General features: G+C 61.7%; 67 protein-coding genes (2 of these 67 running past the window's edge). 19 read left to right on the forward strand and 48 right to left on the reverse strand.

All coding sequences use genetic code 11. The features are described 5' to 3' along the window. The 5 genes in view from IFT57_RS17745 to cysC are tightly spaced (at most 22 nt apart) and all read left to right on the forward strand, a layout consistent with a single transcriptional unit that may run on beyond the window. On the forward strand, positions 1-737 hold the 3' portion of the coding sequence (locus IFT57_RS17745) for an isopenicillin N synthase family dioxygenase (RefSeq protein ID WP_192152201.1). The gene continues 187 nt to the left of window position 1, outside the view; only the last 737 of its 924 coding nucleotides appear in the window; its start codon lies beyond the left edge, outside the window; the stop codon is at positions 735-737. A 19-nt stretch (positions 738-756) separates the two neighbouring features. Next, a complete protein-coding gene (locus IFT57_RS17750; protein ID WP_192152202.1) occupies positions 757-2,070 on the forward strand; it encodes an NAD(P)-dependent oxidoreductase in 1,314 nt (437 codons plus the stop codon). Further along, entirely contained in the window at positions 2,067-3,170 is a 1,104-nt protein-coding gene (locus IFT57_RS17755) for a mandelate racemase/muconate lactonizing enzyme family protein (RefSeq protein ID WP_192152203.1), read from the forward strand. Before IFT57_RS17750 ends, IFT57_RS17755 begins: the two co-directional genes overlap by 4 nt. Before the next feature lie 22 nt (positions 3,171-3,192). Beyond that, on the forward strand, positions 3,193-4,317 hold the full coding sequence (locus IFT57_RS17760; RefSeq protein ID WP_192152204.1) for an SRPBCC family protein: 1,125 nt from the start codon (positions 3,193-3,195) through the stop codon (positions 4,315-4,317). After that, a complete protein-coding gene (cysC, locus tag IFT57_RS17765) occupies positions 4,310-4,894 on the forward strand; it encodes an adenylyl-sulfate kinase (protein ID WP_244657363.1) in 585 nt (194 codons plus the stop codon). Before IFT57_RS17760 ends, cysC begins: the two co-directional genes overlap by 8 nt. Positions 4,895-4,897: 3 nt before the next feature. Here cysC and IFT57_RS17770 read toward each other — a convergent pair whose 3' ends face one another. Continuing rightward, the gene (locus IFT57_RS17770) at positions 4,898-5,824 is read right to left on the reverse strand and encodes a LysR substrate-binding domain-containing protein (RefSeq protein WP_192152206.1); all 927 of its coding nucleotides are present in this window, start codon (positions 5,822-5,824) and stop codon (positions 4,898-4,900) included. A 92-nt stretch (positions 5,825-5,916) separates the two neighbouring features. Here IFT57_RS17770 and IFT57_RS17775 point away from each other — a divergent pair, with 92 nt between their 5' ends. The 6 genes from IFT57_RS17775 (at position 5,917) to dxs (ending at position 15,151) form a co-directional block, all read left to right on the forward strand. Further along, positions 5,917-6,831, forward strand: a complete 915-nt coding sequence (locus tag IFT57_RS17775) for a DMT family transporter (RefSeq protein WP_192152207.1) — start codon at positions 5,917-5,919, stop codon at positions 6,829-6,831. Positions 6,832-6,845: 14 nt separating this feature from the next. Further along, on the forward strand, positions 6,846-10,931 hold the full coding sequence (locus tag IFT57_RS17780) for an SDR family oxidoreductase (RefSeq protein WP_192152208.1): 4,086 nt from the start codon (positions 6,846-6,848) through the stop codon (positions 10,929-10,931). An 8-nt stretch (positions 10,932-10,939) separates the two neighbouring features. After that, on the forward strand, positions 10,940-11,965 hold the full coding sequence (locus IFT57_RS17785; RefSeq protein ID WP_192152209.1) for an NAD(P)-dependent alcohol dehydrogenase: 1,026 nt from the start codon (positions 10,940-10,942) through the stop codon (positions 11,963-11,965). Between the two features lie 90 nt (positions 11,966-12,055). Continuing rightward, the gene (locus tag IFT57_RS17790; protein WP_090360636.1) at positions 12,056-12,298 is read left to right on the forward strand and encodes an exodeoxyribonuclease VII small subunit; all 243 of its coding nucleotides are present in this window, start codon (positions 12,056-12,058) and stop codon (positions 12,296-12,298) included. Continuing rightward, positions 12,295-13,182 carry a (2E,6E)-farnesyl diphosphate synthase gene (gene ispA, locus IFT57_RS17795; protein WP_122714990.1) on the forward strand — a complete coding sequence of 296 codons (888 nt, stop codon included), beginning with the start codon at positions 12,295-12,297 and terminating at the stop codon, positions 13,180-13,182. The genes IFT57_RS17790 and ispA overlap by 4 nt, the downstream gene beginning before the upstream one ends. A gap of 70 nt (positions 13,183-13,252) precedes the next feature. After that, the gene (gene dxs / locus IFT57_RS17800) at positions 13,253-15,151 is read left to right on the forward strand and encodes a 1-deoxy-D-xylulose-5-phosphate synthase (protein ID WP_192152210.1); all 1,899 of its coding nucleotides are present in this window, start codon (positions 13,253-13,255) and stop codon (positions 15,149-15,151) included. A 43-nt stretch (positions 15,152-15,194) separates the two neighbouring features. Here the strand turns inward: dxs and ribA are convergent, their stop codons facing one another. The 10 genes from ribA to nrdR form a co-directional block, all read right to left on the reverse strand. Continuing rightward, positions 15,195-15,836: a GTP cyclohydrolase II gene (ribA, locus tag IFT57_RS17805; RefSeq protein ID WP_122714988.1), complete on the reverse strand. Its 642-nt coding sequence runs from the start codon at positions 15,834-15,836 to the stop codon at positions 15,195-15,197. A 102-nt stretch (positions 15,837-15,938) separates the two neighbouring features. Then, complete coding sequence (locus tag IFT57_RS17810) at positions 15,939-16,685, reverse strand: substrate-binding periplasmic protein (RefSeq protein WP_192152211.1); 747 nt, start codon at positions 16,683-16,685, stop codon at positions 15,939-15,941. A 37-nt stretch (positions 16,686-16,722) separates the two neighbouring features. After that, positions 16,723-17,232, reverse strand: a complete 510-nt coding sequence (locus tag IFT57_RS17815) for a phosphatidylglycerophosphatase A family protein (protein ID WP_049860803.1) — start codon at positions 17,230-17,232, stop codon at positions 16,723-16,725. Beyond that, complete coding sequence (thiL, locus tag IFT57_RS17820) at positions 17,229-18,194, reverse strand: thiamine-phosphate kinase (protein WP_192152235.1); 966 nt, start codon at positions 18,192-18,194, stop codon at positions 17,229-17,231. Before thiL ends, IFT57_RS17815 begins: the two co-directional genes overlap by 4 nt. Before the next feature lie 17 nt (positions 18,195-18,211). After that, on the reverse strand, positions 18,212-18,712 hold the full coding sequence (gene nusB, locus IFT57_RS17825) for a transcription antitermination factor NusB (RefSeq protein WP_122475600.1): 501 nt from the start codon (positions 18,710-18,712) through the stop codon (positions 18,212-18,214). Further along, positions 18,709-19,185: a 6,7-dimethyl-8-ribityllumazine synthase gene (gene ribH, locus IFT57_RS17830; protein ID WP_122475602.1), complete on the reverse strand. Its 477-nt coding sequence runs from the start codon at positions 19,183-19,185 to the stop codon at positions 18,709-18,711. Before ribH ends, nusB begins: the two co-directional genes overlap by 4 nt. A 132-nt stretch (positions 19,186-19,317) precedes the next feature. Further along, the gene (gene ribBA, locus IFT57_RS17835) at positions 19,318-20,409 is read right to left on the reverse strand and encodes a bifunctional 3,4-dihydroxy-2-butanone-4-phosphate synthase/GTP cyclohydrolase II (protein ID WP_192152212.1); all 1,092 of its coding nucleotides are present in this window, start codon (positions 20,407-20,409) and stop codon (positions 19,318-19,320) included. Positions 20,410-20,443: 34 nt separating this feature from the next. Further along, positions 20,444-21,106, reverse strand: coding sequence for a riboflavin synthase (locus IFT57_RS17840; RefSeq protein WP_122714984.1), 663 nt, complete (start codon positions 21,104-21,106; stop codon positions 20,444-20,446). Positions 21,107-21,151: 45 nt separating this feature from the next. After that, positions 21,152-22,309: a bifunctional diaminohydroxyphosphoribosylaminopyrimidine deaminase/5-amino-6-(5-phosphoribosylamino)uracil reductase RibD gene (gene ribD, locus IFT57_RS17845; RefSeq protein ID WP_192152213.1), complete on the reverse strand. Its 1,158-nt coding sequence runs from the start codon at positions 22,307-22,309 to the stop codon at positions 21,152-21,154. 5 nt (positions 22,310-22,314) lie between these two features. Next, positions 22,315-22,779, reverse strand: coding sequence for a transcriptional regulator NrdR (gene nrdR, locus IFT57_RS17850; protein WP_161804299.1), 465 nt, complete (start codon positions 22,777-22,779; stop codon positions 22,315-22,317). A gap of 107 nt (positions 22,780-22,886) precedes the next feature. Here nrdR and IFT57_RS17855 point away from each other — a divergent pair, with 107 nt between their 5' ends. Then, on the forward strand, positions 22,887-23,342 hold the full coding sequence (locus IFT57_RS17855; protein ID WP_192152214.1) for a YbaY family lipoprotein: 456 nt from the start codon (positions 22,887-22,889) through the stop codon (positions 23,340-23,342). Positions 23,343-23,442: 100 nt separating this feature from the next. After that, complete coding sequence (gene trxA / locus IFT57_RS17860) at positions 23,443-24,315, forward strand: thioredoxin (protein ID WP_192152215.1); 873 nt, start codon at positions 23,443-23,445, stop codon at positions 24,313-24,315. 44 nt (positions 24,316-24,359) lie between these two features. Here trxA and IFT57_RS17865 read toward each other — a convergent pair whose 3' ends face one another. Next, a complete protein-coding gene (locus IFT57_RS17865; RefSeq protein ID WP_192152216.1) occupies positions 24,360-24,716 on the reverse strand; it encodes a hypothetical protein in 357 nt (118 codons plus the stop codon). A gap of 181 nt (positions 24,717-24,897) precedes the next feature. On the opposite strand from IFT57_RS17865, the gene IFT57_RS17870 reads away from it, so the two are divergent. The 5 genes from IFT57_RS17870 (at position 24,898) to IFT57_RS17890 (ending at position 28,787) form a co-directional block, all read left to right on the forward strand. Further along, complete coding sequence (locus IFT57_RS17870) at positions 24,898-25,479, forward strand: DUF2796 domain-containing protein (RefSeq protein WP_192152217.1); 582 nt, start codon at positions 24,898-24,900, stop codon at positions 25,477-25,479. 3 nt (positions 25,480-25,482) lie between these two features. Then, positions 25,483-26,202 carry an ABC transporter ATP-binding protein gene (locus IFT57_RS17875; protein WP_192152218.1) on the forward strand — a complete coding sequence of 240 codons (720 nt, stop codon included), beginning with the start codon at positions 25,483-25,485 and terminating at the stop codon, positions 26,200-26,202. Then, positions 26,202-27,467 (forward strand): ABC transporter permease, encoded by a 1,266-nt coding sequence (locus IFT57_RS17880; RefSeq protein ID WP_122714979.1) that lies wholly within the window; start codon positions 26,202-26,204, stop codon positions 27,465-27,467. The genes IFT57_RS17875 and IFT57_RS17880 overlap by 1 nt, the downstream gene beginning before the upstream one ends. A gap of 11 nt (positions 27,468-27,478) precedes the next feature. Further along, positions 27,479-27,994, forward strand: coding sequence for a DUF3299 domain-containing protein (locus tag IFT57_RS17885; RefSeq protein ID WP_192152219.1), 516 nt, complete (start codon positions 27,479-27,481; stop codon positions 27,992-27,994). A 94-nt stretch (positions 27,995-28,088) separates the two neighbouring features. Continuing rightward, the gene (locus tag IFT57_RS17890) at positions 28,089-28,787 is read left to right on the forward strand and encodes an OmpW/AlkL family protein (RefSeq protein WP_122795492.1); all 699 of its coding nucleotides are present in this window, start codon (positions 28,089-28,091) and stop codon (positions 28,785-28,787) included. 64 nt (positions 28,788-28,851) lie between these two features. On the opposite strand, the gene IFT57_RS17895 is transcribed toward IFT57_RS17890, so the two are convergent. The 5 genes from IFT57_RS17895 to IFT57_RS17915 form a co-directional block, all read right to left on the reverse strand. Beyond that, positions 28,852-29,781: an NAD-dependent epimerase/dehydratase family protein gene (locus IFT57_RS17895; protein WP_192152220.1), complete on the reverse strand. Its 930-nt coding sequence runs from the start codon at positions 29,779-29,781 to the stop codon at positions 28,852-28,854. Then, entirely contained in the window at positions 29,774-30,658 is an 885-nt protein-coding gene (locus tag IFT57_RS17900; RefSeq protein ID WP_122714975.1) for a sugar nucleotide-binding protein, read from the reverse strand. Before IFT57_RS17900 ends, IFT57_RS17895 begins: the two co-directional genes overlap by 8 nt. A gap of 161 nt (positions 30,659-30,819) precedes the next feature. Beyond that, positions 30,820-31,953, reverse strand: a complete 1,134-nt coding sequence (locus IFT57_RS17905; protein ID WP_192152221.1) for an acyltransferase family protein — start codon at positions 31,951-31,953, stop codon at positions 30,820-30,822. Between the two features lie 301 nt (positions 31,954-32,254). Then, the gene (locus IFT57_RS17910) at positions 32,255-32,785 is read right to left on the reverse strand and encodes a single-stranded DNA-binding protein (protein ID WP_122475629.1); all 531 of its coding nucleotides are present in this window, start codon (positions 32,783-32,785) and stop codon (positions 32,255-32,257) included. A 9-nt stretch (positions 32,786-32,794) separates the two neighbouring features. Further along, entirely contained in the window at positions 32,795-34,189 is a 1,395-nt protein-coding gene (locus tag IFT57_RS17915; protein ID WP_192152222.1) for an MFS transporter, read from the reverse strand. Between the two features lie 165 nt (positions 34,190-34,354). On the opposite strand from IFT57_RS17915, the gene uvrA reads away from it, so the two are divergent. Then, the gene (uvrA, locus tag IFT57_RS17920) at positions 34,355-37,189 is read left to right on the forward strand and encodes an excinuclease ABC subunit UvrA (protein ID WP_192152223.1); all 2,835 of its coding nucleotides are present in this window, start codon (positions 34,355-34,357) and stop codon (positions 37,187-37,189) included. Between the two features lie 192 nt (positions 37,190-37,381). On the opposite strand, the gene bfr is transcribed toward uvrA, so the two are convergent. The 31 genes from bfr to tuf all read right to left on the reverse strand — a co-directional run. Continuing rightward, positions 37,382-37,846 carry a bacterioferritin gene (gene bfr / locus IFT57_RS17925; RefSeq protein WP_122475635.1) on the reverse strand — a complete coding sequence of 155 codons (465 nt, stop codon included), beginning with the start codon at positions 37,844-37,846 and terminating at the stop codon, positions 37,382-37,384. Positions 37,847-38,000: 154 nt separating this feature from the next. Continuing rightward, a complete protein-coding gene (locus IFT57_RS17930) occupies positions 38,001-39,449 on the reverse strand; it encodes a catalase (RefSeq protein WP_192152224.1) in 1,449 nt (482 codons plus the stop codon). A gap of 182 nt (positions 39,450-39,631) precedes the next feature. Next, entirely contained in the window at positions 39,632-40,018 is a 387-nt protein-coding gene (rplQ, locus tag IFT57_RS17935) for a 50S ribosomal protein L17 (protein WP_122475639.1), read from the reverse strand. Positions 40,019-40,060: 42 nt separating this feature from the next. Continuing rightward, positions 40,061-41,062, reverse strand: a complete 1,002-nt coding sequence (locus tag IFT57_RS17940; RefSeq protein WP_007924176.1) for a DNA-directed RNA polymerase subunit alpha — start codon at positions 41,060-41,062, stop codon at positions 40,061-40,063. Between the two features lie 22 nt (positions 41,063-41,084). Then, positions 41,085-41,705 carry a 30S ribosomal protein S4 gene (gene rpsD / locus IFT57_RS17945; RefSeq protein WP_043192542.1) on the reverse strand — a complete coding sequence of 207 codons (621 nt, stop codon included), beginning with the start codon at positions 41,703-41,705 and terminating at the stop codon, positions 41,085-41,087. A gap of 18 nt (positions 41,706-41,723) precedes the next feature. After that, positions 41,724-42,113 (reverse strand): 30S ribosomal protein S11, encoded by a 390-nt coding sequence (gene rpsK, locus IFT57_RS17950; protein WP_002555466.1) that lies wholly within the window; start codon positions 42,111-42,113, stop codon positions 41,724-41,726. 30 nt (positions 42,114-42,143) lie between these two features. Next, on the reverse strand, positions 42,144-42,500 hold the full coding sequence (gene rpsM, locus IFT57_RS17955) for a 30S ribosomal protein S13 (RefSeq protein WP_043192541.1): 357 nt from the start codon (positions 42,498-42,500) through the stop codon (positions 42,144-42,146). Positions 42,501-42,629: 129 nt separating this feature from the next. Beyond that, positions 42,630-42,746: a 50S ribosomal protein L36 gene (rpmJ, locus tag IFT57_RS17960; RefSeq protein WP_002555468.1), complete on the reverse strand. Its 117-nt coding sequence runs from the start codon at positions 42,744-42,746 to the stop codon at positions 42,630-42,632. 28 nt (positions 42,747-42,774) lie between these two features. Beyond that, the gene (secY, locus tag IFT57_RS17965; protein ID WP_043192540.1) at positions 42,775-44,106 is read right to left on the reverse strand and encodes a preprotein translocase subunit SecY; all 1,332 of its coding nucleotides are present in this window, start codon (positions 44,104-44,106) and stop codon (positions 42,775-42,777) included. Next, positions 44,107-44,541: a 50S ribosomal protein L15 gene (gene rplO / locus IFT57_RS17970; RefSeq protein WP_122475641.1), complete on the reverse strand. Its 435-nt coding sequence runs from the start codon at positions 44,539-44,541 to the stop codon at positions 44,107-44,109. It lies immediately after the preceding gene. A gap of 3 nt (positions 44,542-44,544) precedes the next feature. Continuing rightward, on the reverse strand, positions 44,545-44,721 hold the full coding sequence (gene rpmD, locus IFT57_RS17975; RefSeq protein WP_003176408.1) for a 50S ribosomal protein L30: 177 nt from the start codon (positions 44,719-44,721) through the stop codon (positions 44,545-44,547). Positions 44,722-44,723: 2 nt separating this feature from the next. Then, positions 44,724-45,224, reverse strand: coding sequence for a 30S ribosomal protein S5 (gene rpsE, locus IFT57_RS17980; RefSeq protein WP_043192537.1), 501 nt, complete (start codon positions 45,222-45,224; stop codon positions 44,724-44,726). Positions 45,225-45,227: 3 nt separating this feature from the next. Then, the gene (rplR, locus tag IFT57_RS17985) at positions 45,228-45,578 is read right to left on the reverse strand and encodes a 50S ribosomal protein L18 (RefSeq protein ID WP_043192536.1); all 351 of its coding nucleotides are present in this window, start codon (positions 45,576-45,578) and stop codon (positions 45,228-45,230) included. Positions 45,579-45,588: 10 nt separating this feature from the next. Further along, positions 45,589-46,122 (reverse strand): 50S ribosomal protein L6, encoded by a 534-nt coding sequence (gene rplF, locus IFT57_RS17990; RefSeq protein ID WP_122475643.1) that lies wholly within the window; start codon positions 46,120-46,122, stop codon positions 45,589-45,591. A 12-nt stretch (positions 46,123-46,134) separates the two neighbouring features. Then, the gene (gene rpsH, locus IFT57_RS17995) at positions 46,135-46,527 is read right to left on the reverse strand and encodes a 30S ribosomal protein S8 (RefSeq protein ID WP_122475645.1); all 393 of its coding nucleotides are present in this window, start codon (positions 46,525-46,527) and stop codon (positions 46,135-46,137) included. A gap of 212 nt (positions 46,528-46,739) precedes the next feature. After that, positions 46,740-47,045 (reverse strand): 30S ribosomal protein S14, encoded by a 306-nt coding sequence (gene rpsN, locus IFT57_RS18000; protein WP_043192533.1) that lies wholly within the window; start codon positions 47,043-47,045, stop codon positions 46,740-46,742. A 13-nt stretch (positions 47,046-47,058) separates the two neighbouring features. After that, positions 47,059-47,598 (reverse strand): 50S ribosomal protein L5, encoded by a 540-nt coding sequence (rplE, locus tag IFT57_RS18005; protein WP_122475649.1) that lies wholly within the window; start codon positions 47,596-47,598, stop codon positions 47,059-47,061. 20 nt (positions 47,599-47,618) lie between these two features. After that, positions 47,619-47,933 carry a 50S ribosomal protein L24 gene (gene rplX / locus IFT57_RS18010; protein ID WP_049860773.1) on the reverse strand — a complete coding sequence of 105 codons (315 nt, stop codon included), beginning with the start codon at positions 47,931-47,933 and terminating at the stop codon, positions 47,619-47,621. A gap of 11 nt (positions 47,934-47,944) precedes the next feature. Beyond that, positions 47,945-48,313: a 50S ribosomal protein L14 gene (gene rplN, locus IFT57_RS18015; protein ID WP_003243907.1), complete on the reverse strand. Its 369-nt coding sequence runs from the start codon at positions 48,311-48,313 to the stop codon at positions 47,945-47,947. A 23-nt stretch (positions 48,314-48,336) separates the two neighbouring features. Continuing rightward, positions 48,337-48,603, reverse strand: coding sequence for a 30S ribosomal protein S17 (rpsQ, locus tag IFT57_RS18020; RefSeq protein WP_043192528.1), 267 nt, complete (start codon positions 48,601-48,603; stop codon positions 48,337-48,339). 2 nt (positions 48,604-48,605) lie between these two features. Beyond that, positions 48,606-48,797, reverse strand: a complete 192-nt coding sequence (rpmC, locus tag IFT57_RS18025) for a 50S ribosomal protein L29 (protein ID WP_002555481.1) — start codon at positions 48,795-48,797, stop codon at positions 48,606-48,608. Then, complete coding sequence (gene rplP / locus IFT57_RS18030; RefSeq protein ID WP_122475651.1) at positions 48,797-49,210, reverse strand: 50S ribosomal protein L16; 414 nt, start codon at positions 49,208-49,210, stop codon at positions 48,797-48,799. The genes rpmC and rplP overlap by 1 nt, the downstream gene beginning before the upstream one ends. Positions 49,211-49,222: 12 nt before the next feature. Next, positions 49,223-49,909 (reverse strand): 30S ribosomal protein S3, encoded by a 687-nt coding sequence (rpsC, locus tag IFT57_RS18035; RefSeq protein WP_003176422.1) that lies wholly within the window; start codon positions 49,907-49,909, stop codon positions 49,223-49,225. A 13-nt stretch (positions 49,910-49,922) separates the two neighbouring features. Continuing rightward, positions 49,923-50,255 carry a 50S ribosomal protein L22 gene (gene rplV, locus IFT57_RS18040; RefSeq protein ID WP_003103908.1) on the reverse strand — a complete coding sequence of 111 codons (333 nt, stop codon included), beginning with the start codon at positions 50,253-50,255 and terminating at the stop codon, positions 49,923-49,925. An 11-nt stretch (positions 50,256-50,266) separates the two neighbouring features. Next, positions 50,267-50,542 (reverse strand): 30S ribosomal protein S19, encoded by a 276-nt coding sequence (rpsS, locus tag IFT57_RS18045; RefSeq protein ID WP_002555486.1) that lies wholly within the window; start codon positions 50,540-50,542, stop codon positions 50,267-50,269. Between the two features lie 16 nt (positions 50,543-50,558). Next, positions 50,559-51,383, reverse strand: a complete 825-nt coding sequence (rplB, locus tag IFT57_RS18050; protein WP_122475653.1) for a 50S ribosomal protein L2 — start codon at positions 51,381-51,383, stop codon at positions 50,559-50,561. Between the two features lie 14 nt (positions 51,384-51,397). Beyond that, positions 51,398-51,697 carry a 50S ribosomal protein L23 gene (gene rplW / locus IFT57_RS18055; RefSeq protein WP_002555488.1) on the reverse strand — a complete coding sequence of 100 codons (300 nt, stop codon included), beginning with the start codon at positions 51,695-51,697 and terminating at the stop codon, positions 51,398-51,400. Next, on the reverse strand, positions 51,694-52,296 hold the full coding sequence (rplD, locus tag IFT57_RS18060) for a 50S ribosomal protein L4 (RefSeq protein WP_043192522.1): 603 nt from the start codon (positions 52,294-52,296) through the stop codon (positions 51,694-51,696). The genes rplW and rplD overlap by 4 nt, the downstream gene beginning before the upstream one ends. Before the next feature lie 12 nt (positions 52,297-52,308). Next, complete coding sequence (gene rplC, locus IFT57_RS18065; RefSeq protein WP_043192521.1) at positions 52,309-52,944, reverse strand: 50S ribosomal protein L3; 636 nt, start codon at positions 52,942-52,944, stop codon at positions 52,309-52,311. An 81-nt stretch (positions 52,945-53,025) separates the two neighbouring features. Beyond that, positions 53,026-53,337, reverse strand: a complete 312-nt coding sequence (gene rpsJ / locus IFT57_RS18070; protein WP_003186070.1) for a 30S ribosomal protein S10 — start codon at positions 53,335-53,337, stop codon at positions 53,026-53,028. Between the two features lie 141 nt (positions 53,338-53,478). Next, positions 53,479-54,232, reverse strand: partial view of an elongation factor Tu gene (gene tuf, locus IFT57_RS18075; RefSeq protein ID WP_122475655.1) — the 3' portion only. Its footprint extends 440 nt past the window's final position; the window shows 754 of its 1,194 coding nt (coding positions 441-1,194); the start codon falls outside the window, past its right edge; the stop codon is at positions 53,479-53,481.

Here is a 54,232-nt window from a genome sequence, read left to right on the forward strand (position 1 = left end):
AGCAGCGCTTCGGCCATGCTCACCAGCCCGGCTACCCGCACACCGCACGGGGTTACGTCGGGGCCTATGGCGAAACGCTGCATCCCGATGCAGGCCCCGACAACAAGCAGCATCTGGACTGGGGCATCGACCGGCCCGGTGGCGCGCCGTTCAGCGGGCCGAGCCTGCTGCCCGACGACGACCTTGCGCCTGGTCTGAACGCATGCGCCTACGCCCTGCAGGTCGAAGTCATGCAACAGGTGTTCCCCCAGCTGCGCCGAGCCATCGCCAGTGCCTTGCAGCTGCCCGCGCAGGCGTTCGATGCACACTTCCGTCAGCCAACCCTGATCCAGCGCGCTTCATATTATCCAGCCGGGGCGGGAACGGCCGGCAAACATACCGACAACGGCTTTCTCACCCTGCTGATCCAGCAACCTCTGCCGCAGCCTTCACTGCGCATCTACAGCCGTGGCCAATGGCTCGACGTGCCGTGCCTGGAGGGCGCCGTACTGGTCAATCTGGGCGACATGCTGCAGCGCTGGACCGACGAGCGCCTGGTCAGCACGGCCCATCAGGTCCTGCATCGTCAGCCGAGCGCACGGGTGTCGCTGGCGTTCTTCATCTACCCGGATATCGACGCGATCATCGCACCCATCGGCGGCGGACCAAGCTTCTCTACGGCCGAGGTGATGCTGGAGAACTTCGATTCGATCTGGGTAAGCAAACAGGGCGCTGGAAGGGCCCGCCAACTGGTTTGAACACACAAGGATTGGTTCGATGACCCCCTCTATCGGTTTTATCGGCGCAGGCAACATGGGCCGCCCATTCGTTCGTGCATTGCTCGACAACGGCTTCACAGTGACCGTCCACGACCATGACCCGGGTTGCGAACACTGGGTGCGCAGCCAAGGTGCGCAATGGGCACCGACTCCCGCGGCTGCCGCCGACGGTGCCGCCCTGCTGATCACCTGCCTGCCGCTGCCCAGGCACGTACGCGAAACAATGCTCGGTCATGACGGCGCGCTGGCAGCCTTGGGCCGGGGCGCGGTCTGGATCGACACCTCGACCACCGACTACCACAACACGCTGGATATTGCCCGACTGGCCGGGCGGCGCGGGGTCATGAGCCTGGAAGCACCGGTCAGCAACCTCTCGCACATGGGTGTGGACTTCAACAATGTCTGTTTCTATGTCGGCGGCGAGAAAGCGGCCTGCGACATCGCGCGCCCGGTGCTGGATGCGATGGGCCAACACACCCTCCACGTCGGCGCCATCGGTCACGGCCAGTCGGTCAAGCTGCTGACCAACCTGTTGTTCTACGGCGCCACGCTGGCGTGGGGCGAGCTGTTGCTGGTGGCACAGAACCAGGGCCTGGACCTGCGTTGGCTGTGGGACGTGGCGAAGGACTCGCGAGCCAACTGCTTCGTGGTCGACCAGGTTACACCGATGCTCCTCGACGGCAGCTATGACCACTCCTGCACCCTGGAGATCACCGTCAAGGACATGGCCCTGACCGTGGCCCTCGCCGACGAACTCGATGTCGAGCTGCGGCTGGGTCGCCGAATCGAGGCGCGCTATCGCCAGGCCGGGAAACGTTACCCGGCTCAGGCCAACCATCTCAAGGTGGTGGCGCTGATGGAAACGGAAAACCAGCGCCGCCTGTTCATCGACGGTTTCGCTGCGCCCTCGCCCTATGGCGCCGACCGTACCTATCGCCATCCCGGCACCTTTGTCGTCGACGCGCGCGGGCGGCGCAAGCCGAGCCTGCCGGAACGCTTTCGCTATCCGCTCAGCCATCCCGCCTGCGGTCACTATGCGCAGTGCCTGCTGGAAGTCATGGCCTGGATCAACCACACCATGCTGCAGGAGGCACTGCAGTTGGGACGTGCCATGGGCCTGGCGCCGTCACTGCTCGAGCAAGTGGTCAGCCGCAGTTGCGGCGCCAGCTGGGTGGATGATCACCGCGACCACTACACGCCGAACCAGGCGCTGCTGCGCGATCTCCCCGAACTGATGGGTTCGCTGCACCTGCCCATGCTGCATCAGCTGAACCTCGCCACCGTCATCGACCCCGTGAGGCACGCATCATGAAGATCACCCGCCTGCGTATCTACCAGGTCGACTTGCCGCTGGACAAGCCCTACGCACTGTCCGGCGGGCGCCTGCACTACAGCGCGCTGGACAGCACCATCGTAGTGATCGAGACCGACCAGGGCGTGTCCGGGATCGGCGAAAGCTGCCCGTGGGGCGCCTCGTACCTGCCGGCGTTCGCCCTCGGCGTGCGCGCCGGGCTGGCCGAGCTGGCGCCTCACCTGCTGGGCTGCAACCCGCTCAACCTGAATGCGATCAACCAGGTCATGGACCAGGCACTGCCCGGCCACCCTTACGTCAAGACAGCGATCGACATGGCGTGCTGGGACATTCTCGGACGCCATAGCAACCTGCCGGTGCACGCCTTGCTGGGGGGACGCCTGAACGCCGAGCTGACCCTGCAGAGCAGCATCCCCACGGCCACGCCCCGACAAATGGTGGCCGATATGCACCTGGCGCATGCCGAAGGCTATCGAACCCATTCGTGCAAGGTCGGATCGGGCGTGGTGGCGGATCTGGCGCGCATCCAGAGCCTGCTCGCCGAGCGCATGAACGGCGATCAGCTGACCTTCGACGCCAATCGTGCCTGGCTGCCGGCACAGGCGGTGGCCGTGATGAACGCGGTCAGGGAGTGCGATGTGCATTTCGAGCAGCCCTGCGAAACCCTGGAACAGTGCCAGCATGTCCGCAGCCTGACGCGGCAGCCGCTGATTCTGGACGAGTGCATTCACAGCGCCAGCGACCTGTACCGCGCCAGCGCCTCGAATACGGCCCAGGCCATCGGCCTGAAGATTGCCCGTGTCGGCGGGCTGACCAAGGCCCGGCAGCTGCGCGACTACTGTATCCAGCAGGGTATCCAGATGAACATCGAAGACGTGGGCGGCAGCCAGATCGCCGACACCGCGGCCATGCACCTGGCCCTGGCCACCCCCAACCAATACCTGCGCGCCAGTTGGAATGCCTGCCGCCATCACAGCATCGTCACGGCTTTGGGCGGCGTGCACGTGAGCCGTGGCATCGCCCGCCTGGACGACACGCCGGGGCTCGGCTTGACCCTGTGCCCGAACGCCCTGGGCGAGGCGGTGGCCATTCATGAGTGAGTCATTGCCAAGGACCGCTAACGTGCCCCTGAACACCGGCGATTTCCACCCCGATGCAGAACGCTCGCACAACCTGCCGGGGGTTTTCTACTTCGACCCGGATCACTATGGGCAGGAAGTGCAGCATATTTTCTACCACACCTGGCAGTACGCCTGTCATGTCTCCAGGCTGGCCGTCGAAGGTGCCTATATGGTGTGCGAGATCGGCGAGCAAAGTGTGCTCGTGCTGCACGGCCAGGATGGCCAGCTCAGGGCGTTCCACAATGTCTGCCAGCACCGTGCGCATCGCCTGCTCGAAGGCTGCGGGCAACTGCGTGGCGCAATCACCTGCCCCTACCATGCATGGCGCTACGATCACGCAGGCAGATTGCAGAGCGCCCGGCACAGTTGTGACGTGACAGGCTTCGAGCCTGCCCGCGCGCACCTCGCCGGCGTGCGGCTGGACGTGATGTGCGGACTGGTCTTCGTCAACCTCGACCCGCACGCTCCACCCCTGGCCAGCCAGCTCGCCGGGCTCGAAGCGCAACTGCGCAGCTTCTCGCCCGCGCCCGAGTCGCTGCACCACAGCTACAGCCATACTTATGCGCTGCGAGCGAACTGGAAGGTCTCGGTAGAAAACTATTCGGAGTGCTATCACTGCCCCGGCTGCCACCCCAGTCTGTCGCAGCAGACCCTGGATCTGAGCAGCTACCGAATCGACATCCACCCGGGCTTTCATGCCCATCTGAGCAGCGATCAAGGCGAACGGCAAGGCTATGCAACCAACCCCGACGCACCACGCAGCGGCGAATTCGGTGCCTGGTATGTCTGGCCGAACCTGTGCATCGAGGTCTATCCAGGCGGCTACATGAACCTGTTGCACCACGTACCCACTGGCGCGCAGCGCTGTGAGCAGCGTGTGCAGTGGTTCACCCAGGGCCCGCATCCGGATGCCCAGGAGCAGGCGGTGATCGATTTCGTGGCGGTGGTGCGTGAAGAGGACCTGCCCTTGTGCGAAAGTGTCCAGAAGGGCCTGCACAGCCACGGCTACAGCGGTGGCCGGTTGGTGGTGGACACGGCTCGCAGCGGTTTCAGCGAACATGCCGTGCACGATATTCAGAAACGCGTGCTGCAAGCCTTTGCCAACCATGGAGCAAGCGATGGATAGACCTTCTCCCGACACAGCCCGACCGCCGATGTTGCGGCGCCTCGGCACGCGCCAAACGGTCTTGTGGCTGACGGGCCTGCCCGCTGCCGGCAAGACCACCATCGCCAAGGCTACCGAGGCGGCACTTGCCGCCCTCGACTATGACTGCGTGGTGCTTGATGGCGACGAGCTGCGGCGCGGGCTCTGTCGGGACCTGGGCCTGAGCGACGACGACCGGCTGGAACACGTGCGGCGCACTGCCGAGGTCGCGCGCCTGCTGTGTGCCCACGGCACCCTGGTGCTGGTCGCGCTGATCTCACCGCGTATCGCGCACCGGGCCCTGGCGCGGCAGATCATCGGTGAAGAGGCTTTCGTCGAGGTGTTCGTCGACACGCCGCTGGCGCTGGCCGAAGCACGCGATCCCAAAGGCTTGTATCGGCTGGCACGCACTGGCGCGCTGAGCGGTTTCACCGGGATCGATGCCGCCTACGAATCACCGCCGGCGCCCCACGTCAGGCTTGCCACCGCGCGCATGAGTTGCGCGTGTTCGGTGCAGACGCTGCTCGACTGCCTGCAGCGGCGCGCCGCGATGGACTGAAGATCAGGCCAGCACGGGCCGGGGATCGAGCAACAGCTCCTGTAGCCATTGCACCAGCAGGCGGGCAGCCGGCGACAGCGGGTTGGCATGCCATTTGTAGACCCCCAGCGCGTCGCCCATGGACCACTGCTTGTCGAACAGGCGCACCAGCCTGCCGTCGGCCAGCATCTGGCGCGTGGTCATCCCCCACCCCAAGGCCACGCCGTGACCTTCCAGAGCTGCCTGCATCATGACCGGGAAACTGTTGAAGCCCATGCCCTGACTGCCAACGCGAAACGACGCACCGACATTTTCCAGCCATTGATCCCAGATCACGAAATCCTGCGCACGGGGTTCGTAATGCAACAGCCGGCACTTGGGCAGATTGTCCAGGGTCAGCCACGGGGCGATGCCCTTGAGGTAGTCGGGACTGCAGACCGGAAACACTTCATCGGGCGCGCTGAACAGCAGCACGTGATCGGCACTGGCTCGGCCGAGGGTCTGCACCGCCACGTCGAAGCGCTCGCGCTCCTCGCCTATGGCCGCCAGCGTGGAATGCAGCTTGAGCTCGATATGCGGATGTTTCTGGTGAAAGCCGGCCAGCGCCGGCATGAACAGGTAGAACGCTTCCACCAACTGCGACGACAGCACCACGGTGCCGGTCGACGACTGCTGCTGACGCAGCTTTTCGGTCTGCCGAGCGATATCGAACAGGGCAGCCGCGACCGTCTGGCGAAAGCTTTCGCCCGCATCGGTAAGAAACACCCCGCGGCTTTTGCGATCGAACAACTGCACGCCCAGATTCTCTTCAAGGGAGCGAATCTGTCGGCTGATCGCCGTTTGGGTAAGGTGCAGCTCCTCTGCTGCGCGAGAAAAACTCTGCAGCCGGGCAGCGGCTTCGAACGGAATCAGACTCGATAGAGGCGGCAGTTTGCGCCGGAGGTTTTCCATAACCTGAAGTTGCCCTGTCCTGCGAAATGGTCGTTTCAAACGATGTCATCTTTTAACGCATCATGCAAAGACAGACCGCTTGGGCTTTCTGCATGGAACAGCGACCGCTTCTCCACGACACACGCTCGAGCGTAGCGCTGATCACCGCTTCGGTATTCCTGGTGTCCGCTTCCGATGCGCTGATCAAGCTGGGCAGTGCCGATTTCACGGTATGGCAGCTGTACGTCGTGCGTTCCTCGTTCGCCATTGTGCTGCTCCTGCTGTGGCTGGGTTTTTCGCGAAGTGCCAGCCTGTGGCGCAACCTGATCTGCGATCGCTGGATACTCTTGCGTAGCGCTGCCTTGACCCTGATGTGGATCGCCTTCTACGCGGCTCTTCCGCACATGAGCCTGAGCCTGGCCGCACTGGCGCTCTACACCGCGCCGCTGTTCATTGCCCTGCTGTCGGCGCTGGTCCTGCGCGAGAAGGTGAGCCCCAGCCGCTGGCTGGCCATTGCCCTGGGCTTCGTCGGTGTGCTGATCATTCTGCGCCCGACAGCTGCGGATTTTTCCGGCATGACCCTGCTGCCGGTGCTGGCAGCCCTGCTCTATGCCGTGGCCGCCGTACTGACCCGCGCCCGCTGCAGCAATCGCTCGGCGCTGGTGCTGGCGCTGAACCTGAACCTGTGTCTGTGCCTGGTCGGCACGACGATGCTGCTGGGCCACCAACTGCTCAGTTCAGCCCATCCGCCACTGCCCAGCGACTTTTTGGCTCTGCACTGGGTAGTTCTGGGGCCTGTGCAATGGTTACTGATGGGCGTGCTCGCGGTCCTCATGGTGCTGATGAGCGCCGGCGTGGCCAGGGCCTACCAGATCGGTCCGAGCGCGGTCGTGGGCGCCTTCGATTACAGTTATCTGCTGTTCGCGATGTTCTGGGGCTTTGTTCTTTTCAAGGAAATCCCCGATGCAGGCATGGTCCTGGGCATGGGCCTGATTGCCGCATCCGGGGTCTGGGTGCTGCGTAGTTGACCAAGGAGCTGGACATGTTGATGCGACCGCTGCGAGTGATCATCTGGGCCGTGTCCAGAAGCCGCTCTACCGCACTCGAACGCTGTGTGATGGAACACCCCGCCGTGCACGTGCTGCACGAGCGGTTGAGCGAACCATTCCTGATGCAGCACTGGCCCGACAAATACCGCAGCGTGCTCGACACCCGCCGCAGGACCGGCAACCGGGAACCTGTCCCGACCTACGGCCAGGCCTTGGAGGCACTCGCCCACGGCCCGCTGCCTGCGGGCAAGTCCGTGTTGCTGAGCAAGGAAATCGCCTGGTTCTGCGACTTCGCGCAGATTGACGATGGCTGGCTGCAGCAGTTCAAGCACGTGTTTCTGGTGCGCGAGCCACTGGCGGTCATGCGCTCGCTGTATCGCGTCGGCACTCAGGGCGAAAATACCTGGTTCGATCCCGACGAGTCAGGGTTCGAGGAGCTGCTGGCACTGTACTGGCGAGTGCAGCGGGCGTGTCCGGCCCAGAGCCTGCTGGCCCTGGAAAGCGATCACGACCTGATGCAGGACAGCACAGGCGGCTTGAGCTCGCTGTGCGATTTCATCGGCGTGCCGTTCAGTGCAGCCATGCTGCAATGGCAAGCGCAAGAGGTGCCCGCCTGGCAGTTTTTCAAGGGCTGGCACGAAGAGGCACAGCGCTCGACCGGTTTCGCCGCCGTGCATCATCCCGACCAGCCCTACCCTGCGGTGGCCGGCGAATGCGCAGCCACTGCCCAACCCACCTGGCGATTCTTCGCCCTGCTGGCTGGTCGGCATCGGCCGGGCAGTCCCGCCGGCCTGCTGCGCAGCCTGCATCGCGTGCCGTCAGCGCAGCTGGATATCGTCCTGTTGCACCGTGGCGAAGAAGACCTCAGCCATCTGCTCTGGAGCATTGCCCAATTTCCCGAAGCTAACTGCCATGCCCTCGACACATCGGCACTGATGTCCACGGACGCGGGGAAACTGCCCGAGCTGCATGACCTGGTTGGCCAGCCATTGCTGCTGGCCTGCAGCGAAGCGGGCGCCGCCGGGCAGCAGCCGTTGCTCGACCGGCTGGCGGCGCAGGTGTGCGTGATCGGCCTGCTGACCGAAACCGGCTTCCACCTGCTGGATGCCCAAGGCCGGACCGGCCCTTCGCCATTGCCCGCGCCCCAAGCCTGTGCCTTGCACCTGCAGCGCTTGCGCGAACGCAGCCTCGATGACTGGGCAACGTTCAACCATTACAACCAAAGCGCGGCAGCCGTTCCCGATTGGCTGGACACGTTCAACGCCGCCGTGGCTGCCGACCCGGATCACATTGCCGTCGGCGATGGACGCGACAGCCTGACCCTGCGGCAGTTGCACGACCGCGCGCAGCAGCTGGCGAGGGTCTTGCAGGCCCGCCTGGCGCCCGCCGCGTGGGCGGTGCTGTTCAAACGCAAGAACATTCACACCGCCGTTGCCATGACTGCCTGTGCCCTGGCAGGCCGGCCCTATCTCGAGGTACCTGCCTGGTACAGCGCTCACCATTGCCAGCAGTTGCTGGAGCGCCTGGGCGAGTGCCTGGTGCTGTGCGACGCCGATAGCGCACGGCAACTGCCGGCTGCACAACCTCATATGCTGGAAGGCCAGTTTGCCCGCCAGGCGCCTGCAGACTGCCCGCCGTGGGCTCGCACGCATGCGCCAGTCGCCTACGGCTTGTTGACCTCGGGCACCAGCGGCCCGGCCAAGGTGGCGCTGATGCCAGCACCTGCCGTGCTCGATTCCCTGAGCCTGTGGCAGACCTACCTGCAACCGGGGCAACGCATAGGCCTGAATGCCTGGCTGACCGGCTACCTGTATTACCCGCTGCTCAGTCGATGCACCACGGTGGTCATCGCCGATGAGGTGGTGCACGATCCGCTGCGCCTGATGGACTTCATTGCCGACAACCATTTGCAGCAGATCATGATCACCCCCTCGCTGTTGCAAGGGCTGGTCCGCGAAGAAATTCGCTTCGTGTCCTGCTGTGCAGGCCTGCGGGTACTCTGGAGCAGCGGCGAGAGCCTGTCGGCGGCCCTGCGATCACAGGTACAGGCGTTGCTGCCCGACTGCTGCCTGATCGACCTGTACGGTTCCAACGAAGCCGGCGACGTCGCCCTAAAGCACGACGACGGCACGTTGCAGTTGATCAAGGGTGTGGAGGCGCGCGTGCTCGACCGGCACGGCCAGACCGTGCCCCGCGGCGCCGCAGGCCACCTGCATCTGCGCACGCCGGGGCTGTTGCGCGGTTATCTCGGCCAGCCGAGCGACGTCCCACTACCCAACGGCGGGCTGTTCGACACCGGCGACCGTGTGGTCTGGCTGGGCAACGGCCGCCTGCAGCTGCTCGGGCGCGACAGTGCCCACCTCAAGATACGTGGCTACAAGGTGCATCCGGAACACGTCGAACAGGTCTTGAACAGCCACCCGCTGGTGGTCCAGACCTGCATCGGCAGCCGGCACGAGGGCGCCGCCCGCCAGTTACTGGCCTACGTCGTCCCCGCAAACCCGGCGCATCTGCCCACGGCCACGGCCCTGCGCGCCTGGGCCAGCCTGCACTTGCCGTTCTTCGCCGTGCCCAGCGCCTACTATGCCGTGGCCAGCCTGGGTGCCGGTCACAATCAGAAGCGTGAGCCGCTGAGCGACGCGCACTTGAGCCAGGCCGTGCCGCTGCCCGAGGATGAGGTGTCGCTGACCGCCACTCAGGCTCAGGTTTCCACGGTGTGGCAGGCAGTGTTGGGCAACGATATCCCCGCATTGCACCCGGACGATGATTTCTTCGACCGCGGCGGCAGCCTGCAACTGAGCGAATTGCTGCTCGAACTCAACCACGGCTTCGACGTGCAGCTTTCGCTGGCGGCGCTGCTCGAAGACACCCGCCTGCAAGGCATGGCACTGGCCATTGATCGCGCTCGGGCCGGGCTGCCCGCCGCAGCGATCCTACGCGAAGTCGCTGTGGAGGCGGCACGCTATGCCTTCATTCCCGGGCCGCTGCGCGGGGAAGACATTCTTCACGCCTATCGGACCAAACCAGGCAAGCGCATCCTGCTGACCGGCGCCACGGGCTTTTTCGGCGCCTTCCTGCTCGCTGCCCTGGCCCGGCAGCCCGAGGTCGAGCAGGTCATTTGCCTGGTGCGCGCTCAGGACCTGGCGGACGCGCGTCGGCGCTGCCTGGGCAGCCTGCAGCGCCATGGTCTGGTACCGCCCGGCGTGCCCCTGGACTGGCTCGGCAAGTTGCAGATGGAATGCGGCGACCTGGCGGCTGCGCACCTGGGGCTGTCGCCCGCTGCCTACCAGAGCCTCACGCAGACCGTCGACTGCGTGGTTCACGCCGGGGCCGAAGTCAACTGGGTCAAGCCTTACGCCAACCTGGTGCGGGGCAATGTCGAAGGCACCGCCCAGATCGTCCAACTCGCCCTCAACGGTGCGATGCCGCTGATCATGGTGTCGACCCTGGCCGCAGGCGGCAGCGCGCGTACAGGCTACGAGGAAAGCAAGCATGTGGCTGAAGCCCTGGCGCTGAACGCTGCACGTGAACATGGCCTGCCGGTCATCATCGCCCGCTGTGGTGACCTGGCCGCGCCGCTGGAGGTCGAGCGCAGTACCATCAACCATAACGACTACGTGTGCCTGCTGCTGGGCGCGTGCGTGCTGCTGGGATGCTGGCCGGCCGACCTGGAAGGGGGTGTCAATCTGACGCCTGTCGACGTTGCCGCACAGATCATGGCAAACCTGGCGCTCCAGGCGCCCGCTGGCAGTCTGGGCCGGGCCTCGAACCTGTGTCACCCACACGGCGCCCTGCCCTGGCAGATCCTGTGCGGATGGGTGGCCGACAACCTCGCAGCCGGCAGCTTCGCGCCGCTGCCGCTGGAGCGCTGGCGGCTGCGCCTGGACAACGACTCCCGTCAGCACCCGATCATTGCCAAGACCCGCCTGATTCTGCCGATGATTCTCGACGACCTGACCGCCCCATCGCCGCGCAACGATTTCGAGTTTCCCGCCACCTCGCCGATTCGCCTCAGCCCACAGTGGGCCGCCCGACTGACTCGGCAATTGCTGCAGACCCTCGGGCAGGCCAGTCGATGAATGGGCGAATGGTCACCGCCTGGGCGGCAGCGCAACGCCAGCGTGAACTGATGACGCTCAGCTACCGCAGCCCGCCGCTGCGGCCGATGGACGTGGAGATTCAGGTCACCCATTGCGGCCTGTGCAGCAGCGATCTGCACCTGATAGATGGCCACTGGGGCGAGGCCAGTGTCTACCCCCAGGTGTGCGGGCATGAAGTAATCGGCCGGGTCAGCGCCGTGGGTGAAAACGTAGCCGGGCTGCGCCTGGGCCAACGCGTCGGCGTCGGCTGGTACCGCAGCGCCTGCCTGGCGTGTGAATTCTGTCTGCGTGGAGAGGAGCAGCACTGCCCTTGCCTGATCGCCACCTGCACCCATGGAGAACAGGGTGGGCTTGCCGACTACCTGTACTGCGACAGCCGTTTCGTGTTCTCCATCCCCGACGAGCTGAGCAGTGAGCACGCCGCGCCCCTGCTGTGCGCCGGTGTCACCGTGCACACGGCGCTCAAGCGCGCCACCTGGCCCGGCATGGCCGTCGGCATCGTCGGCATCGGTGGCTTGGGCCATCTTGCCATCCAGTTCGCGGCCAAGCGCGGCTGCCGCGTCACAGCGCTCTCGAGCAGTCCGCACAAGCAGCGCGATGCCCTGACCCTGGGCGCCAACCGTTTCATCGACCTGAGCAAACCGATGGACTGCAAGCAAGTGCGCAATGCTTTCGACTACATTCTGGTGACCAGCGCGGTCGCGTGCGACTGGTCGGCCATCGTCGACATGCTCCGGCCCTTTGGCGTGCTGTGTTTCGCCGGCATGCCACCGCCGGTGACATTCGATGTCGCGGCCATGATGTACAAGACGCTGAGCATCACCACCGCCAACGTCGGTGGGCGTCAGGATATCCAAGACACCCTGGCTTTCGCGGCGGCGCGCCACGTGCGGCCCTGGGTGCAGTCGTGGCCGCTGGAAGATGTCAACCACGCCATACGGCAATTGCGCAAAGGGCGAGTCCACTATCGAGCGGTGATGAAGGTCGGCGAGGAGCCGGTGCAGGCGCTTTAGACGCGGCTTGGGCGCGGCGCTCCATTTGCCCCGCAGCCGCCCGTCTGCTAACGTCGCCCGGTTTCAATCCTTCTCGCCGAGACCGCTGCCATGGCCCGCAAAAAAGCATCCCTGGATTTCGAACAATCCCTGGCCGACCTGCAGACGCTGGTCGAACGCCTGGAGAACGGCGAGCTGTCGCTGGAAGACTCGTTGAGCGCTTTCGAGAACGGCATCCGTCTTACCCGCGACTGCCAGAGCGCGTTGGCCCAGGCCGAGCAGAAAGTGCAGGTCCTGCTGGAAAAGGACGGCGAGCTCACCGAAGAACCCTTCGATACGGAACAGCCTGAATGATCGCCGCCTACCAGGCTCTCTGCCAACAGCGCGTGGACGGCGCCCTGCAAGACCTATTCGTGCCGCCCTCGGCCGAGCTGACCCGTTTGTACCAGGCCATGCGCTACAGCGTCATGAACGGCGGCAAGCGGGTTCGTCCGCTGCTCGCCTACGCCGCCTGCGAGGCATTGGGCGCAGACGCCACCCAAGCCAATGGCGCCGCCTGTGCGGTGGAGCTGATCCACGCCTACTCGCTGGTGCACGACGATCTTCCGGCCATGGACGACGACGATCTGCGCCGTGGCCAGCCCACCACGCACAAGGCGTTCGATGAAGCCTGCGCGATCCTGGCCGGCGATGGCCTGCAAAGCCTGGCCTTCACCGCGCTGCTCGACCCGACCCTGAGCCCGCAAAGTGATGCCATCCGACTGAGCATGGTCCAGGTGCTGGCACAGGCTGCTGGCCCGGCCGGCATGGTCGGCGGCCAGGCCATCGACCTGGGCTCGGTGGGCCTGCAGTTGAACCAGCAGGCGCTCGAGTTCATGCACCGGCACAAGACCGGCGCCCTGATCGAGGCCAGCGTACGCCTCGGCGCGCTGGCCAGCGCGCGGGCACAGCCGTCACAGCTCGAGTGCCTGCAGACTTATGCGCGAGCGGTTGGGTTGGCTTTCCAGGTGCAGGACGACATCCTCGACGTCGAAAGCGATACCGCCACCCTGGGCAAACGCCAAGGTGCCGATATCGCCCTGAACAAACCGACCTACCCGGCGCTGCTCGGGCTCGATGCGGCGAAGGCCTACGCCCTGGATCTGCGCGATCAGGCGCTGCATGCATTGCGTTCATTCGATGCCGCCGCCGAGCCGTTGCGCGAACTGGCGCACTACATTGTGGCGCGACGCAACTGACGAGCGCGTGCGCACCCGACGCCGCATCAGGTAAACTGATCCATTCCTAGAACTCATAACGATTCGCCTGATGCCCACGACGTTTCAAGAGATCCCCCGCGAACGCCCGGCGACGCCTCTGCTCGACCGTGCTGACACTCCTGCCGGCCTGCGCCGTCTGGGCGAAGCCGAGCTCGAAACACTGGCAGACGAACTGCGCCAGGAGCTTCTCTATACGGTCGGCCAGACCGGTGGGCATTTCGGTGCCGGCCTGGGCGTCATAGAGCTGACCATCGCCCTGCACTACGTTTTCGACACGCCCGACGATCGTCTGGTGTGGGACGTCGGCCACCAGGCTTATCCACACAAGATCCTCACCGGCCGCCGCGAGCGCATGGCCAGCCTGCGCCAGAAGGATGGCATCGCCGCCTTTCCGCGGCGCAGCGAAAGTGAATACGACACCTTCGGGGTCGGTCACTCCAGCACCTCCATCAGCGCCGCCCTGGGCATGGCCATCGGCGCGCGCCTGCAGAACAGCGGACGCAAGGCCATTGCCGTGATCGGTGATGGCGCGCTGACTGCCGGCATGGCCTTCGAGGCGCTCAACCACGCGCCCGAGGTCAACGCCGACATGCTGGTGATCCTCAACGACAACGACATGTCGATCTCGCGCAACGTCGGTGGGTTGTCCAACTACCTGGCCAAGATTCTCTCCAGCCGCACCTACACCAGCATGCGCGAGGGCAGCAAGAAGGTGCTATCGCGGCTGCCCGGTGCCTGGGAAATCGCCCGTCGCACCGAGGAATACGCCAAGGGCATGCTGGTCCCCGGCACCCTGTTCGAAGAACTGGGCTGGAACTACATCGGCCCGATCGACGGCCATGACCTGCCGACCCTGGTGGCCACCCTGCGCAACATGCGCGACCTCAAGGGTCCGCAGTTTCTGCACGTGGTCACCAAGAAGGGCAAGGGCTTCGCCCCGGCCGAGGTCGATCCGATCGGCTACCACGCCATCACCAAGCTCGACCCGCTCGACGCTCCGGTCGTGGCTCCGGCCAAAGCCAGCGGGCCGAAGTACTCGGGCGTGTTCGGACAGTGGCTGTGCGACATGGCGCAAGCCGATTCGCGCCTGGTCGGCATCACCCCGGCCATGAAGGAAGGCTCGGATCTGGTCGCCTTCAGCGAACGTTTCCCCGAGCGTTACTTCGACGTCGCCATTGCCGAACAGCATGCGGTGACCCTGGCGGCAGGCATGGCCTGCGAAGGCGCCAAGCCAGTGGTGGCGATCTATTCGACGTTCCTGCAGCGCGGCTACGATCAGCTGATCCACGATGTGGCGGTGCAGAACCTCGACGTCCTGTTCGCCATCGACCGCGCCGGCCTGGTCGGCGAGGACGGTCCGACCCACGCCGGCAGCTACGACCTGTCGTACCTGCGCTGCATCCCCGGCATGCTGGTGATGACGCCCAGCGACGAAAACGAGCTGCGTCTGATGCTCAGCACCGGTCACCATCATCCTGGTCCGGCCGCCGTCCGCTATCCACGCGGCAACGGTCCGGGCGCGGCGATCCACCAGGGTCTGGAAAGCATCGAGATCGGCAAGGGCGTGGTCCGCCGGCAGGGTCGCGGAGTCGCCATTCTGGTGTTCGGCGTGCAGTTGGCCGAGGCGCTGACAGTGGCGCAAAAGCTGGACGCCACCGTCGCCGACATGCGCTTCGTCAAGCCACTGGACGAGCAACTGGTCCGTGAACTGGCCTCGAGCCACGATCTGCTGGTCACCCTCGAGGAGAATGCCATCATGGGTGGTGCAGGTTCGGCGGTCAGTGAATTCCTGGCCCGCGAAGGCGTGCTCAAGCCCGTGCTGCACCTGGGCTTGCCAGATGCCTATGTGGAACACGCGAAGCCGGCGCAGATGCTGGCCGAATGTGGCCTGGATGCGGTGGGTATCGAAGCTGCCATCGCCCTGCGCCAGCGCCTGCTGCAACGCTGACGTCACTTCAGTGCAGGGCTGACATCGTCAGCCCTGCACTGCGCTACACCCCTTCGCTACCCTTGCGGATCGTGCCGACCACTTCACCCTGATGCTCGCTGCCCATCATGTGGCCAAGCTTGCCGGCCTTGGTGGCCAGGTAGTATTTGTTGTGTGGGTTGTGCCCGGTGTGCAGCGGTACGCGCTCGGCAACGTTGATGCCCATGTCGGTCAACGCCTTGACCTTGCGCGGGTTGTTGGTCATCAGGCGCAGGGCCTTGACACCCAGGTGCTCGAGCATCGGTTCGCACATGCCGTAGTCGCGCTGGTCGGCAGCGAAGCCCAGGCGCTCGTTGGCCTCGACCGTATCGGCGCCGCCGTCCTGCAGTTCATAGGCACGGATCTTGTTCAGCAAGCCAATCCCCCGACCTTCCTGCCGCAGGTACAGCAAGACGCCGCGCCCTTCCCGGGCAATGGCCTGCAACGCGGCTTCGAGTTGCGATCCGCAGTCGCAGCGCTGGCTGAACAGCGCGTCCCCCGTCAAGCATTCCGAATGCAGGCGCCCCAATACGGGCGCGCCGTCCGCCACATCGCCGAGGCTGAGCACGACATGCTCGCGGCCCGTGGCCTCATCGAGAAAACCATGCATGGTGAACAAAGCGAAAGGCGTGGGAAGCTGAGAAGCAGCGACAAAAACGACGGGCACCGGGTGCTCCTGATTCTTGATGAACTTGACAAGGGCAGTATTGTAACAGCAGCTCTACGCACCTGCTCAGTGGATGATGGTGGCGCCTGTGCAGCGGGTCGATCAAGGGGCTGGCAATGGGGGATCGAACGGGTAGGGTTGGCCCCAGCGCTGGTAGATCCCGCGCAGCTGGCCGGTCTTCACCAACTGTTCCATGCGCTGATCGTAGAGGGCGAGCAATGCCCGGCCACGCGCGCTGTCGCTGAAGCCCAGGTACAGCGGCAACTCGGCCACGTGCACGCGCTTGAAACGCTCGGGTTCGGCGGCCTGGCGCAGGATCACTTCGATTTCGGTCAGGGCATCAACGTAATAGTCGGCACGATCGTGTTCAAGCATGGACAAGATGCCGGTGCGGCGCTGGACCTCATTGTAGGTTCGCACGTTAGGCAGGTATTTCTGGAATTGGTAGCCGCGCACCCAGGCCAGGCGATAGCGACCTAGGCTTGCGAAATCGACCTGAGGCTTGTCGGCCAGGCTCAAGGCGAAGATATGATCGGTGTCGTAATGCCAGCGCGGGTACAGGGCATGCGCCTCGTTCTGGTAGGAACCGACCCAGGCATCGGCCTGACCCTGCTGAACCAGCCCGACGGAACGGATATAAGGCTCGCTGCGTGTGACCACTGTGATACCTGCCGGTTGGAACACCTCGCGCAGGACGTCCCAGGCCAAACCCGTGCCGTCGGCGTTGGTGTAGTCTTCCCAGGCTTCACTGACCAGATCAATGCGCGCAGGCTGCAGCGATACGCCTGCACTGGCTGCCCAGCACACCAACAGCATCGCTGCTCCCAGCAACCCTCGCCATCCAGCCATCCGTTGCGCCCTCAAAGCCGACCTGCACAGGGCCGATTCACACGAAGCTCCAGCCCCACACCAGCAGCTGCATGGCGAGCCAGGCGAAGACCCCGGCCAGCACATCGTCGAACATGATACCCACACCGCCATGAACGTGGCGATCTATCCAGCGAATCGGCCATGGCTTGAGAATGTCGAAGAAGCGAAACACCAGAAAACCCACCAGCAGCCAGACCCAACCTTCGGGCACCAGCCACAGGGTGATCCACATGCCGACCATCTCGTCCCAGACGATGCCTTCGTGGTCATGCACGCGCAGGTCGTCGGCGACCTTGCCGCACAGCCAGATGCCGAACAGCATGCTCACACCCAGCATCAGCCAGTAGCCCCAGTCCGGCAACATCTGCCACAGCGGAATGAACGGCACGGCGACCATGGATCCCCAGGTGCCCGGCGCCTTGGGCAAGGTTCCGGAGCCAAAACCGAAGGCCAGGAAATGCCATGGATTACGCCACACCGAAGGGGGCACGAACTCCGCTGGAACCTGGTTGGGATGGTCTGTCACGGTGTCTCCGCAAAATGTTGGTAGCCCCGAACAGTCGGGGTGATGTCCTGGCCGTGACGGTCGACCAGCGTGACGCCTTCGCCAACACTGACTTGGCCGATGACGAAAAACACCGCGCCCTGAGCGCGCAGGGTGATTTCTTCTTCAGGAGGCAGGGTGAAGGCCAGTACATAGTCGTCCCCCCCGCTCAGCGCCGCTGACCAGGCCTGTTCCAGGCCGAGCAACGACTGCAGGGCATTGGACACCGGCAGTCGCTCGCGTTCCACCCGCAAGGCGACTTTCGACGCCCTGGCAATGTGGCCGCAGTCGGCCAATAGGCCGTCGGAGATATCCAGCGCCGCGCTGGCCCTGCCCCGCAAGGCCTGGCCCAGCGCGAATTGCGGCGGCGGTGACCAGTAGTGAGCCAGCAAGGGCCCGGCCACCGCAGGCTCGGCATGTCGCTGGCCAAGCACCAGCGGCAGCGCGCCCGCAGCGTCGCCCAGCCTGCCGCCGACGCACAGCAGATCACCCGGCCGGGCACCGCTACGCGTCAGCGCCAAGCCTTGGGGCAGACGGCCGAACACGGTCAGGGTCAGGCTCAAAGGGCCGCGTGTGGTGTCACCCCCGACCAGGCGCAGGCCGCAGCGCTCGGCCATGGCATCCAGGCCGGTGGCGAACCCTTGCAGCCACTGCGCCGAAAAGCTGGGCAGGGTCAGCGCCAAGGTGAAACCCAGGGGGCTGGCACCCATGGCGGCCAGATCGCTGGCCGCGACAGCCAGGGCGCGCTGACCCAGCAGGACAGGATCTGCACCTTGGGGAAAATGTACGCCAGCCACCAGCGTGTCGGTGGAAACCGCCATCTGCTCGCCCGGCGCCAACGCCAGCAGGGCGCAATCGTCGCCGATGCCCAAGGCCACACCGTCGCCGGCGCGCGCACAGGACGCGGCGGCGAAATAGTGTCGGATCAGCTCGAATTCGCCCATGGGCTGCATGTCGGAGATCAGCGCTTGTGCGCTGCCACTTCCGGGCCACGCAGGCTCGGCGCCAGCTTGTCGAGCACGCCGTTGACGAACTTGTGGCCGTCGGTGGAACCGAATACTTTGGCCAGCTCGATGCCTTCGTTGATCACCACGCGGTAAGGCACGTCGACCCGCTTGAGTAGTTCCCAGGTGGACAAGCGCAGCACGGCCAACTCGACCGGATCGAGCTCGTCGATGGTGATGTCCAGGCACGGCGCAAGGGCGCTGTCGATTTCATCGCGGCTGGCCGGCACACCGTGCAGGATTTCGCGGAAATAGGCGCCGTCGACGTCACCGAAATCGTTGTCGACGCGGAACTGCGCCTCGATCTCGTTCAGCGAGTGCTTAGCCATGTGCCATTGGTACAGAGCCTGGGTCGCCAACTGACGCGCTTCGCGGCGCTTGGCGCTGCGTGAAGGCTTGCCGGCGTCCGCAGGCTTGGGATCGCGTGGATTGAAGCGATCGCTTTCGTCGTTGATCACTTGGCCTCCAACTGCGCCAGCAGGCTGACCATTTCCAGGGCAGAAAGCGCAGCTTCCGCACCCTTGTTGCCAGCCTTGGTGCCGGAGCGCTCGATGGCCTGCTCGATGGTATCCACGGTCAGCACGCCGAAGGCGACCGGCACGCCGAACTCCATCGACACCTGGGACAGACCCTTGGTGCATTCGCCGGCAACGTATTCGAAGTGCGGCGTGCCGCCCCGAATGACCGCGCCCAGCGCGATGATCGCGGCGTATTCGCTTTGCTGCGCAACCTTCTGCGCGACCAGCGGAATCTCGAACGCACCCGGGGCGCGAATCAGGGTGATGTCGCTTTCGCTGACGCCGTGGCGAACCAGGGCATCGACGGCGCCGCTCACCAGGCTTTCGACGACGAAGCTGTTGAAGCGGCCAACCACCAGGGCGTAGCGGCCTTTGGGGGCGATGAAGTTACCTTCGATGGTCTTCAGGGTCATTCGGGTCTGTCTCATCTTAAAGAGCCAGGCCGCCTGCAGGCGGCCTCTGCGGATAATGGATCACGAACATCGAGACTGCAGGTCACGGGCAGGCCGGTGCATCGGCACCGCCGCAACCCTTGCAGCCGGTCTTTATTCGGAGGGCACGTATTCTACAACTTCCAGATCGAATCCGGATATCGCATTGAACTTCATCGGCGAACTGAGCAGGCGCATCTTGCGCACGCCCAGGTCGCGCAGGATCTGCGAACCGGCGCCGACGATGCTGTAGGTGGTCGGCGTTTTCACCGCGGTCTGCCCGGCACTTTCACGCAGATGCGCCAGCAGCACGTCGCCGTCCTGCTGGTGACCGAGCAACAGCACCACGCCGCTGCCGGCCTCGGCAACCGCGCTCATCGCCGCGCGCAGGCTCCAGCGGCCCGGTTGCTTGACCATCAGCAGGTCGCGCAGCGGGTCCATGTTATGCACCCGTACCAGAGTCGGCTGGTCGGGCACCACTGTGCCCAGGGTCAGCGCCATGTGCACGTCGCCTTCCACCGAATCGCGATAGGTCACCAGGTTGAACTGGCCCAGTTCGCTGTCCAGCGGCTGCTCGGCAATCCGCTGAACGGTACGTTCATGGATCATCCGATAGTGGATCAGATCGGCAATGGTGCCGATCTTGATGTCATGCTGGGCTGCGAACACCTCCAGCTCGGCACGGCGCGACATGGTGCCGTCGTCGTTCATCACCTCGCAGATCACCCCGCTAGGCTCGAAGCCGGCCATGCGCGCCAGGTCGCACGCAGCCTCGGTGTGGCCCGCGCGGGCCAGCGTGCCGCCCGCTTGGGCCATCAACGGGAAGATGTGCCCGGGGCTGACGATGTCCTCGGCGCGCGCATCGGCCGCAGCCGCGGCCTGCACCGTGCGGGCGCGGTCGGCGGCGGAGATGCCGGTGGTCACGCCGGTGGCCGCTTCGATGGACACGGTGAACTTGGTACCGAAGCCCGACCCGTTGCGCGGCGCCATCAGCGGCAGCTTGAGGGTCTCGCAGCGCTCGCGGGTCATCGGCATGCAGATCAGGCCACGCGCGTGGCGGGCCATGAAGTTGATGTGCTCGGCCTTGCAGCATTCGGCGGCCATGATCAGGTCGCCTTCGTTCTCGCGGTCTTCGTCATCCATCAGGATGACCATCTTGCCCTGGCGGATATCTTCCACCAGCTCTTCGATCGTGTTGAGCGCCACGCGGCACCCCCTTGTGTTCAGAACAGCACGCTGCTCAGGATTTCAGGTAGCCGTTGGCCGCCAGGAAGCTTTCGCTGATCGCGCCGTGGCTCGATTCGCTGGCCTTGTCGCCCAGCAGCAGACGCTCCAGATAGCGCGCCAGCAGATCGACCTCGAGGTTGACCAGGCGACCGGGACGGTAGTCGTCCATGATGGTTTCGCTCAGCGTGTGCGGGATGATCGTCAGTGCGAACTCGGCGCCATCCACGGCGTTCACCGTCAGGCTGGTGCCGTCGACGGTGATCGAGCCCTTGTGGGCGATGTACTTGGCGAGCTCCTTCGGCGCGCGGATACGGAATTCCACGGCACGGGCGTTTTCCTGGCGTGAAACCACCTCGCCAACGCCATCGACATGGCCGCTGACTAGGTGCCCACCCAGACGCGTGGTGGGCGTCAGGGCCTTTTCCAGGTTGACCCGGCTGCCGTTCTTGAGCTGGTGGAAGGCGGTGCAGTCCAGGGTTTCGCGGCTGACGTCGGCGACGAAGCCGCTGCCCGGCAGCTCGACGGCCGTGAGGCACACGCCATTGATGGCAATGCTGTCGCCGAGCTTGACGTCGCTCAGGTCGAGCTTGCCGGTGTCGACGTGTACGCGCACGTCACCGCCCTTGGGGGTCAACGCACGGATGCTGCCGATGGATTCGATGATGCCGGTGAACATGAGTCCTCCTCGAGAACAAGGCTGGCGCCAGGCGCAAGCCGGAAATTATACGCGCTTTGCCAGGGCCGTAGCGGGCTGTGGCGCAGGGGTCGGGACGGCGATCACGCGCCAGTCGTCGCCCACTGCCGTCATGTCGGTGATCTGCAACTGCGGCGACTCGCTCATGTGCGCCAGTGGCCAGTCGAGCAACGGCCGCGCCGTGGAGCCCATGAACTTGGCGGCAATGAATATCTGGTACTCGTCCACCAGGCCTTGACGGGCGAAGGCCCCTGCCAGGCTCGCTCCGGCTTCCACCAGAACTTCGTTGAGGCCTCGGCGCGCCAGCTCGCCGCACAGAGCCGGCAGATCGACCCGCCCCTCCCTGCCCGGCAAGCTCAGCAGCTCGTGACCGGCCTGAACGTATTCGGGGTGATCCGTCGGGTCTGCGCAGGTGACGACCAGCGCAGGGCCGGCCTGAAAGAACGGTGCATCCAGCGGCACCCGCAGGCGGCCGTCGACCAGAATGCGCAACGGCACGCGGCGAGTCGCCAGCTCGGTAGCCTCGGCATCCAGCCCCAGCTCGGCGGCGCGTACGGTCATCCGTGCGCCATCGGCAATCACGCTGTCGGCGCCGGTCAATACGGCGCTGGATTGCGCCCGCAGGCGCTGCACCGCCGAACGCGCGGCAGCCCCGGTGATCCACTGGCTCTCGCCGCTTGCCATGGCCGTGCGCCCATCCAGGCTCATGGCCAGTTTCACCCGAACGTAGGGCTGGCCGTGCTCCATGCGTTTGAGAAATCCGGGGTTCAGCGCCCGGGCCTCGGCGGCGAGCAGCGGACAGGTGACGGCAATACCTGCTTGCCGCAGGCGCTCCAGACCCTGCCCGGCCACCTGCGGATTAGGGTCCTGCATGGCCACCACCACCCGCGCCACGCCGGCTTCGACTAACGCCTCGGCACATGGCGGCGTACGCCCGTAGTGGCTGCACGGTTCGAGCGTTACATAGGCCGTGGCGCCTTGCGCGCGGGTGCCGGCCTGGCGCAGTGCATGCACCTCGGCATGGGGGCCGCCGGCCTGCACGTGCCAACCTTCGCCGACCGTTTCACCGTCACGCACGATCACGCAACCCACGCGCGGATTGGGATGAGTGGAATACACGCCCTTGCGCGCCAACTCCAAGGCACGGGCCATGTGCCGGGCATCGCTGGCCGTCGGGTCGGGCATGCTCATCATTCCTTGGCCGGCTCGCGCGCCAGGCGGTCGATTTCTTCGCGAAACTCGTCCAGGTCCTGGAAGCGTCGGTACACCGAAGCGAAACGAATGTAGGCCACTTCATCGAGCTTTTGCAGCTCGGTCATGACCCACTCGCCGACAACCAGCGACTTGACCTCGCGTTCGCCCGTGGCGCGCAACTGATGCTTGATGTGCACCAGTGCCGCTTCGAGGCGTTCGACACTGACAGGGCGCTTTTCCAGCGCTCGCTGCATGCCCGCGCGCAGTTTTTCTTCGTCGAAAGGCTGGCGGCTGCCGTCTTGCTTGATCAGTCGCGGGAGCACCAGTTCGGCGGTTTCGAAGGTGGTGAAACGCTCACCGCAAGCCAGGCACTCACGGCGCCGGCGTACTTGCTCGCCCTCGGCGACCAATCGTGAGTCGATGACCTTGGTGTCGTTGGCACCGCAGAAGGGACAGTGCATGGTGGCAGGCAACAAAAAAAGGGAGGGCCATGGTAGCGCATCCCACTGGCAAGACAAGCCCGGGGCTTTGCGGTATACAGACGGTTCTACTTTCGTTGGGTTTCGAAATGCCGTCCAAGTCGCTCGTTCTGCTCGCTCTCTTCAGCCTGCTCGCTGCCTGCAGCAGTGATGCGCCCAAGCCGGTGGCCACGGTCGCCCCGCCCGCAGCGGCACCTGTCATCAAGGCGCCCGTGGAACTTGGGCCATTGCCCGCCTACCAGCGCCAGCTCAGCGGCAACCTGATCGGCGTACCCGCCGGCGCCGAAGTCGAGATGGCACTGTTGGTGATCGATTCCCGCGGTCGCCCGCAGAAACTGCTGGCCAGCGCCAAGCAGCGGGGCACCGGCCAACCCCTGCCCTTCCAGTTGCGCTTTGCCGCCGAAGCCTTCCCGGCCGGTTCGCGGGTCGAGCTGCGCGCCCGCGCCAGCCAGTCGGGGCAGTTGATCCTGCACCTGCCTGCCGTGCAGATCAACCAGCCCACCACCCAGCTGCTCGGCAACCTGGAAATGATCAAGGCCCCCTGACCCGGCCTGCCAACGCCCACCACCGGGCCAAACGAGCGGCGGTGGTGGGCCTGAGTCGAATCCCTTATAGTCCACCGAAACGCTGATCCTCGAGATTCACATGAGTCAAGAAACCCCGTACATCATCGACGTTACTACGGCCAACTTCGACCAGGCCGTCATCGACGAATCCTTTACCCGGCCCGTGCTGGTGGATTTCTGGGCCGAATGGTGCGCCCCCTGCAAAGTGCTCATGCCTTTGCTGCAACAGATTGCCGAGGGCTACGCAGGCGAGCTGGTTCTGGCCAAGGTCGACTGCGACGCCGAACCCGACATCGTCGGCCGCTTCGGCATTCGCAGCCTGCCCACCGTGGTGTTGTTCAAGGATGGTCAGCCGGTGGATGGCTTCGCTGGCGCACAACCTGAGTCGGCCATCCGCGCTTTGCTCGAACCGCATGTGCAGATGCCACCGCCGGCGGCGGCCGATCCACTGGAACTGGCACAGGCCCTGTTCAGCGAGAGCCGCTTCGGCGAAGCCGAGCAGACCTTGAAGGGGCTGCTGGCCGAAGACAATGCCAACCCAGGCGCGTTGATCCTGTTCGCTCGCTGCCTGGCCGAACGCGGCGAGCTGGACGAAGCGCAACAGGTGCTCGATGCCGTCGGTGGTGACGAGCACAAGGCTGCGCTGGCCGGTGCCAAGGCGCAGCTGACATTCCTGCGTCAGGCCAAGGCCCTGCCCGATGCAGCCGACCTCAAGGCGCGCCTGGCCCGCGACCCTGGCGACGACGAAGCGGCGTACCAGCTGTGCGTCCAGCAGCTGTCGCGCCAGCATTACGAAGCAGCGCTCGACGGCCTGCTACAGCTGTTCACGCGCAATCGCAGTTACAGCGAAGGGCTGCCGCACAAGACGTTGCTGCAGGTGTTCGAACTGCTCGGCAACGATCACCCGCTGGTGACCAGCTACCGCCGCAAGCTGTTCGCCGCCCTGTACTGACGGACTCCGGCAGGCCACGGCGCAAGCCGTGGCCTGCGGCACAGCTAGCCGACCCAGCAATACACCGGTGCATCCGCCCCGGCTTCCACCTTGACCTGCGGGCAGTGGCGCAAACGCACCAGCATCCGCTTGCCAGCCGCCACGTCCCCCACCAGTCCCTGAACCTGATCCAGCAATGCCGGGCCCTCTATCCTTCCTGCCTGTTCCAGCAGCAACAGCACGCTGCGCCATGCGCCGTCGTCTTCGGCCCTGGCCTTGCTCTGCGCAGGCGGCGTTGCCGCCGTTGTCGCGCTTTGGGATGCTGTTGCGAAGGGGCCGGTCAGGTGCGCCCAGTCCTGAGCGTCCATTTCTATGGCCAGGTCTACCGGCAGGTTGCCTACTGTGCCCTTGATTCTGATCATGCGGATGCCCTTTCATAACGAGGCATTGTTGTAGCAGCGCCCCACTGGTGAAGCAATCGCGTCTTTGACTTCACAACACCTGCGCGCATTGCTGAAGCGAACATGAATCTTTACGGACGCATGGTAACCGGCTGTAAATTTGTTATAACATTGCGTTTTACCCAGACCACGAGATTCCCCAATGCGCCGTCTCATGCTTGCCCTACCCTTTGCCCTGCTACCCTTCGCGGTTCATGCCCACGAAGAAGGCCATGAACATGAGCACGGCAGCCTCGGCGCCCACGAACATGGCGTGGCCCGCCTGGACGCCGCACTGGATGGTCAGTCACTTGAACTGGAGCTGCAAAGCCCGGCCATGAACCTGGTGGGCTTCGAGCATGCTGCCAGCAGCGATGCCGAGAAGGCCAAGGTCGCCGCGGCACGCAAGACTTTGGAGCAACCGCTGGTGCTGTTCGGCCTGCCCGCCGCAGCCAACTGCACGGTCACCGAGCAGAAGCTGGAAAGCCCGTTGTTCGGCGGCAAGGCTGACCACGAACACGACGCCGCAGACGCCAAGCAAGGTGACGAGCATCACCACGAGCACAGCGAGATTCATGCGCACTACCACTTCACCTGCGCGTCGCCAAAGGCCCTGGAACACCTGGACCTGGCGCGCTTGTTCAGCACCTTCCCCGCCACCCAGAAAATTCAGGTACAACTGATCGGCCCGTCCGGCCAGCAGGGTACGGACCTCACCCCCAAGCAAAGCAGCCTGAAATTCTGACCCATGAGCGATGCATTGATCGAGCTGGCCGAACTGGGCTTCGCCTGGCCTGGCCAAGCAACGTTGCTGGACATCCCCGCGTTCCGCCTGGAGCGTGGGGAAAGCCTGTTCCTGAAGGGCCCCAGCGGCAGTGGCAAGACCACCCTGCTCGGCCTGCTCGGCGGCGTGCACACGCCGCAGCGCGGCAGCGTTCACCTGCTCGGGCAAAACCTGAGCGAGTTGAGCTTCGCCGCCCGTGACCGGTTTCGCGTCGAGCACACCGGCTACATCTTCCAGCAGTTCAATCTGCTGCCGTTCCTGTCGGTGCGCGCGAACGTGGAGCTGCCCTGCCGCTTCTCTCGCCGCCGCACCGCGCGTGCCGAGCAGCGCCATGGCAGTGTCGCCCAGGCTGCCACGCAACTGCTGGCACACCTTGGCCTGACCGATCCGGCGCTGCTCCAACGCCGTGCCGACACCCTCTCCATCGGTCAGCAGCAACGCGTGGCAGCTGCCCGCGCGCTGATCGGCCAACCCGAACTGGTGATCGCCGACGAGCCGACCTCGGCGCTGGACAGCGACGCCCGTGAAGCTTTCATCCAACTGCTGTTCGCCGAATGTCGCGCCGCCGGCTCGAGCCTGCTGTTCGTCAGCCACGATCAAAGCCTGGCACCCTTGTTCGACCGCCACCTGTCCCTGGCCGAGCTCAACCACGCAGCACGCCCTGCCTCACCCGAGGTGCCCTGATGTACCTGCTTCGTCTTGCCCTGGCCAGCCTGGCCAACCGCCGTTTCACCGCATTCCTGACCGCATTCGCCATCGCCCTTTCGGTGTGCCTGCTGCTGGCCGTGGAGCGCGTGCGCCACGAAGCCCGTGCCAGCTTCGCCAGCACGGTCAGCGGTACCGACCTGATCGTCGGCGCGCGCTCCGGCTCGGTCAACCTGCTGCTTTACTCAGTGTTCCGCATCGGCAACGCCACCAACAACATCCGCTGGGACAGTTTCGAGCATTACGCCAACAACCCGCAGGTCAAATGGGCCATTCCTATCTCGCTGGGTGACTCGCACCGCGGCTACCGGGTCATGGGCACCAACCAGAGCTATTTCGAACACTATCAGTACGGCCGCCGGCAGTCGCTGCAGGTGGTCCAGGGTCGAGCCTTCCAGACCGATCCCTTCGAGGTGGTGCTTGGCGCGCAGGTAGCCGATGCCCTGCACTACAAGTTGGGCGACAAACTGGTACTGGCCCACGGCGTGGCAGCGATCAGCCTGGTCAAGCACGACGACAAGCCGTTCACCGTCGTCGGCATCCTCGCCCGCACCGGTACGCCGGTCGATCGCACGCTGCACATCAGCCTGGGCGGCATGGAAGCCATCCATGTCGACTGGAAGAATGGCGTTCCGGCCCGCGGCGCCGGACGCATCAGCGCCGACCAGGCACGCAACATGGATCTCACACCCAGCGCTATCACTGCGTTCATGGTCGGCCTGAACAGCAAGATCGCCACCTTCGCCCTGCAGCGCGACATCAATGACTTTCGCGGCGAACCGTTGATGGCGATCCTGCCGGGCGTGGCCCTGCAGGAGCTGTGGAGCCTGATGGGCACCGCAGAACAGGCGTTGTTCGTGATCTCCGTATTCGTCGTCCTGACCGGCCTGATCGGCATGCTCACGGCCATCGTCACCAGCCTCAACGAACGCCGCCGCGAGATGGCCATCCTGCGCTCGGTCGGCGCCCGCCCCTGGCACATCGCCGGCCTGCTGATTCTCGAAGCCTTCGCCCTGGCACTGGTCGGAATCCTCGCGGGCATGGCATTGTTGTACCTGGGCATTGCCTGCGCGCAGGGCTACGTGCAGTCCAACTACGGGCTGTTCCTGCCGCTGAGCCTGCCCAGCGCATATGAATGGTCGCTGCTGGGGATCATTCTCGCGGCTGCGGTGGTCATGGGCGCAATCCCGGCCTGGCGCGCCTACCGGCAATCCCTGGCCGACGGCCTGTCGATCCACCTGTGAGGATTTCACCTATGTTGCGCGCGGTAATGGCCCTGTTGCTGCTGACCAGCGTGTCGCTGTCCGCAGCCGAGCTCAAGGAAATCAGCTGGGAGGCGCTGATCCCGCCAGATGCGCCCAGGCTGGCCCCGCAGATGACGCCCATGCACGACCTGGCGCAAATGGGCACCGCGCTGGACGAAGCCGGCCCTGCAGCCCACCAGCAAGCGCCCGATGCGCCAGTCGTGCAAGCCCTGGACGGTCAGCGACTGCGCATCCCCGGCTACATCGTACCGCTGGAAGTCAACGAAGCCGGCCGGACCACCGAGTTTCTCCTGGTGCCCTATTTCGGCGCCTGCATCCATGTACCGCCGCCGCCGTCCAATCAGATCGTGCACGTCACCAGCGCTGTCGGGGTCAAGGTCGAAGAGCTCTACCAGCCCTACTGGATCGAGGGCCCCATGCAGGTCAAGGCCAGCACCAGCGACCTGGCGCAGGCCGGTTACCAGATGGCCGCGGCAAAAATCTACGCCTACGAGCTGCCGGACTGAGTCATTGGACTTTCATTGAGCCAGATCAAAAAACCGCAGCGCCGCACTGACTACCATTGGGCGAATGTCCTTCGCATTCCACAATGGAGCCCCCATGAACAAGTCCTTGCTCGGCGCCTCACTGATTGCCCTGGCGCTGGCAACCACGCAGGCCCAGGCACACCAGGCCGGCGATATGATCATTCGCGCCGGCGCCGCGACCACCGCACCCAATGAAGACAGTGGCCAGCTCAAACTGGACGGCGTCAAGGTCGCAGGCACCAAGGCCACCCTCGACAGCGACACGCAGCTGGGCCTGGCCTTCGCCTACATGCTCACCGACCACGTCGGCATCGAGCTGCTGGCGGCCACGCCGTTCCAGCACACCGTGGGCGTGCGCGGGGTCAGTGCCGCCACCGGTATCGGCGGGCTCGATGGCAAACTGGCGGACGTCAAGCAACTGCCTCCCACCCTGTCATTGCAGTACTACCCATTGGCGCCCACGTCGCGCTTCCAGCCGTACGCCGGCGTCGGCATCAACTACACCCTGTTCTACGACGAAGAGCTGAGTGGCGCGCGCAAGCAACAGGGCTTCAACAACCTCAAGATCCAGGACTCGGTGGGCATTGCCGGGCAATTGGGTTTCGACTACATGTTGGGCGAGCACATGATGCTCAACGCGTCGGTCTGGTACGTCGACATCGACACCAAGGCCAGCGTCGACGGCCCCACGGCGCTGGGCGTCGGCCGCACCAAGGTCGACCTGGAAGTCGATCCGTGGGTGTATATGGTGGGTGTGGGCTACAAGTTCTAGGCAACGATCCTGCCGCCAGCCCTGCCCCATCGGTGCGGGGCCTGGCTGGCGACAGTGGAGCGGCCTACAGTGCCAGGAGGCGCCGCAACCCTTCTTCCAGCGGCGTCACAGGGCCCAGCTCGAAGCGTTCCAGCAGCAAGGCGTTGTCGGCGCGCGAGTGGCGGATATCACCCGCACGCGCTGGGCCGTGGCTCACCGCCGGCAAGCCGCCGAGCACCGCGCCCAGCCCGGCCAATAACTGATTCAGCGAAGTTGCCTGGTTCAGCCCGACGTTCACCGGCCCCGGTTGCACGGTGGCCTGCTGCAACCCCTGCATCAGCAAGGTCACCAGGTCACCGACATAGAAGAAGTCGCGAGTCTGTTCGCCATCGCCGAACAGGCTGATCGGCTGCCCACGCTGGGCGCGCTCGCTGAAAATACTGATGACGCCCGAATACGGCGAGGAAGGATCCTGCCTCGGCCCGTAGATATTGAAGAAGCGAAACACCACCGGCTCCAGCCCATGTTCGCGCCGGTAGAAGTCCAGATAGTGCTCACTGGCCAGCTTGTCCGATGCATAGGGCGTCAAGGGTGCCTTGGGCGTGCTCTCGCCGACCGCTTCACCTTCGCCATTGTTGCCATACACCGCGGCGCTGGAAGCGAACAGCACACGCTTGACCCCCGCCAGACGCATTGCTTCGCACAGGTTCAAGGTGCCAATGAAGTTGCTTTGATGAGTCTTCACCGGATCGTCGACCGAAGCCTGCACCGAAGCGACCGCGGCCAGGTGCACCACCGCCTTGCAGCCGCTTACCACCCTTGCCAACAGGGCTGCGTCGGCGACGTCGCCTTCGATCAGCTCCAGCCTGGCGTTTTCCATCGGCAGGTTGCTGCGCTTGCCTGTGGACAAGTCATCGAGCACCCGCACCGAGTGACCTTCGGCCAGCAAGGCATCGACCAGGTGCGAGCCAATGAAACCGGCACCGCCGGTGATCAGAATGGGTGTATCAGCCATGTCGGTAGTATCTGTCCAGAAGGCTCGGCAGCCCCGAACGCCAGGCGCGCGGTTTGATACCGAAGGTGTGCAGGATTTTCTTGCAGGCCAACACGGCGTGCTGCGGTTCTTCCCCGGCATCGGGCCGCGCGGCGTGGGCCTGCGCAGTGGGCGCATCGATCGCCAGCGCATGCATCGTCTTGGCTTCGCTGATGATCGCCTGGCCAAGGGCCAGGGCCGTGGTCGCCTCGTTGCCGGCGTAATGGTAGGTGCCCCACAGCGGGGCTTCGCAGTCCAGCTGCTTGAGCACCGAGAGGATCACCCGCGCGGCGTCGTCCACCGGCGTCGGATTGCCGCGTCGATCATCGGCCAGAGGCAACGGTTGCGGCAGCTCGGCACGCTGCAGATAGCGACCCAGTACGCCATCGGCGCTGTCGTCCAGTAGCCAGCCGAAACGCAACAGCACGTGCCGCGGGCACGCCGCGCGCACGCTCTGCTCGATGCGCCACAACGCCTGGCCTCGAAGCCCGAGGGGAACCGGCTCGTCCTTTTCGCTGTAGGCAGTGGCCCGCGAGCCATCGAACACACGATAGCTGGACGGCTGCAACAGCACGATCTGGTGCTGCTGGCAGCGTTCGGCCAAACGCTCCACCGCGATTTCTTGTTGGTCCAGGCGCGCTTGGCTCACTGCATCGGCCTGAAACCAGTCGAAGTAGTACGCCAGGTTGATCAGCGCATCGGGGCGGGTTTCATCGAGCAGGTCGGTAAGGCTCGCCCCATCCCAACCGTTTTCCGGCGGACGCGGGGCCAGGAAGCCGATGCCCTCTTCCGCTCCGAGGCGAATCAGCGCTTGTCCTAGGGCATTCCCACCGCCCAACAGCATAAGGCGCATTCGCATAGAGTCAGCAGGTCCGTTCAAATTGGCAGTTCAGATTAACCGCAGGCGCGTGGTCGACGACAAAACCTTCGCCCGCACTCGAATCGAACAGCCATTTTGCGTTTTTCTGACGCTGCCGTCACGCGCTATCAAAAAGAGGGGTTGGTGGCAGCCCCGCAGCCTCAGCCCGGCACAGCCTGCGCAGGCAATCGATGCCCCAGTAAACGACGCCCCAGCTTCTGCCCGTTGACCTCGATCAAGTGGTAGGTGATGAAGGAAATCCCGGTCACGGCCAGCAAGACCAGACCCACCATCAGGTTGTTGAGCCACGGATAACCGCTGTCCAGATAACGGAAATCTCCGAACACCGGCGCCAGCGGCAAGCCGGTCTTCTTCTCCAACACCATGAACAGCAGGATCAACACACTCAAAATGATCACATGGGTCAGGTAGATCGAGTAGGACAGTCGCCCCAGCAGCTCGAACACACGCGTCTTCAGCACGTTGGAAACGATCCCGGCATCGAACGCATACAACGTCACAGTCAGACAGAACAGAGCGCTGGCCAGCACGGCCTTGTTCGGAGCTTCGCTGCTCAGGGTCCACACAATCAAACCACCCGCCAGAATCTCCAGCAGCGATGCGACGCCAAACCCCGGCTGCACCCGCTGGCGCAACGCCTCGAACACCTTGTAGCACAACGCGCCAGCGAAGAAGCACGCCAGCCCCTTGTAGGCCAGCGCGGTGAACGGCCCTGTCCCGCTGTACAGCATCGCCATGGAAACGATGACGATCCCGGCCCAGACCGGCACGCGACGCGCCGACGTGCACAGCACCACTGCGGCGAAAATCAAATACATGTAGTACTCGATGCTGATGCTCCAGGACGGATAGTTGAACGACATGTTTTCCGTCCACGGCGTCCACGCCTGGATCAACAGCAAGTTGGGCACGATCTGCGAAGGCGCATACATACCGGTGAACGGCTCCTTGTTGAAGTTGACCCCTTGCTGCGCGGCGCCCCACTTCACGAACTCGAAGACGATGAACACGCACAGCAAACAGACATGCAAGGGCGCCAGCCGAAAGGTGCGCAGAATGAAGAACCGCCGCAGGTCCAGATCGTGCCGCGCGCCATAGGCATGGGTGATCACGAAGCCACTGAGCACGAAGAAGAAATCCACGAACAAATCGGCACTGCGAAAGAACGCCAGCTCCGTCACGCTGCCGACCACGTGCAAGTGATACAGCACAACGGCCAACGCGCAGATACCGCGAAGACTGTCGAGCGCGTGAAAGCGTTGACCTGAAGCCATGACGTGATTCCGTTCGAAGGGTGTATCGGCTGCAGGCAGTGCGCTCCAGGTAACGAAGCGTGGGCAACAGGGCCGCGAAGTTGGAAAAAGCTTAGTGAAGCGGCGGGGCCAGGGCAAGGTAATACGCGATGCATATATTTATATTTTGCTGCTGCGAAAACAGCTGAAAAACTGGCGTCAAAGCGGCTTTACAAGGCCTGTTCGAAGCAGTGCACTCGCCTGCTTTTTGGCGAGCGGCAAAAAGCCCCGGTGCCAGGTGGCAGCGGGGCTTTTTCAGGTCATACGGGCGTGTAGCTATACCCTAGAACGGAATATCATCATCAAAGCTGTCAAAATCCGGAGCCGGCTGCTGCGCTGGCTGCTGCTGCGCAGGCGGAGCCGAACGCTGCTGAGGTGCCGACTGCTGTGGACGCGGCGCCTGCTGACGCGGAGCCGGTGCCGACTGCTGGTAGTTGTTGCCACCGCCGCCCTGCTGGTCGTTGTTCTGCGGACGGCCGCCCAACAGCTGCATGGTGCCCTGCATGTCGACGATGATCTCGGTGGTGTAACGCTTGATACCGTCCTTTTCCCACTCGCGGGTCTGCAGCTTGCCTTCGATGTACACCTGCGAGCCCTTGCGCAGGTACTCACCGGCGATCTCCGCAACCTTGCCGAACATCGACACACGGTGCCACTCGGTACGCTCGACCTTCTGGCCGCTCTGCTTGTCGGTCCACTGCTCGCTAGTGGCCAGGCTCAGGTTGGTGACCGCATTGCCGTTGGGCAGGAAACGGACCTCAGGATCCTGACCGCAAGTACCCACCAGAATGACTTTGTTAACCCCACGGGCCATAACGTTCTCCTAGGCTTCGCACGCTTCCGGCGCTGGGTTGACCAGACGCTCGAGGGCGGTGCGATCCAAAATTTCTTTGTCCAATTTGATATAGATGGCGGCCTCTTCTGCCACCACCACCGCATCTGTTACACCGGGCACGGTTTTCAACCGCTCGGCCAATCCCGTCTCGCGCATCGCTTGGGGCGAAAGCGGCAAGCGCAGACTGGTCACGTAGGGTGGTTCGCGCATAGTAACAGCTATGGCCAGCCACAGGGCGCACAGCGCCGCGCATCCGATGAAGACCACACCCAGGCCACCCTGCTGAAACAACCAACCGCCAAGGATGCCACCCATGGCCGACCCCAGGAACTGGCTGGTGGAATACACCCCCATGGCCGTGCCCTTGCCGCCGGCTGGCGAAACCTTGCTGATCAACGAAGGCAGCGACGCCTCCAGCAGGTTGAACGCCGTGAAGAACACCACCGTGCCAATGACCAGCGCCTTCAGGCTGTCGCCGAACGCCCAGAAGAACACCTCCACCAGCATCAAGGTCGCCACCGCGCCCAGCAGAACACGCTTCATCTTGCGCTTCTTTTCGCCGTAGATGATGAACGGAATCATTGCGAAAAAAGATACGACCAGGGCGGTCAGGTACACCCACCAATGCTGTTCCTTGGGCAACCCGGCACGCTCAACCAGCGCCAGGGGCAAGGCGACGAAGCTTGCCATCAGGATCGAATGAAGCACGAAGATGCCCAGGTCCAGGCGCAGCAGATCGGGATGCTTGAGGGTGGCCAGCATCTCGCTGCGGGTTACGCCCGACTCGCGATGAAGGGTATGCGCCGTGGCCTTGGGCACCACGAAGGCCACCAGCAGGATGCCGACCAAGGCCAGCGCACCGGTCGCCAGGAACAGGCCATGCAGGCCAAAGGCTCGGGTCAGCAGCGGCCCGACTACCATCGCCACCGCGAACGACACGCCAATGCTCATGCCGATCATGGCCATCGCCTTGGTGCGGTTCTGTTCGCGGGTCAGGTCCGATAGCAGGGCCATGACCGCCGCCGATATCGCCCCGGCGCCCTGCAGAACGCGTCCAGCGATCACGCCCCAGATGGAATCGGACTGCGCCGCGACCACGCTGCCGATGGCGAAGATCACCAGGCCGCCGTAGATCACCGGACGACGGCCGATGCGGTCGGAGATGACCCCGAAAGGGATCTGCAGGAATGCCTGGGTCAGGCCATAGGCGCCGATCGCCAGACCGATCAGGGCCGGGGTGGCACCCGCCAGGTCCATGCCATAGGTCGCCAGCACTGGCAGGACCATGAACATGCCCAGCATGCGGAAAGCGAACACCAGGGCCAACCCGCTGGCTGCGCGGGTTTCACCGCTGCTCATACGTTCGCTGTGGGGATCGTGCATGGATAAACCTCGTGTGAACCGGTGACGATTCTACCAGTCCCACCCAGTAACGGCACAGACGGCGACGCTATGACGCGCCTTCTTCATTTTTGCGCGCACTCACCGTGCCGTGCCATTGACAAGCCCCGTATACTCACCTGTTTACGCCCGCCGCGCGAGGCCGCCTTGGACAAGATTCTGGTACGTGGGGCTCGAACCCACAATTTGAAAAACATCGACCTGACCCTGCCCCGTGACAAACTGATCGTGATCACCGGGCTGTCGGGTTCAGGCAAATCCTCCCTGGCTTTCGACACCCTCTACGCCGAAGGCCAACGCCGCTACGTCGAATCGCTGTCGGCCTACGCTCGGCAATTCCTGTCGATGATGGAAAAGCCCGACGTCGATACCATCGAAGGTCTTTCGCCGGCCATCTCCATCGAGCAGAAGTCGACATCGCACAACCCGCGCTCCACCGTCGGCACCATCACCGAGATCTACGACTACCTGCGCCTGCTGTATGCCCGCGTGGGCACGCCGCGCTGCCCGGATCACGACATTCCGCTGGAAGCCCAGACCGTAAGCCAGATGGTCGACCTCGTCCTGGCGCAGCCCGAAGGCGCCCGCCTCATGCTGCTGGCCCCGGTCATCCGCGAACGCAAAGGCGAGCACCTGGCCATTTTCGAAGAGCTGCGCGCCCAGGGTTTCGTCCGTGCGCGCATCAACGGCAAGCTCTACGAAATGGACGAGCTGCCCAAGCTCGACAAGCAGAAGAAGCACACCATCGAAGTGGTGGTGGACCGCTTCAAGGTCCGTGCCGATCTGCAGCAGCGTCTGGCCGAGTCGTTCGAGACGGCGTTGAAGCTGGCCGATGGCATCGCCCTCGTGGCGTCGATGGACGACGAACCGTTCGAAGAGATCATCTTCTCCGCACGCTTTGCCTGCCCGATCTGCGGCCACGCTATCAGCGAACTGGAACCCAAGCTGTTCTCCTTCAACAACCCGGCCGGCGCTTGCCCGACCTGCGATGGCCTGGGGGTGAAACAGTTTTTCGACAACAAGCGTTTGGTGAATGGCGAACTGACCCTGGCCGAGGGCGCGATCCGCGGCTGGGACCGGCGCAACGTCTACTATTTCCAGATGCTCGGCTCGCTCGCCAGCCACTATCAGTTCAGCCTCGACGTGCCGTTCAACGAGCTGCCGGCCGACCAGCAGAAAGTCATCCTCACCGGCAGCGGCACCCACAACGTCGACTTCCGCTACCTGAATGACCGGGGCGATATCGTCAAACGTTCGCACCCGTTCGAAGGCATCGTGCCCAACCTCGAACGCCGCTATCGCGAAACCGAATCGGCCAGTGTCCGTGAAGAGCTCGCCAAGTTTCTCAGCACCCAGCCCTGCCCGGACTGCCGCGGCACGCGTCTGCGCCGCGAGGCTCGGCATGTATGGGTAGGCGAGAAAACCTTGCCCGCCGTTACAGGCCTGCCGATCGGCGACGCCACCGAGTACTTCGGCACCCTCGCCCTGACCGGACGCAAGGGCGAAATTGCCGACAAGATCCTCAAGGAAATCCGCGAGCGCCTGCAGTTTCTGGTCAACGTCGGCCTGGACTACCTGACCCTGGACCGCAGCGCCGACACCCTTTCCGGCGGCGAAGCCCAGCGTATCCGCCTGGCCAGCCAGATCGGCGCGGGCCTGGTCGGCGTTATGTACATCCTCGACGAGCCCTCCATCGGCCTGCACCAGCGGGACAACGATCGGTTGCTGGGCACCCTCAAGCACCTGCGCGACATCGGCAATACCGTCATCGTCGTCGAGCATGACGAAGATGCCATCCGCCTTGCCGACTACGTGGTGGACATCGGCCCAGGCGCCGGCGTGCATGGCGGCCATATAGTCGCCCAGGGCACCGCGCAGGAGGTCATGGACCATCCCGACTCGCTGACCGGCAAGTACCTCTCCGGCCGCGTGAAGATCGCCGTGCCAGCCAAGCGCACGCTGCGCAACAAGAAGCTTTCCCTGACGCTCAAGGGCGCTCGCGGCAACAATCTGCGTAATGTCGATCTGGAGATCCCGATCGGCTTGCTGACCTGCGTCACCGGCGTTTCCGGCTCGGGCAAGTCGACCCTGATCAACAATACCCTGTTCCCGCTCAGCGCCACTGCCCTCAATGGTGCAACCACGCTGGAAGCCTCGGCGCATGACAGCATCAATGGCTTGCAGCACCTGGATAAAGTGGTCGACATCGACCAAAGCCCGATCGGACGCACGCCGCGCTCGAACCCTGCCACCTACACCGGACTGTTCACGCCGATCCGCGAGCTGTTCGCTGGGGTACCGGAATCGCGCTCACGCGGTTACGGCCCCGGCCGGTTCTCGTTCAACGTCAAGGGCGGTCGCTGCGAGGCCTGCCAGGGTGACGGCTTGATCAAGGTGGAGATGCACTTTCTACCCGACATCTATGTGCCCTGCGACGTCTGCAAGAGCAAGCGCTACAACCGCGAGACCCTGGAGATCAAGTACAAGGGCAAGAATATCCACGAGACCCTCGAGATGACCATCGAGGAGGCTCGCGAGTTCTTCGATGCGGTACCGGCACTGGCGCGCAAGCTGCAGACCCTCATGGATGTAGGCCTGTCCTACATCAAGCTGGGGCAATCGGCGACCACCTTGTCCGGTGGTGAAGCACAGCGGGTCAAGCTGTCACGCGAGCTGTCCAAGCGCGACACCGGCAAGACCCTCTACATCCTCGACGAACCCACCACTGGCCTGCACTTCGCCGATATCCAGCAGTTGCTCGACGTGCTCCATCGCCTGCGCGACCATGGCAACACCGTGGTGGTGATCGAGCACAACCTCGATGTCATCAAGACTGCAGACTGGCTGGTCGACCTGGGTCCGGAGGGCGGCTCGAAAGGCGGCCAGATCATCGCCGTCGGCACACCGGAGCAGGTTGCCGAAATGAAGCAGTCCTACACCGGCCACTACCTCAAACCGTTGCTCGAACGCGACAAAGCCTGAAACCAAAAAGCCCCGCACAAGCGGGGCTTTTTCATTGCAAACAAACCCACCACACCAACCCTGAATCACACCAACCCTTGTAGACCACACCAACCTCTGTAGCAGCGGCGCAAGCCGCGTCGGCGGCCAGCACCATAACCCTGCAGAATCACCGCGCATCCCGCGTGGGCCTGAACCACCACTAAGATGAGATCAAAACTGCGACTGAAGGTAATTCTCCAAGCCAATGGACTTGATCAGCCCCTGCTGCTTCTCCAGCCAGTACGTGTGGTCTTCTTCGGTATCCGCCAACTGCACCCGCAGTATGTCGCGAGTCACGAAATCGCTGTGTCGTTCGCACAACTCGATGCCCTTGCACAAGGCCGCACGCACCTTGTATTCCAGACGCAGATCGGCAGCGATCATGCTCGGGACATCCGTACCGACTTCAAGGTCGTCCGGACGCATCCGTGGCGTACCTTCGAGCATCAGGATGCGACGCATCAAGGCGTCTGCATGACCTGCTTCTTCTTCCATCTCATGATTGATGCGCTCGAAGAGCTTGGCGAAGCCCCAGTCCTCGTACATCCGCGAGTGGATGAAATACTGATCACGGGCAGCCAGCTCGCCTGTGAGCAAAGTATTGAGGTAATCGATTACGTCCGGGTGGCCTTGCATCGCCGTATATCTCCTAGCAGAAAGGCATAGTTTGAACCAAGGTCGCGGATACGTCACGGCCTGCAGTGCATAAATACGCTAAAAAGCAGAGAAAAAGCGACAAAATAAAGCGAAAAACCGCCCAGATGAGGGCGGTTCTTCTTATCACTTAGGTTCAGCCCAACTGGATGCCCAGTGCCCTGGCGATCCCGTTACCGTAGGCTTCGTCGGCACGGTAGAAGTGCTGCAACTGACGCTCAACCACATCCGCACTGACACCCATCATCGCACCCGCAATGTTGTCGATCAGCAACGCCTGCTGCTCGGCGCTCATCAAGCGGAACAGAGCACCGGCTTGGCTGTAGTAATCGGCGTCTACGCGATGATCGAAGCGATCCGCGTCACCGTGCAGAGCCAGGGCCGGCTCGCGATACTGAGGCGCCTGCTTGGGCGCATCGGCGTAGCTGTTGGGCTCGTAGTTAGGCGCGGCACCGCCGTTGCTGCCAAAGGCCATCGAACCGTCGCGCTGGTACGAATGAACCGGGCTGCGGGGTGCGTTCACCGGCAGCTGCTGATGATTGGTCCCGACGCGATAGCGGTGGGCATCGGCATACGCGAACACACGGCCTTGCAGCATGCGGTCAGGCGACAGCCCTACGCCAGGCACCATGTTGCTCGGGCCGAAGGTCGCCTGCTCAACTTCGGCAAAGTAGTTCAGCGGATTACGGTTCAGCTCCAACATGCCCACTTCGATCAACGGAAACTCCTTCTGCGACCAGGTCTTGGTCACGTCGAACGGGTTTTCGTGGTGACGGTTCGCCTGATCCTCACTCATGATCTGCATGCATACACGCCACTTGGGGAAATCCCCACGCTCGATTGCATCGAACAGGTCGCGCTGTGCGTAATCCGGGTCGGTGCCGGCGATACGCGCCGCGTCGGCCGGCGCCAGGTTCTTGATGCCCTGAGCCGTCTTGTAGTGCCACTTGACCCAGTGCCGCTCTCCCTTGGCATTGATCAGGCTATAGGTATGACTCCCAAAGCCGTGCATGTGGCGATAGCCATCGGGAATGCCGCGATCGGAGAACAGAATGGTCACTTGGTGCAATGCTTCAGGTGAATGGGACCAGAAGTCCCACATCATCTGCGCGCTCTTCAGGTTGCTTTGAGGCAAGCGCTTCTGGGTATGGATGAAATCGGGAAACTTCATCGGGTCGCGAATGAAGAACACAGGCGTGTTGTTGCCGACGATGTCCCAGTTGCCTTCCTCGGTGTAGAACTTGAGGGCGAAACCGCGCGGGTCGCGCTCGGTATCGGCTGAACCGCGCTCGCCGCCCACAGTGGAAAACCGCAGGAAGGTTTCGGTCTGCTTGCCTACGGTACTGAAAAGCTTGGCACTGGAATATTCGGAGATATCTCGGGTTACCGTGAAGGTACCGTATGCGCCTGAACCCTTCGCGTGAACACGGCGCTCAGGAATATTCTCGCGATTGAAATGCGCGAGCTTCTCGATCAGATGGAAATCGTCCAGAAGCAAGGGACCACGCGGGCCTGCAGAACGGGAATTCTGATTGTCGGCGACCGGCGCGCCGCTAGCGGTGGTGAGGATCTTGCTCTGGCTCATAGACGATGTTCCTTGGTAAGGCTTGCTGTGTAGGCGCCGACTTCAGCGGCTTGGAGCAAGTATCCAAAAAACACCCTCATTCGACTAATGGGCAAATCTTCTCTACCTGATAGATTTTGACTAATCAGCAGACATAAAAAAACCGGACCTAAGCCCGGTTTTTCCAGAACAGACTGTTCGTCTTATTCAGCAGCTTCAACCGAGCCACCAACAGGACGATCAACCAGCTCGACGTACGCCATAGGTGCGTTATCGCCAGTACGGAAGCCGCACTTGAGGATACGCAGGTAACCGCCCTGACGGGTGGCATAGCGCTTGCCCAGATCGTTGAACAGCTTACCAACCATTTCTTTCGAGCGAGTACGGTCGAAAGCAAGACGGCGGTTTGCAACGCTGTCTACCTTGGCCAAGGTGATCAGCGGCTCGGCAACGCGGCGCAGTTCCTTGGCTTTTGGCAGGGTAGTCTTGATCAGCTCGTGCTCGAACAGCGACACCGCCATGTTCTGAAACATGGCCTTGCGGTGCGAGCTGGTACGGCTCAGGTGACGTCCACTTTTACGATGACGCATGGTTCATTCCTTACCAAACACTACGTTCGGTGATTACGACGATCAGGCAGTCGCCTTGTCGTCCTTCTTAAGACTTGCAGGCGGCCAGTTGTCGAGGCGCATGCCGAGGGACAGACCGCGGGAGGCCAGAACGTCCTTGATTTCGGTCAAGGATTTCTTGCCCAGGTTCGGAGTCTTCAACAGTTCTACTTCGGTACGCTGAATCAGGTCGCCGATGTAGTAAATGTTTTCCGCCTTAAGGCAGTTAGCCGAACGTACAGTCAGTTCCAGATCGTCAACCGGGCGAAGCAGGATCGGATCGATCTCGTCTTCTTGCTCGATTACCACAGGCTCACTGTCACCTTTGAGGTCGACGAACGCAGCCAACTGCTGTTGCAGAATGGTTGCAGCGCGACGGATGGCCTCTTCAGGATCCAGGGTACCGTTGGTTTCCAGATCAATAACCAGCTTGTCCAGGTTGGTGCGCTGCTCGACACGGGCGTTTTCCACCACGTATGCGATACGACGTACCGGGCTGAACGAAGAGTCAAGCTGCAAGCGACCAATGCTGCGGCTTTCGTCTTCATCGCTTTGACGCGAGTCGGCCGGTTCATAACCACGACCACGAGCTACGACGAGCTTCATGTTCAGGGCGCCGTTAGACGCCAGGTTAGCGATTACGTGATCGGGATTAACGATCTCGACATCATGATCCAGCTGAATATCGGCAGCGGTAACCACCCCCGAACCCTTTTTCGACAAGGTCAGCGTAACTTCGTCACGACCGTGCAGCTTGATAGCCAGGCCTTTCAGGTTCAACAGGATTTCAATGACGTCTTCCTGTACACCTTCGATGGCGCTGTACTCATGGAGTACACCGTCAATCTCGGCCTCGACTACTGCGCAGCCGGGCATTGAGGACAACAGGATGCGTCGCAGCGCGTTGCCCAGGGTATGGCCGAAACCACGCTCGAGAGGCTCGAGGGTGATTTTGGCGCGGGTTGGACTGACGACCTGCACATCAATGTGGCGGGGCGTCAGGAACTCATTTACCGAAATCTGCATGGATGCACCTATTTTCTAGCCCTTACTTGGAGTAGAGCTCGACAATCAGGCTTTCGTTGATGTCGGCGGACAGATCACTGCGAGCAGGAACGTTCTTGAAAACGCCCGACTTCTTCTCAGTGTCTACTTCTACCCATTCTACGCGGCCACGTTGGGCACACAGATCGAGAGCTTGGACAATGCGAAGCTGGTTTTTAGCTTTCTCGCGAATCGCGACCACGTCACCAGCACGAACCTGGTACGACGGAACGTTAACGGTCTTGCCGTTGACGCTGACCGACTTGTGCGATACCAACTGACGGGATTCGGCACGAGTCGAGCCGAAGCCCATACGGTATACGACGTTGTCCAGACGGCATTCGAGCAGTTGCAGCAGGTTCTCGCCGGTTGCGCCTTTCTTGCCGGCAGCTTCCTTGTAGTAACCGCTGAACTGACGCTCGAGAACGCCATAGATACGACGGACTTTCTGCTTTTCACGCAGCTGGGTGCCGTAGTCGGACTGGCGGCCACGGCGCTGACCGTGAATACCTGGGGCTGCTTCGATATTGCACTTCGATTCCAGGGCGCGAACGCCGCTTTTCAGGAACAGGTCAGTGCCTTCACGACGAGCCAGTTTGCATTTTGGACCAATGTAACGAGCCATTATCTATCGTCTCCTGAATTACACGCGGCGCTTCTTCGGCGGACGGCACCCGTTATGCGGGATTGGCGTCACGTCGGTGATGCTGGCGATCTTATAGCCACAGCCGTTCAAAGCACGGACAGCGGACTCACGACCTGGACCTGGACCCTTGACGTTGACGTCGAGGTTCTTCAGGCCATATTCCAGCGCAGCTTGACCAGCACGCTCTGCAGCCACCTGGGCAGCGAACGGGGTGGACTTGCGTGAACCGCGGAAGCCCGAGCCGCCGGAGGTGGCCCAGGACAGGGCGTTACCTTGACGATCGGTAATGGTCACGATGGTGTTGTTGAAAGACGCGTGGATGTGGGCGATGCCATCAACCACTGTCTTTTTTACTTTCTTACGAGGACGAGCAGCAGGTTTTGCCATGACTAGATTCCTGTCGATTCGCTGGTGCGATTACTTGCGGATCGGCTTACGCGGACCTTTACGGGTACGCGCGTTGGTCTTGGTACGCTGACCGCGTACTGGCAGACCACGACGATGACGAAGACCGCGATAGCAGCCCAGATCCATCAAGCGCTTGATTTTCATGTTGATTTCGCGGCGCAGATCACCTTCGGTGGTGAACTTCGCCACTTCGCCACGCAGCTGTTCAATCTGCTCGTCGCTCAGATCCTTGATCCGTGCGGCTGGGTTGACCCCAGTGTCTGCACAGATTTTCTGTGCAGTAGTGCGACCAACACCATAGATGTAGGTCAGCGAGATAACAGTGTGCTTGTTATCTGGAATGTTAACGCCTGCAATACGGGCCATTCAGTGGGACTCCAATTGACAGCTACCTACGCCCCGGAAGCCAAGAAATAGGGCGCGAGATAATATCGCTGTAATAACAAATAATCAACCCGGCAGCGCACTAGCTGCCGGGCTTGTAGCACATCACAGTCAGCCTTGGCGCTGTTTGTGACGCGGCTCTGCGCTGCAAATGACTCGAACGACGCCTTCGCGACGAATGATTTTGCAGTTACGGCACAGCTTTTTCACCGATGCACGAACTTTCATTGCCAACTCCTCGAACCTTAAGGGACTGTCAGCGCAGCAGACCGCTGCCACCGTAGCCTTTCAGGTTGGCTTTCTTCATCAGGGATTCGTACTGGTGCGAAACGAGGTGCGATTGTACTTGGGACATAAAGTCCATCACAACCACTACCACAATCAGCAACGAGGTCCCGCCAAGGTAGAACGGAACGTTTGCAGCCACCACCAGGAACTGTGGAAGCAAGCAGACGCACATCATGTACAGGGCACCGAACATGGTCAAACGAGTCAGAACGCCATCAATGTAGCGCGCCGACTGCTCGCCTGGACGAATACCCGGAATAAAGGCACCGGACTTCTTCAGGTTTTCCGCCACGTCTTTCGGATTGAACATCAACGCCGTATAGAAGAAGCAGAAGAAAATGATCCCTGCACTAAACAGCAGAATGTTCAACGGCTGACCAGGAGCGATCGACTGCGAGACGTCCTGCAACCAGCCCATACCTTCGGACTGACCGAACCAGGAGCCCAGCGAAGCCGGGAACAGCAAGATGCTGCTCGCGAAAATGGCAGGAATCACACCGGCCATGTTCACTTTCAGCGGCAAGTGGCTGGTCTGCGCAGCGAAGACCTTGCGGCCCTGCTGACGCTTGGCATAGTGAACGGCTATTCGCCGCTGACCACGCTCGATGAACACCACGAAACCGATAATCGCTACCGCCAGCAGACCGATCGCAACCAGCGCGAAGATGTTGATATCGCCCTGACGTGCAGACTCGAAAGACTGCCCGATCGCTCTCGGAAGACCAGCAACGATACCCGCGAAGATCAACATCGAGATACCGTTACCCACACCACGCTCAGTGATCTGCTCGCCCAGCCACATCATGAACATCGCGCCCGCCACGAAAGTGGAGACCGCCACGAAGTAGAAGCTGAAACTTGCAGTGAACGCCACACCCTGGTTGGCCAGGCCGATCGACATGCCGATCGCCTGCACCAAGGCCAGGATGACGGTGCCATAGCGGGTGTACTGGCTGATCTTGCGACGGCCAGCTTCCCCTTCCTTCTTCAACTGCTCCAGTTGCGGGCTCACGGCGGTCATCAGCTGCATGATGATCGATGCCGAAATGTACGGCATGATCCCCAGTGCAAAGATGCTCATCCGTTCCAGCGCGCCGCCGGAAAACATGTTGAACAAGCTAAGAATGGTCCCCTCATTCTGTCGAAACAGGTCTGCGAGTCGGTCCGGGTTGATACCTGGAACCGGGATGTGTGCGCCAATTCTGTAGACGATGATCGCCAGGAACAGAAAACGCAGACGAGCCCAGAGTTCAGACATACCGCCCTTGCCTAGCGCTGAGAGAGCACCTTGCTTAGCCATTTATTCCTCGAACTTGCCGCCAGCTGCTTCGATAGCCGCACGCGCACCTTTGGTGGCGGCGATGCCCTTGATGGTCACAGCGCGAGTCACTTCGCCCGACAGCATGATTTTCACACGCTGTACGTTCTGGTTGATCACGTTGGCATCCTTCAGGGACTGCACGGAGACGATGTCGCCTTCCACTCGGGCCAGCTCGGACAGACGCACTTCTGCGCGGTCCATGGCTTTCAGGGAAACGAAACCGAACTTCGGCAGGCGACGATGCAGCGGCTGTTGGCCGCCTTCAAAGCCTGGAGCGATGGTGCCACCGGAGCGGGAGGTCTGACCTTTGTGGCCACGGCCACCGGTCTTGCCCAAACCACTACCGATACCACGACCCGGGCGATGCTTTTCGCGACGCGAACCGGGAGCTGGACTCAGATCATTGAGTTTCATCGATTAACCCTCTACGCGAAGCATGTAGTAGGCCTTGTTGATCATCCCGCGATTCTCGGGAGTATCCTGGACTTCTACAGTGTGACCGATGCGACGCAGACCCAGACCCTTAACGCACAATTTGTGGTTAGGGATACGGCCGGTCATGCTTTTGATCAGCGTAACTTTTACAGTAGCCATGATCAGATGATCTCCTCAACGTTCAGACCGCGTTTGGCGGCGATGGACGACGGGGACTGCATGGCTTTGAGACCCTTGAACGTAGCGTGAACCACGTTGACGGGGTTGGTCGAGCCGTAGCATTTGGCCAGAACGTTCTGGACACCAGCGACTTCGAGAACGGCACGCATTGCGCCGCCAGCGATGATACCGGTACCTTCCGAAGCAGGCTGCATGTACACCTTCGAAGCGCCGTGTGCGGACTTCATGGCGTATTGCAAGGTGGTCCCGTTCAGGTCCACTTGAATCATGTTGCGACGAGCTGCTTCCATAGCTTTCTGGATGGCAGCAGGCACTTCACGAGACTTGCCACGGCCGAAGCCAACACGGCCCTTGCCATCACCTACCACGGTCAACGCGGTGAAGGTGAAGATACGACCGCCTTTGACGGTCTTGGCAACGCGGTTAACTTGAACCAGCTTCTCGATGTAGCCTTCGTCGCGCTTTTGGTCGTTATTTGACATAACTTAGAACTCCAGCCCAGCTTCACGAGCGCCATCGGCCAGCGCTTTGACGCGACCGTGGTACTTGAAGCCAGAGCGGTCGAAAGCCACCTGCGAGACGCCAGCGGCCTTAGCACGCGAAGCGACCAGCTGGCCAACCTTAGTGGCCGCGTCAATGTTGCCAGTGGCACCATCACGCAATTCTTTGTCCAAAGTCGAGGCGCTTGCCAAGACCTTGCTGCCGTCGGCCGAGATGACCTGGGCATAGATGTGCTGCGAAGAGCGGAACACGCAGAGACGCACGACTTCGAGTTCGTGCATTTTCAGGCGTGCTTTGCGAGCGCGACGCAGTCGAGTAACTTTTTTGTCGGTCATTTGCTATGCCCTACTTCTTCTTGGCTTCTTTACGGCGGACGACTTCGTCTGCGTAACGTACACCTTTGCCTTTGTAAGGCTCTGGCGGACGGAAATCGCGGATTTCAGCGGCCACTTGACCCACCAGCTGCTTGTCGATGCCCTTGATCAGGATATCGGTCTGGCTAGGAGTCTCAGCGGTGATGCCTTGCGGCAACTCGTAATCCACCGGATGAGAGAAGCCCAGCGACAGGTTCAGCACTGTGCCTTTTGCTTGTGCCTTGTAGCCAACACCGACCAGCTGGAGCTTGCGCTCGAAGCCTTGGCTTACGCCCTGGACCATGTTGTTGACCAAAGCGCGAGTGGTACCGGCCATTGCACGGGTCTGCTGATCGCCGTTCTTGGCAGCGAAACGCAGTTCGCCAGCCTCTTCAACGACTTCAACCGACGAGTGAACGTTCAGTTCCAGAGTGCCCTTGGCACCCTTCACCGAAAGCTGTTGGCCGGCGAATTTTACTTCGACACCAGCTGGCAGCTTAACGGGGTTCTTAGCGACGCGAGACATGCTTATCCCCCCTTAGAACACTGTGCAAAGTACTTCGCCGCCGACACCGGCAGCGCGCGCAGCACGATCCGTCATCACACCTTTGTTGGTGGAGACGATGGATACGCCGAGACCGCCACGAACTTTCGGCAGGTCATCAACGGATTTGTACTGACGCAGGCCTGGACGACTTACGCGTTTGACTTCCTCGATGACCGGACGGCCTTCGAAGTATTTCAGCTCGATGGAAAGCGACGGTTTTGCTTCGCTGCTTACCTGAAAACCCGCGATGTAACCTTCGTCCTTCAGAACTTTGGCCACAGCTACCTTCAACGTGGAAGATGGCATGCTTACGACGGGCTTTTCAGCCATCTGGGCATTACGGATTCGAGTTAGCATGTCCGCTAACGGGTCCTGCATACTCATGGGCTAGACGCTCCTGATACAAAAATAATTAGCCTTGCGGCTACAACGTCGCCGAGCGTTTGATCCGGTCCAAAAACCCGGGCTCAGGCGAGCCGGCAATTCTAGACGTACGGCAGAAATGAATCAAGCCCCATGAGGGGCTTGATTCAGTCGCCGTGACACCGGCGGTCGGTTGATTGCTCAATCGAGCGCAGGCATCTCGTCAGTCCGACTTACCAGCTGGCCTTGACCAGACCTGGTACGTCACCGCGCATGGCGGCCTGGCGCAGCATGTTACGGCCGAGGCCGAACTTGCGGTACACGCCATGTGGACGGCCAGTCAGGCGGCAGCGGTTACGCATGCGAGCGGCGCTCGCATCACGTGGCTGCTTCTGCAGGGCTACGGAAGCATTCCAGCGCTCTTCGTCACTTGCGTTCAGATTCACGATGATTGCTTTGAGCTCAGCACGCTTCTTGGCGTATTTAGCGACCGTCAGCTGACGCTTCAGCTCACGGTTTTTCATGCTCTTCTTGGCCATTTTCCTACTCCAATCAGTTGCGGAACGGGAAGTTGAAGGCACGCAGCAAGGCGCGACCTTCTTCATCCGAACGAGCAGTGGTGGTCAGGGTAATGTCCAGACCGCGCAGAGCATCGATCTTGTCGTAATCGATTTCCGGGAAAATGATCTGCTCTTTCACGCCCATGCTGTAGTTGCCACGACCGTCGAAGGACTTGGCATTCAGGCCGCGGAAGTCGCGTACCCGAGGCAGGGAGATCGCCAGCAGGCGGTCCAGGAATTCGTACATCTTGTCGCGACGCAAGGTCACCTTGACACCGATCGGCCATCCTTCACGGACTTTGAAGCCCGCGATGGATTTGCGCGCGAAGGTCACAACGGCTTTCTGGCCGCAGATCTTCTCGATGTCGGCTACAGCGTGCTCGATGACTTTCTTGTCGCCGATCGCTTCGCCCAGACCCATGTTCAGGGTGATCTTGGTAACGCGCGGAACTTCCATCACGTTCGCAAGCTTGAGTTCTTCCTTAAGCTTGGGAGCGATTTCCTTCCGGTAAATCTCTTTCAGTCGTGCCATGGTCTTCTACCTAGCAGTGTTCAAGCATCAACCGCTTTTTGGGTCGACTTGAAGACACGAATTTTTTTGCCTTCTTCTACTTTGAAACCAACGCGGTCAGCCTTGTTGGTTTCGCCATTGAAGATGGCGACGTTGGAAGCGTGCAGAGGCGCTTCTTTCTCGACGATACCGCCTTGTACGCCCGACATCGGGTTAGGCTTGGTATGACGCTTCACCAGGTTGACCCCACCAACGACCAGACGGTCGTCAGCGAGAACCTTGAGCACCTTACCGCGCTTGCCTTTGTCTTTGCCGGCGATCACGATGATCTCGTCGTCACGACGAATCTTTTGCATGTCGGATCTCCTTACAGCACTTCTGGGGCGAGCGAGACGATCTTCATGAACTTCTCGGAACGAAGCTCACGGGTCACTGGCCCAAAGATACGGGTGCCGATTGGCTCTTGCTTGTTGTTCAACAGAACAGCAGCGTTGCCATCGAAGCGGATGATGGAGCCGTCAGCACGACGAACGCCGTGACGAGTGCGGACTACAACAGCAGTCATCACTTGACCCTTCTTCACCTTGCCACGAGGAATTGCTTCCTTCACGGTCACCTTGATGATGTCGCCGATGCCAGCGTACCGGCGGTGCGAGCCGCCCAGTACCTTGATGCACATGACGCGACGAGCGCCGCTGTTATCGGCCACATCGAGCATGGATTGAGTCTGAATCATAGAATTTCTCCGACCCCTAGCCCTTAGACTTCAACAGCGCGTTCGAGAACGTCAACCAGAGCCCAGGACTTGGTCTTGGCCAGCGGACGGGTTTCACGAATAGTGACCTTGTCGCCGATCTTGCACTGGTTGGTTTCGTCATGAGCGTGCAGCTTAGTCGAACGCTTAACGTATTTACCGTAGATCGGGTGCTTTACGCGACGCTCGATCAATACGGTGATGGTTTTGTCCATCTTGTCGCTGACCACACGGCCAGTCAGCGTACGGACGGTTTTTTCGGCTTCAGCCATGATCACTTACCTGCCTGCTGGTTGAGCACAGTTTTCACGCGAGCGATGTCGCGCTTCACTTGCGAGAGCAGGTGAGACTGCCCCAACTGGCCAGTTGCTTTCTGCATGCGCAGATTGAACTGGTCGCGCAGCAAGCCGAGCAGTTGCTCGTTCAGTTGCTGTGCTGATTTTTCACGAAGTTCATTCGCTTTCATCACATCACCGTCCGCTTAACAAAGGAGGTGGCGAGAGGCAGCTTTGCAGCCGCCAAGGCGAAAGCCTCACGCGCCAGCTCTTCGGAAACACCCTCGATTTCATACAGGACTTTGCCTGGCTGAATCTGGGCAACCCAATATTCCACGTTACCCTTACCTTTACCCATACGAACTTCGAGGGGCTTTTTGGAGATAGGCTTGTCCGGGAATACACGGATCCAGATCTTGCCGCCACGTTTAACGTGACGGGTCAGTGCACGACGCGCTGACTCGATCTGACGAGCGGTGAGACGACCACGAGCTACAGACTTCAGCGCATACTCGCCGAAGCTGACTTTGCTACCGCGCTGAGCCAGACCACGGTTGTGGCCAGTCATCTGCTTGCGGAACTTCGTACGCTTAGGTTGCAACATTTGGCGTACCCCTTACTTAGCAGCTTTTTTACGAGGCGCAGGTGCTTGTGGTTTCAGTTCTTCTTGGCGACCACCAATTACTTCGCCTTTGAAAATCCAAACCTTCACACCGATCACACCGTAAGTGGTGTGAGCTTCGTAGTTGGCATAGTCGATGTCGGCACGCAGGGTGTGCAAGGGCACACGACCTTCGCGATACCATTCAGTACGTGCGATTTCAGCACCGCCGAGACGACCGCTCACTTGGATCTTGATGCCTTTGGCACCAATGCGCATGGCGTTCTGTACGGCGCGCTTCATGGCGCGACGGAACATCACACGACGCTCCAGCTGCTGAGCTACGCTCTGCGCAACCAGCATACCGTCGAGCTCCGGCTTGCGGATCTCTTCGATATTGATGTGCACAGGCACACCCATTTGCTTGGTCAGGTCCTGACGCAGTTTCTCAACGTCCTCACCCTTCTTCCCGATAACGATACCAGGACGAGCGGTGTGGATGGTGATACGTGCAGTCTGCGCCGGACGATGGATATCGATACGGCTTACGGACGCGCTTTTTAGTTTGTCTTGGAGATACTCACGCACCTTCAGATCTGCGAACAAGTAGTCCGCATAAGTCCGACCGTCTGCGTACCAGACGGAGGTGTGCTCCTTGACGATTCCCAGGCGAATGCCAATGGGATGTACTTTCTGACCCATCTGATCGACTCCGTTACTTGTCAGCAACCTTGACAGTGATATGGCAAGACCGCTTGACGATGCGATCAGCCCGGCCTTTGGCACGAGGCATGATGCGCTTCAGCGAACGCCCTTCGTTGACGAAAACGGTGCTGACCTTCAGGTCATCAACGTCTGCGCCTTCGTTGTGCTCGGCGTTGGCTACGGCCGACTCCAGCACTTTCTTCATGATTTCCGCGGCTTTTTTACTGCTAAAAGCCAGCAGGTTGAGCGCTTCGCCCACCTTCTTCCCGCGGATCTGGTCGGCGACCAAGCGGGCTTTCTGGGCGGAGATTCGAGCGCCCGACAACTTAGCGGCTACTTCCATTTCCTTACCCCTTAACGCTTGGCTTTCTTGTCAGCCACGTGCCCACGATATGTGCGGGTACCGGCGAACTCGCCCAGTTTGTGGCCGACCATGTCTTCGTTCACGAGAACGGGGACGTGTTGGCGACCGTTGTGTACTGCGATGGTCAGACCGACCATTTGTGGCAGGATCATCGAACGACGCGACCAGGTTTTAACTGGTTTGCGATCGTTCTTTTCCGCCGCCACTTCGATCTTCTTCAGTAGGTGAAGATCAATAAAAGGACCTTTTTTCAGAGAACGTGGCACTGTCGTATCCCTCTATTTACTTGCGACGACGGACGATCATTTTGTCGGTACGCTTATTACCACGAGTCTTCGCGCCCTTAGTCGGGAAGCCCCATGGCGATACCGGATGACGACCACCGGAGGTACGACCTTCACCACCACCATGTGGGTGGTCAACCGGGTTCATGGCAACACCACGAACGGTTGGGCGAACGCCACGCCAGCGTTTGGCACCGGCTTTACCCAGCGAACGCAGGCTGTGCTCGGAGTTCGAGACTTCACCCAGCGTTGCGCGGCACTCGGACAGCACTTTGCGCATTTCGCCCGAACGCAGGCGCAGGGTCACATAGACACCTTCACGAGCGATCAGCTGAGCCGAAGCACCAGCGGAGCGAGCGATCTGAGCACCTTTGCCAGGCTTCAGTTCGATGCCGTGGATGGTGCTACCGACCGGGATGTTACGCAGTTGCAGCGAGTTGCCTGGCTTGATTGGTGCCAGAGCACCTGCAATCAGCTGGTCGCCAGCGCTCACGCCTTTCGGTGCGAGGATGTAGCGACGCTCGCCGTCTGCGTACAGAACCAGAGCGATGTGAGCAGTACGGTTAGGATCGTATTCAATGCGCTCGACGGTGGCGGTGATGCCATCCTTGTCGTTGCGACGGAAGTCGATCATGCGGTAATGCTGCTTGTGACCACCACCGATGTGACGGGTGGTAATGCGGCCATTGTTGTTACGACCACCAGTCTTCGATTTTTTCTCGAGCAGCGGTGCGTGAGGAGCGCCTTTATGCAGCTCCTGGTTGACCACCTTGACCACGAAACGGCGGCCAGGGGAAGTCGGTTTGCATTTAACGATTGCCATGATGCACCCCTTCCTTACTCAGCACTGCTGCTGAAATCGAGATCTTGGCCTGGCTGAAGGGAGATAACTGCCTTCTTCCAGTCATTACGCTTGCCCAGACCGCGAGCAGTGCGCTTGCTTTTACCCAGTACGTTCAGGGTAGTAACACGCTCTACTTTCACGCTGAACAGGCTTTCGACGGCCTTCTTGATTTCCAGCTTGGTTGCGTCGGTAGCAACCTTGAAAACGAACTGACCTTTCTTGTCTGCCAGAACCGTAGCCTTCTCGGAAACGTGCGGGCCAAGCAGAACTTTAAATACGCGTTCCTGGTTCATCCCAGCAGCTCCTCGAATTTCTTCACGGCCGACACGGTGATCAACACCTTGTCGTATGCGATCAGACTAACTGGGTCGGAACCTTGGACGTCACGTACATCGACGTGCGGCAGGTTGCGAGCAGCCAGGTACAGATTCTCGTCGACGGAGTCCGATACGATCAGAACGTCGGTGAGGCCCATGCCATTCAGCTTGCCCAGCAGGTCTTTGGTTTTCGGTGCTTCGACAGCGAAGTCCTGAACCACGACCAGACGGTCGGTACGCACCAGCTCAGCAAGGATGGAGCGCAGTGCTGCGCGATACATCTTCTTGTTCAGCTTCTGGGTGTGATCCTGAGGACGAGCTGCGAAAGTGGTACCACCGCCACGCCAGATTGGGCTACGGATAGTACCGGCACGAGCACGGCCGGTACCCTTCTGACGCCAAGGGCGCTTACCGCCACCACGAACGTCGGAACGGGTCTTTTGCTGCTTGCTGCCCTGACGACCGCCAGCCATGTAGGCCACGACTGCCTGGTGCACCAGCGTCTCGTTGAACTCGCCGCCGAAAGTCAGTTCGGAAACTTCGATCGCCTGAGCGTCATTTACATTTAATTGCATTTTCGCTTCCCCTTAACCGCGAGCCTTGGCTGCCGGACGCACAACCAGGTTGCCGCCGGTTGCGCCAGGAACAGCACCCTTGACGAGCAGCAGATTGCGTTCAGCGTCGACGCGCACAACTTCCAGGGACTGCACGGTCACGCGCTCAGCGCCCATATGACCGGACATTTTTTTGCCCTTGAATACACGGCCAGGAGTCTGGCACTGGCCGATGGAGCCAGGGACGCGGTGGGAAACGGAGTTACCGTGGGTGTTGTCTTGACCGCGGAAGTTCCAACGCTTGATGGTACCGGCAAAGCCTTTACCTTTGGACTGACCGGTAACATCTACCAGTTGGCCCGCTGCGAAGAGTTCAGCATTGATCAAGTCGCCAGCCTGGTACTCGCCTTCTGCAAGACGGAATTCCCAGACGCCACGACCGGCAGCAACGTTCGCCTTTGCGAAGTGACCTGCTTGAGCAGCAGTCACACGCGAAGCACGACGCTCGCCGACAGTGACTTGCACTGCACGATAGCCATCAGTTTCTTCAGTTTTAAACTGGGTGACGCGATTCGGTTCGATCTCAATGACCGTGACCGGAATGGAGACACCTTCTTCGGTGAAAATACGGGTCATACCGCATTTACGACCGACTACACCAATAGTCATGTTGTAAACCTCATGAGTGTACGGGGCTTTCACCCGCTATGGCCGCCCATTTCAGAGCGTTACACGACTAAGACCCAAGTCTTAGCCGAGGCTGATCTGCACTTCCACACCTGCCGCAAGATCAAGCTTCATCAGCGCGTCAACGGTTTTGTCCGTTGGCTGGACAATGTCCAGAACACGCTTATGAGTGCGGATCTCGTACTGGTCGCGCGCGTCTTTGTTGACGTGCGGGGAAACCAGAACGGTGAACCGCTCTTTACGGGTAGGAAGTGGAATTGGACCACGCACCTGAGCACCAGTACGTTTCGCGGTTTCCACGATTTCCTGGGTGGATTGGTCGATCAGGCGATGGTCAAAAGCCTTCAACCTGATACGGATTTGCTGATTTTGCATTGGATTTCAGACTCCGGCTGCTGTTCCCACCGGGCGCAATGCACCCGTTAAAAGGAGGCGCAATTCTATAGACGCGCCCATCGAGTGTCAACCCAATAAAAAAGCCCCCGCTAAGCGGGGGCCTTTTCAAACGATCAACGATTACTCGATGATTTTGGCTACGACGCCAGCGCCGACGGTACGACCGCCTTCACGGATAGCGAAACGCAGACCGTCTTCCATTGCGATGGTCTTGATCAGGGTGACAACCATTTTGATGTTGTCGCCTGGCATTACCATTTCAACGCCTTCCGGCAGTTCGCAGTTACCGGTCACGTCAGTGGTCCGGAAGTAGAACTGTGGACGGTAGCCTTTGAAGAACGGAGTGTGACGACCGCCTTCTTCCTTGCTCAGTACGTAGACTTCAGCTTCGAACTTGGTGTGCGGCTTGACCGAACCCGGCTTGACCAGAACCTGGCCACGCTCGACGTCGTCACGCTTGGTGCCGCGCAGCAGCACGCCACAGTTCTCGCCAGCACGACCTTCGTCCAGCAGCTTGCGGAACATTTCAACGCCGGTGCAGGTGGTGACGGTGGTGTCACGCAGACCTACGATTTCCAGCGAATCCTGAACCTTGACGATACCGCGCTCGATACGACCGGTAACAACAGTACCGCGACCGGAGATCGAGAACACGTCTTCGATTGGCATCAGGAATGGCTTGTCGATGACACGAACTGGATCTGGGATGTAGCTATCCAGAGTCTCAACCAGTTTACGAACCGAGCTGGTGCCCATTTCGTTGTCGTCTTTGCCTTCCAGCGCCATACGAGCCGAACCGATGATGATCGGAGTGTCGTCGCCTGGGAAGTCGTAGGTCGACAGCAGGTCACGAACTTCCATCTCTACCAGTTCC

The organism is Pseudomonas sp. CFBP 13719 (assembly GCF_014842095.1).
GTDB lineage: Bacteria > Pseudomonadota > Gammaproteobacteria > Pseudomonadales > Pseudomonadaceae > Aquipseudomonas.

Coding starts and splice junctions, on each gene's coding strand:
- IFT57_RS17750 (WP_192152202.1), top strand. CDS start 757: ATGACCCCCTCTATCGGTTTTATCGGCGCAGGCAACATGGGCCGCCCA.
- IFT57_RS17755 (WP_192152203.1), top strand. CDS start 2,067: ATGAAGATCACCCGCCTGCGTATCTACCAGGTCGACTTGCCGCTGGAC.
- cysC (WP_244657363.1), top strand. CDS start 4,310: ATGGATAGACCTTCTCCCGACACAGCCCGACCGCCGATGTTGCGGCGC.
- IFT57_RS17770 (WP_192152206.1), bottom strand. CDS start 5,824: ATGGAAAACCTCCGGCGCAAACTGCCGCCTCTATCGAGTCTGATTCCG.
- IFT57_RS17775 (WP_192152207.1), top strand. CDS start 5,917: ATGGAACAGCGACCGCTTCTCCACGACACACGCTCGAGCGTAGCGCTG.
- IFT57_RS17780 (WP_192152208.1), top strand. CDS start 6,846: ATGTTGATGCGACCGCTGCGAGTGATCATCTGGGCCGTGTCCAGAAGC.
- IFT57_RS17785 (WP_192152209.1), top strand. CDS start 10,940: ATGGTCACCGCCTGGGCGGCAGCGCAACGCCAGCGTGAACTGATGACG.
- IFT57_RS17790 (WP_090360636.1), top strand. CDS start 12,056: ATGGCCCGCAAAAAAGCATCCCTGGATTTCGAACAATCCCTGGCCGAC.
- ispA (WP_122714990.1), top strand. CDS start 12,295: ATGATCGCCGCCTACCAGGCTCTCTGCCAACAGCGCGTGGACGGCGCC.
- dxs (WP_192152210.1), top strand. CDS start 13,253: ATGCCCACGACGTTTCAAGAGATCCCCCGCGAACGCCCGGCGACGCCT.
- IFT57_RS17810 (WP_192152211.1), bottom strand. CDS start 16,685: ATGGCTGGATGGCGAGGGTTGCTGGGAGCAGCGATGCTGTTGGTGTGC.
- thiL (WP_192152235.1), bottom strand. CDS start 18,194: ATGGGCGAATTCGAGCTGATCCGACACTATTTCGCCGCCGCGTCCTGT.
- ribH (WP_122475602.1), bottom strand. CDS start 19,185: ATGACCCTGAAGACCATCGAAGGTAACTTCATCGCCCCCAAAGGCCGC.
- IFT57_RS17840 (WP_122714984.1), bottom strand. CDS start 21,106: ATGTTCACCGGCATCATCGAATCCATCGGCAGCATCCGTGCGTTGACC.
- ribD (WP_192152213.1), bottom strand. CDS start 22,309: ATGCCCGACCCGACGGCCAGCGATGCCCGGCACATGGCCCGTGCCTTG.
- nrdR (WP_161804299.1), bottom strand. CDS start 22,779: ATGCACTGTCCCTTCTGCGGTGCCAACGACACCAAGGTCATCGACTCA.
- IFT57_RS17855 (WP_192152214.1), top strand. CDS start 22,887: ATGCCGTCCAAGTCGCTCGTTCTGCTCGCTCTCTTCAGCCTGCTCGCT.
- trxA (WP_192152215.1), top strand. CDS start 23,443: ATGAGTCAAGAAACCCCGTACATCATCGACGTTACTACGGCCAACTTC.
- IFT57_RS17865 (WP_192152216.1), bottom strand. CDS start 24,716: ATGATCAGAATCAAGGGCACAGTAGGCAACCTGCCGGTAGACCTGGCC.
- IFT57_RS17870 (WP_192152217.1), top strand. CDS start 24,898: ATGCGCCGTCTCATGCTTGCCCTACCCTTTGCCCTGCTACCCTTCGCG.
- IFT57_RS17875 (WP_192152218.1), top strand. CDS start 25,483: ATGAGCGATGCATTGATCGAGCTGGCCGAACTGGGCTTCGCCTGGCCT.
- IFT57_RS17880 (WP_122714979.1), top strand. CDS start 26,202: ATGTACCTGCTTCGTCTTGCCCTGGCCAGCCTGGCCAACCGCCGTTTC.
- IFT57_RS17885 (WP_192152219.1), top strand. CDS start 27,479: ATGTTGCGCGCGGTAATGGCCCTGTTGCTGCTGACCAGCGTGTCGCTG.
- IFT57_RS17890 (WP_122795492.1), top strand. CDS start 28,089: ATGAACAAGTCCTTGCTCGGCGCCTCACTGATTGCCCTGGCGCTGGCA.
- IFT57_RS17895 (WP_192152220.1), bottom strand. CDS start 29,781: ATGGCTGATACACCCATTCTGATCACCGGCGGTGCCGGTTTCATTGGC.
- IFT57_RS17900 (WP_122714975.1), bottom strand. CDS start 30,658: ATGCGAATGCGCCTTATGCTGTTGGGCGGTGGGAATGCCCTAGGACAA.
- IFT57_RS17905 (WP_192152221.1), bottom strand. CDS start 31,953: ATGGCTTCAGGTCAACGCTTTCACGCGCTCGACAGTCTTCGCGGTATC.
- IFT57_RS17910 (WP_122475629.1), bottom strand. CDS start 32,785: ATGGCCCGTGGGGTTAACAAAGTCATTCTGGTGGGTACTTGCGGTCAG.
- IFT57_RS17915 (WP_192152222.1), bottom strand. CDS start 34,189: ATGCACGATCCCCACAGCGAACGTATGAGCAGCGGTGAAACCCGCGCA.
- bfr (WP_122475635.1), bottom strand. CDS start 37,846: ATGCAAGGCCACCCGGACGTAATCGATTACCTCAATACTTTGCTCACA.
- IFT57_RS17930 (WP_192152224.1), bottom strand. CDS start 39,449: ATGAGCCAGAGCAAGATCCTCACCACCGCTAGCGGCGCGCCGGTCGCC.
- rplQ (WP_122475639.1), bottom strand. CDS start 40,018: ATGCGTCATCGTAAAAGTGGACGTCACCTGAGCCGTACCAGCTCGCAC.
- IFT57_RS17940 (WP_007924176.1), bottom strand. CDS start 41,062: ATGCAGATTTCGGTAAATGAGTTCCTGACGCCCCGCCACATTGATGTG.
- rpsD (WP_043192542.1), bottom strand. CDS start 41,705: ATGGCTCGTTACATTGGTCCAAAATGCAAACTGGCTCGTCGTGAAGGC.
- rpsK (WP_002555466.1), bottom strand. CDS start 42,113: ATGGCAAAACCTGCTGCTCGTCCTCGTAAGAAAGTAAAAAAGACAGTG.
- rpsM (WP_043192541.1), bottom strand. CDS start 42,500: ATGGCCCGTATTGCAGGCGTTAACATTCCAGATAACAAGCACACTGTT.
- rpmJ (WP_002555468.1), bottom strand. CDS start 42,746: ATGAAAGTTCGTGCATCGGTGAAAAAGCTGTGCCGTAACTGCAAAATC.
- secY (WP_043192540.1), bottom strand. CDS start 44,106: ATGGCTAAGCAAGGTGCTCTCTCAGCGCTAGGCAAGGGCGGTATGTCT.
- rplO (WP_122475641.1), bottom strand. CDS start 44,541: ATGAAACTCAATGATCTGAGTCCAGCTCCCGGTTCGCGTCGCGAAAAG.
- rpmD (WP_003176408.1), bottom strand. CDS start 44,721: ATGGCTACTGTAAAAGTTACGCTGATCAAAAGCATGACCGGCCGTATC.
- rpsE (WP_043192537.1), bottom strand. CDS start 45,224: ATGTCAAATAACGACCAAAAGCGCGACGAAGGCTACATCGAGAAGCTG.
- rplR (WP_043192536.1), bottom strand. CDS start 45,578: ATGACCGACAAAAAAGTTACTCGACTGCGTCGCGCTCGCAAAGCACGC.
- rplF (WP_122475643.1), bottom strand. CDS start 46,122: ATGTCTCGCGTCGCTAAGAACCCCGTTAAGCTGCCAGCTGGTGTCGAA.
- rpsH (WP_122475645.1), bottom strand. CDS start 46,527: ATGAGTATGCAGGACCCGTTAGCGGACATGCTAACTCGAATCCGTAAT.
- rpsN (WP_043192533.1), bottom strand. CDS start 47,045: ATGGCCAAGAAGAGCATGAAAAACCGTGAGCTGAAGCGTCAGCTGACG.
- rplE (WP_122475649.1), bottom strand. CDS start 47,598: ATGGCACGACTGAAAGAGATTTACCGGAAGGAAATCGCTCCCAAGCTT.
- rplX (WP_049860773.1), bottom strand. CDS start 47,933: ATGCAAAAGATTCGTCGTGACGACGAGATCATCGTGATCGCCGGCAAA.
- rplN (WP_003243907.1), bottom strand. CDS start 48,313: ATGATTCAGACTCAATCCATGCTCGATGTGGCCGATAACAGCGGCGCT.
- rpsQ (WP_043192528.1), bottom strand. CDS start 48,603: ATGGCTGAAGCCGAAAAAACCGTCCGTACGCTGACTGGCCGTGTGGTC.
- rpmC (WP_002555481.1), bottom strand. CDS start 48,797: ATGAAAGCGAATGAACTTCGTGAAAAATCAGCACAGCAACTGAACGAG.
- rplP (WP_122475651.1), bottom strand. CDS start 49,210: ATGTTGCAACCTAAGCGTACGAAGTTCCGCAAGCAGATGACTGGCCAC.
- rpsC (WP_003176422.1), bottom strand. CDS start 49,909: ATGGGTCAGAAAGTACATCCCATTGGCATTCGCCTGGGAATCGTCAAG.
- rplV (WP_003103908.1), bottom strand. CDS start 50,255: ATGGAAGTAGCCGCTAAGTTGTCGGGCGCTCGAATCTCCGCCCAGAAA.
- rplB (WP_122475653.1), bottom strand. CDS start 51,383: ATGGCAATCGTTAAATGCAAACCGACTTCCCCTGGCCGCCGTTTCGTG.
- rplW (WP_002555488.1), bottom strand. CDS start 51,697: ATGAACCAGGAACGCGTATTTAAAGTTCTGCTTGGCCCGCACGTTTCC.
- rplD (WP_043192522.1), bottom strand. CDS start 52,296: ATGCAATTAAATGTAAATGACGCTCAGGCGATCGAAGTTTCCGAACTG.
- rplC (WP_043192521.1), bottom strand. CDS start 52,944: ATGACTATTGGTGTAGTCGGTCGTAAATGCGGTATGACCCGTATTTTC.
- rpsJ (WP_003186070.1), bottom strand. CDS start 53,337: ATGCAAAATCAGCAAATCCGTATCAGGTTGAAGGCTTTTGACCATCGC.